The organism is uncultured Sulfitobacter sp. (assembly GCF_947502895.1).
GTDB lineage: Bacteria > Pseudomonadota > Alphaproteobacteria > Rhodobacterales > Rhodobacteraceae > Sulfitobacter.
The window spans coordinates 168,296-225,966 of the sequence record NZ_CANNBM010000002.1 but is presented as its reverse complement, the minus strand read 5'-3'; the positions used below and the strand labels follow the sequence as shown (position 1 = coordinate 225,966).

Annotated in this window: 52 protein-coding genes, 1 tRNA gene and 2 pseudogenes (2 of these 55 running past the window's edge); 21 read left to right on the top strand and 34 right to left on the bottom strand. The window is 56.0% G+C overall.

Going from position 1 to position 57,671, the window contains the following annotated elements; translation table 11 throughout:
* From Q0903_RS19765 to Q0903_RS09185, 5 genes are all read left to right on the top strand, one after another.
* A protein-coding gene (locus Q0903_RS19765) for an AraC family transcriptional regulator (protein WP_366141488.1) crosses the window boundary here: on the top strand, window positions 1-183 show its 3' portion. It extends 87 nt beyond the left edge of the window; the window shows 183 of its 270 coding nt (coding positions 88-270); its start codon lies beyond the left edge, outside the window; the stop codon is at window positions 181-183.
* 39 nt (window positions 184-222) lie between these two features.
* Window positions 223-339 (top strand): helix-turn-helix domain-containing protein, encoded by a 117-nt coding sequence (locus Q0903_RS19760; protein WP_366141500.1) that lies wholly within the window; start codon window positions 223-225, stop codon window positions 337-339.
* Between the two features lie 182 nt (window positions 340-521).
* Complete coding sequence (locus Q0903_RS09195; RefSeq protein ID WP_299414765.1) at window positions 522-2,186, top strand: cyclic nucleotide-binding domain-containing thioredoxin-disulfide reductase; 1,665 nt, start codon at window positions 522-524, stop codon at window positions 2,184-2,186.
* Window positions 2,187-2,363: 177 nt separating this feature from the next.
* Window positions 2,364-2,666 carry a helix-turn-helix domain-containing protein gene (locus Q0903_RS09190; RefSeq protein WP_366141499.1) on the top strand — a complete coding sequence of 101 codons (303 nt, stop codon included), beginning with the start codon at window positions 2,364-2,366 and terminating at the stop codon, window positions 2,664-2,666.
* Between the two features lie 169 nt (window positions 2,667-2,835).
* Window positions 2,836-3,771 (top strand): AraC family transcriptional regulator, encoded by a 936-nt coding sequence (locus Q0903_RS09185; protein ID WP_299414762.1) that lies wholly within the window; start codon window positions 2,836-2,838, stop codon window positions 3,769-3,771.
* A 430-nt stretch (window positions 3,772-4,201) separates the two neighbouring features.
* Here Q0903_RS09185 and Q0903_RS09180 read toward each other — a convergent pair whose 3' ends face one another.
* The 16 genes and pseudogenes from Q0903_RS09180 to Q0903_RS19750 form a co-directional block, all read right to left on the bottom strand.
* The gene (locus Q0903_RS09180; protein WP_299414760.1) at window positions 4,202-5,833 is read right to left on the bottom strand and encodes a calcium-binding protein; all 1,632 of its coding nucleotides are present in this window, start codon (window positions 5,831-5,833) and stop codon (window positions 4,202-4,204) included.
* 218 nt (window positions 5,834-6,051) lie between these two features.
* The gene (locus Q0903_RS09175; protein ID WP_299414758.1) at window positions 6,052-6,639 is read right to left on the bottom strand and encodes an isochorismatase family protein; all 588 of its coding nucleotides are present in this window, start codon (window positions 6,637-6,639) and stop codon (window positions 6,052-6,054) included.
* An 81-nt stretch (window positions 6,640-6,720) separates the two neighbouring features.
* Window positions 6,721-6,987 carry a DUF2798 domain-containing protein gene (locus Q0903_RS09170; protein ID WP_299414756.1) on the bottom strand — a complete coding sequence of 89 codons (267 nt, stop codon included), beginning with the start codon at window positions 6,985-6,987 and terminating at the stop codon, window positions 6,721-6,723.
* A gap of 13 nt (window positions 6,988-7,000) precedes the next feature.
* Window positions 7,001-7,930, bottom strand: coding sequence for a sugar phosphate isomerase/epimerase (locus tag Q0903_RS09165; protein WP_299414755.1), 930 nt, complete (start codon window positions 7,928-7,930; stop codon window positions 7,001-7,003).
* Window positions 7,923-8,864: an alpha/beta hydrolase gene (locus Q0903_RS09160; RefSeq protein WP_299414753.1), complete on the bottom strand. Its 942-nt coding sequence runs from the start codon at window positions 8,862-8,864 to the stop codon at window positions 7,923-7,925. The genes Q0903_RS09165 and Q0903_RS09160 overlap by 8 nt, the downstream gene beginning before the upstream one ends.
* A 730-nt stretch (window positions 8,865-9,594) precedes the next feature.
* The gene (gene urtE / locus Q0903_RS09155; RefSeq protein ID WP_299414751.1) at window positions 9,595-10,290 is read right to left on the bottom strand and encodes an urea ABC transporter ATP-binding subunit UrtE; all 696 of its coding nucleotides are present in this window, start codon (window positions 10,288-10,290) and stop codon (window positions 9,595-9,597) included.
* Window positions 10,291-10,293: 3 nt separating this feature from the next.
* Window positions 10,294-11,034 (bottom strand): urea ABC transporter ATP-binding protein UrtD, encoded by a 741-nt coding sequence (urtD, locus tag Q0903_RS09150; RefSeq protein ID WP_299414749.1) that lies wholly within the window; start codon window positions 11,032-11,034, stop codon window positions 10,294-10,296.
* Window positions 11,031-12,203, bottom strand: a complete 1,173-nt coding sequence (urtC, locus tag Q0903_RS09145; protein ID WP_299414747.1) for an urea ABC transporter permease subunit UrtC — start codon at window positions 12,201-12,203, stop codon at window positions 11,031-11,033. Before urtC ends, urtD begins: the two co-directional genes overlap by 4 nt.
* Window positions 12,204-12,205: 2 nt before the next feature.
* Entirely contained in the window at window positions 12,206-14,131 is a 1,926-nt protein-coding gene (urtB, locus tag Q0903_RS09140; RefSeq protein WP_299414746.1) for an urea ABC transporter permease subunit UrtB, read from the bottom strand.
* A 75-nt stretch (window positions 14,132-14,206) separates the two neighbouring features.
* Window positions 14,207-15,466, bottom strand: a complete 1,260-nt coding sequence (gene urtA / locus Q0903_RS09135; protein ID WP_299416023.1) for an urea ABC transporter substrate-binding protein — start codon at window positions 15,464-15,466, stop codon at window positions 14,207-14,209.
* 628 nt (window positions 15,467-16,094) lie between these two features.
* On the bottom strand, window positions 16,095-16,859 hold the full coding sequence (locus tag Q0903_RS09130; RefSeq protein ID WP_299029776.1) for a YHYH protein: 765 nt from the start codon (window positions 16,857-16,859) through the stop codon (window positions 16,095-16,097).
* A gap of 168 nt (window positions 16,860-17,027) precedes the next feature.
* On the bottom strand, window positions 17,028-17,555 hold the full coding sequence (locus tag Q0903_RS09125; RefSeq protein WP_299414744.1) for a hypothetical protein: 528 nt from the start codon (window positions 17,553-17,555) through the stop codon (window positions 17,028-17,030).
* Window positions 17,552-18,550, bottom strand: coding sequence for a YHYH protein (locus Q0903_RS09120; RefSeq protein ID WP_299414742.1), 999 nt, complete (start codon window positions 18,548-18,550; stop codon window positions 17,552-17,554). Before Q0903_RS09120 ends, Q0903_RS09125 begins: the two co-directional genes overlap by 4 nt.
* 65 nt (window positions 18,551-18,615) lie before the next feature.
* Window positions 18,616-19,137, bottom strand: a complete 522-nt coding sequence (locus Q0903_RS09115) for an Arm DNA-binding domain-containing protein (protein WP_299414740.1) — start codon at window positions 19,135-19,137, stop codon at window positions 18,616-18,618.
* Between the two features lie 231 nt (window positions 19,138-19,368).
* The gene (locus Q0903_RS19755) at window positions 19,369-19,647 is read right to left on the bottom strand and encodes a hypothetical protein (protein ID WP_366141498.1); all 279 of its coding nucleotides are present in this window, start codon (window positions 19,645-19,647) and stop codon (window positions 19,369-19,371) included.
* Window positions 19,627-20,118, bottom strand: a pseudogene (locus Q0903_RS19750) (DEAD/DEAH box helicase family protein); the annotation flags it as partial. The pseudogene Q0903_RS19750 and the gene Q0903_RS19755, both read right to left, overlap by 21 nt.
* A gap of 65 nt (window positions 20,119-20,183) precedes the next feature.
* Here Q0903_RS19750 and Q0903_RS09100 point away from each other — a divergent pair.
* The 3 genes from Q0903_RS09100 to Q0903_RS09090 all read left to right on the top strand — a co-directional run bounded on the left by Q0903_RS09100 (window position 20,184) and on the right by Q0903_RS09090 (window position 28,585).
* Window positions 20,184-20,894 carry an IS5 family transposase gene (locus tag Q0903_RS09100; protein WP_299414736.1) on the top strand — a complete coding sequence of 237 codons (711 nt, stop codon included), beginning with the start codon at window positions 20,184-20,186 and terminating at the stop codon, window positions 20,892-20,894.
* Between the two features lie 41 nt (window positions 20,895-20,935).
* Window positions 20,936-21,106: a hypothetical protein gene (locus Q0903_RS09095; RefSeq protein WP_299414734.1), complete on the top strand. Its 171-nt coding sequence runs from the start codon at window positions 20,936-20,938 to the stop codon at window positions 21,104-21,106.
* Window positions 21,107-21,388: 282 nt separating this feature from the next.
* Window positions 21,389-28,585 (top strand): DUF4214 domain-containing protein, encoded by a 7,197-nt coding sequence (locus Q0903_RS09090; RefSeq protein ID WP_299414732.1) that lies wholly within the window; start codon window positions 21,389-21,391, stop codon window positions 28,583-28,585.
* A gap of 33 nt (window positions 28,586-28,618) precedes the next feature.
* Here the strand turns inward: Q0903_RS09090 and Q0903_RS09085 are convergent.
* From Q0903_RS09085 to Q0903_RS09075, 3 genes and pseudogenes are all read right to left on the bottom strand, one after another.
* A pseudogene (locus Q0903_RS09085) lies at window positions 28,619-29,796 on the bottom strand (IS3 family transposase).
* An 85-nt stretch (window positions 29,797-29,881) separates the two neighbouring features.
* Window positions 29,882-31,102, bottom strand: a complete 1,221-nt coding sequence (locus Q0903_RS09080; RefSeq protein ID WP_299414730.1) for an integrase arm-type DNA-binding domain-containing protein — start codon at window positions 31,100-31,102, stop codon at window positions 29,882-29,884.
* Between the two features lie 164 nt (window positions 31,103-31,266).
* A tRNA-Thr gene (locus tag Q0903_RS09075) sits at window positions 31,267-31,342 on the bottom strand.
* Between the two features lie 122 nt (window positions 31,343-31,464).
* On the opposite strand from Q0903_RS09075, the gene Q0903_RS09070 reads away from it, so the two are divergent.
* Together Q0903_RS09070 and Q0903_RS09065 are read left to right on the top strand one after the other, a co-directional pair.
* A complete protein-coding gene (locus tag Q0903_RS09070; protein ID WP_299414729.1) occupies window positions 31,465-32,340 on the top strand; it encodes a hypothetical protein in 876 nt (291 codons plus the stop codon).
* 96 nt (window positions 32,341-32,436) lie between these two features.
* A complete protein-coding gene (locus Q0903_RS09065) occupies window positions 32,437-33,264 on the top strand; it encodes a tryptophan 2,3-dioxygenase family protein (RefSeq protein WP_299414727.1) in 828 nt (275 codons plus the stop codon).
* A gap of 231 nt (window positions 33,265-33,495) precedes the next feature.
* Here Q0903_RS09065 and Q0903_RS09060 read toward each other — a convergent pair whose 3' ends face one another.
* Genes Q0903_RS09060 through Q0903_RS09050 form a run of 3 tightly spaced genes read right to left on the bottom strand, consistent with a single transcriptional unit; the run spans window position 33,496 to window position 35,539 of the window.
* Window positions 33,496-34,290, bottom strand: a complete 795-nt coding sequence (locus Q0903_RS09060; protein ID WP_299414725.1) for an iron chelate uptake ABC transporter family permease subunit — start codon at window positions 34,288-34,290, stop codon at window positions 33,496-33,498.
* A complete protein-coding gene (locus tag Q0903_RS09055) occupies window positions 34,290-35,057 on the bottom strand; it encodes a metal ABC transporter ATP-binding protein (protein ID WP_299030659.1) in 768 nt (255 codons plus the stop codon). Before Q0903_RS09055 ends, Q0903_RS09060 begins: the two co-directional genes overlap by 1 nt.
* Window positions 35,054-35,539, bottom strand: a complete 486-nt coding sequence (locus Q0903_RS09050; RefSeq protein WP_299414723.1) for a Fur family transcriptional regulator — start codon at window positions 35,537-35,539, stop codon at window positions 35,054-35,056. Before Q0903_RS09050 ends, Q0903_RS09055 begins: the two co-directional genes overlap by 4 nt.
* A gap of 89 nt (window positions 35,540-35,628) precedes the next feature.
* On the opposite strand from Q0903_RS09050, the gene Q0903_RS09045 reads away from it, so the two are divergent.
* Window positions 35,629-36,606, top strand: a complete 978-nt coding sequence (locus Q0903_RS09045) for a zinc ABC transporter substrate-binding protein (RefSeq protein ID WP_299414721.1) — start codon at window positions 35,629-35,631, stop codon at window positions 36,604-36,606.
* A gap of 6 nt (window positions 36,607-36,612) precedes the next feature.
* Here the strand turns inward: Q0903_RS09045 and Q0903_RS09040 are convergent, their stop codons facing one another.
* The 3 genes from Q0903_RS09040 to Q0903_RS09030 all read right to left on the bottom strand — a co-directional run bounded on the left by Q0903_RS09040 (window position 36,613) and on the right by Q0903_RS09030 (window position 40,659).
* Window positions 36,613-37,206 carry a DUF6434 domain-containing protein gene (locus Q0903_RS09040; RefSeq protein ID WP_299030662.1) on the bottom strand — a complete coding sequence of 198 codons (594 nt, stop codon included), beginning with the start codon at window positions 37,204-37,206 and terminating at the stop codon, window positions 36,613-36,615.
* An 81-nt stretch (window positions 37,207-37,287) separates the two neighbouring features.
* Entirely contained in the window at window positions 37,288-39,318 is a 2,031-nt protein-coding gene (locus Q0903_RS09035; protein ID WP_299414719.1) for a PhoX family phosphatase, read from the bottom strand.
* Window positions 39,319-39,465: 147 nt separating this feature from the next.
* Window positions 39,466-40,659, bottom strand: coding sequence for an FAD-binding domain-containing protein (locus tag Q0903_RS09030; RefSeq protein WP_299414717.1), 1,194 nt, complete (start codon window positions 40,657-40,659; stop codon window positions 39,466-39,468).
* 147 nt (window positions 40,660-40,806) lie between these two features.
* Here Q0903_RS09030 and Q0903_RS09025 point away from each other — a divergent pair, with 147 nt between their 5' ends.
* The 6 genes from Q0903_RS09025 to Q0903_RS09000 all read left to right on the top strand — a co-directional run bounded on the left by Q0903_RS09025 (window position 40,807) and on the right by Q0903_RS09000 (window position 44,584).
* Window positions 40,807-41,457, top strand: a complete 651-nt coding sequence (locus tag Q0903_RS09025) for an ATP-dependent Clp protease proteolytic subunit (RefSeq protein WP_299030664.1) — start codon at window positions 40,807-40,809, stop codon at window positions 41,455-41,457.
* Window positions 41,458-41,587: 130 nt separating this feature from the next.
* On the top strand, window positions 41,588-42,853 hold the full coding sequence (gene clpX, locus Q0903_RS09020; protein ID WP_299030665.1) for an ATP-dependent Clp protease ATP-binding subunit ClpX: 1,266 nt from the start codon (window positions 41,588-41,590) through the stop codon (window positions 42,851-42,853).
* A gap of 67 nt (window positions 42,854-42,920) precedes the next feature.
* Window positions 42,921-43,271 carry a RidA family protein gene (locus Q0903_RS09015; protein WP_299414715.1) on the top strand — a complete coding sequence of 117 codons (351 nt, stop codon included), beginning with the start codon at window positions 42,921-42,923 and terminating at the stop codon, window positions 43,269-43,271.
* Window positions 43,272-43,397: 126 nt separating this feature from the next.
* Window positions 43,398-43,760, top strand: a complete 363-nt coding sequence (locus tag Q0903_RS09010; protein WP_299414714.1) for a hypothetical protein — start codon at window positions 43,398-43,400, stop codon at window positions 43,758-43,760.
* A gap of 87 nt (window positions 43,761-43,847) precedes the next feature.
* The gene (locus tag Q0903_RS09005; RefSeq protein ID WP_299030668.1) at window positions 43,848-44,231 is read left to right on the top strand and encodes an NADH:ubiquinone oxidoreductase subunit NDUFA12; all 384 of its coding nucleotides are present in this window, start codon (window positions 43,848-43,850) and stop codon (window positions 44,229-44,231) included.
* The gene (locus Q0903_RS09000) at window positions 44,231-44,584 is read left to right on the top strand and encodes a DUF2155 domain-containing protein (protein ID WP_299416021.1); all 354 of its coding nucleotides are present in this window, start codon (window positions 44,231-44,233) and stop codon (window positions 44,582-44,584) included. The genes Q0903_RS09005 and Q0903_RS09000 overlap by 1 nt, the downstream gene beginning before the upstream one ends.
* Here the strand turns inward: Q0903_RS09000 and aat are convergent.
* The 3 genes from aat to accB are packed head-to-tail and all read right to left on the bottom strand — an operon-like array spanning window position 44,548 to window position 47,055.
* On the bottom strand, window positions 44,548-45,183 hold the full coding sequence (aat, locus tag Q0903_RS08995; RefSeq protein ID WP_299414712.1) for a leucyl/phenylalanyl-tRNA--protein transferase: 636 nt from the start codon (window positions 45,181-45,183) through the stop codon (window positions 44,548-44,550). The genes Q0903_RS09000 and aat overlap by 37 nt on opposite strands.
* A 5-nt stretch (window positions 45,184-45,188) precedes the next feature.
* A complete protein-coding gene (gene accC / locus Q0903_RS08990; RefSeq protein WP_299414710.1) occupies window positions 45,189-46,541 on the bottom strand; it encodes an acetyl-CoA carboxylase biotin carboxylase subunit in 1,353 nt (450 codons plus the stop codon).
* A 13-nt stretch (window positions 46,542-46,554) separates the two neighbouring features.
* Window positions 46,555-47,055 carry an acetyl-CoA carboxylase biotin carboxyl carrier protein gene (gene accB / locus Q0903_RS08985; protein ID WP_299030671.1) on the bottom strand — a complete coding sequence of 167 codons (501 nt, stop codon included), beginning with the start codon at window positions 47,053-47,055 and terminating at the stop codon, window positions 46,555-46,557.
* Between the two features lie 137 nt (window positions 47,056-47,192).
* Between accB and Q0903_RS08980 the strand changes: the two genes are divergently transcribed.
* Window positions 47,193-48,683: an AMP-binding protein gene (locus Q0903_RS08980; protein WP_299414708.1), complete on the top strand. Its 1,491-nt coding sequence runs from the start codon at window positions 47,193-47,195 to the stop codon at window positions 48,681-48,683.
* Window positions 48,684-48,724: 41 nt separating this feature from the next.
* On the opposite strand, the gene Q0903_RS08975 is transcribed toward Q0903_RS08980, so the two are convergent.
* The 6 genes from Q0903_RS08975 to Q0903_RS08950 all read right to left on the bottom strand — a co-directional run bounded on the left by Q0903_RS08975 (window position 48,725) and on the right by Q0903_RS08950 (window position 55,470).
* Window positions 48,725-49,987: a calcium-binding protein gene (locus Q0903_RS08975; RefSeq protein WP_299414706.1), complete on the bottom strand. Its 1,263-nt coding sequence runs from the start codon at window positions 49,985-49,987 to the stop codon at window positions 48,725-48,727.
* Window positions 49,988-50,169: 182 nt separating this feature from the next.
* Window positions 50,170-50,922 carry an ABC transporter ATP-binding protein gene (locus Q0903_RS08970; protein WP_299030674.1) on the bottom strand — a complete coding sequence of 251 codons (753 nt, stop codon included), beginning with the start codon at window positions 50,920-50,922 and terminating at the stop codon, window positions 50,170-50,172.
* Between the two features lie 34 nt (window positions 50,923-50,956).
* Entirely contained in the window at window positions 50,957-51,718 is a 762-nt protein-coding gene (locus tag Q0903_RS08965) for an ABC transporter ATP-binding protein (protein ID WP_299030675.1), read from the bottom strand.
* Between the two features lie 12 nt (window positions 51,719-51,730).
* Window positions 51,731-52,930, bottom strand: a complete 1,200-nt coding sequence (locus Q0903_RS08960; RefSeq protein WP_299414703.1) for a branched-chain amino acid ABC transporter permease — start codon at window positions 52,928-52,930, stop codon at window positions 51,731-51,733.
* A 4-nt stretch (window positions 52,931-52,934) separates the two neighbouring features.
* Window positions 52,935-53,966 carry a branched-chain amino acid ABC transporter permease gene (locus Q0903_RS08955; RefSeq protein ID WP_299030677.1) on the bottom strand — a complete coding sequence of 344 codons (1,032 nt, stop codon included), beginning with the start codon at window positions 53,964-53,966 and terminating at the stop codon, window positions 52,935-52,937.
* 139 nt (window positions 53,967-54,105) lie between these two features.
* The gene (locus Q0903_RS08950) at window positions 54,106-55,470 is read right to left on the bottom strand and encodes a substrate-binding protein (RefSeq protein ID WP_299414702.1); all 1,365 of its coding nucleotides are present in this window, start codon (window positions 55,468-55,470) and stop codon (window positions 54,106-54,108) included.
* Window positions 55,471-55,708: 238 nt separating this feature from the next.
* On the opposite strand from Q0903_RS08950, the gene Q0903_RS08945 reads away from it, so the two are divergent.
* From Q0903_RS08945 to Q0903_RS08935, 3 genes are all read left to right on the top strand, one after another.
* Window positions 55,709-57,007 carry an XRE family transcriptional regulator gene (locus tag Q0903_RS08945; RefSeq protein WP_299414700.1) on the top strand — a complete coding sequence of 433 codons (1,299 nt, stop codon included), beginning with the start codon at window positions 55,709-55,711 and terminating at the stop codon, window positions 57,005-57,007.
* 111 nt (window positions 57,008-57,118) lie between these two features.
* Window positions 57,119-57,496, top strand: coding sequence for a response regulator (locus tag Q0903_RS08940; RefSeq protein ID WP_299030680.1), 378 nt, complete (start codon window positions 57,119-57,121; stop codon window positions 57,494-57,496).
* On the top strand, window positions 57,496-57,671 hold the 5' portion of the coding sequence (locus Q0903_RS08935; protein WP_299414698.1) for a hypothetical protein. Its footprint extends 127 nt past the window's final position; the window shows 176 of its 303 coding nt (coding positions 1-176); its start codon is at window positions 57,496-57,498; its stop codon lies off the right edge, out of view. Before Q0903_RS08940 ends, Q0903_RS08935 begins: the two co-directional genes overlap by 1 nt.

Here is a 57,671-nt window from a genome sequence, read left to right as displayed (position 1 = left end):
CCTGCACTGATACCGCCGTCTGTCAAAGACACCAACGCCCGCATCCAACGCGCAGTCAACCGTATCAAAGCACATCTGGCTGATAGTATGTCGGTTGCCAAACTTGCCGGCCTTGCCAATATGAGCATCAGTTGGTTCTCCAGAGCATTCAAAGCAACCGTGGGCCAGAGCGTGCATGCCTAAGTTCTGGAGCGGAGGTTGGAGCAGGCCAGGCGCGCGTAGATCAGCACCAGAACACCTATCGGCCATATCGCTGTGGATTGCGGTTTTGCCGATCATCCCCACCTCACCAGACTGTTTCGCCGCCACTACGGGATATCGCCTAGCGGTTTGCGATAGCTCTGGTCAAAGCATATTGGGCAGGCAGCAGTAGTGTCGGATTGTTCTAAGAAAAGATCGTTCTGTCCAATGCCTGACAGCCTCAATCCGCCAATGTATCGACGTTGCCGAAGCGCCGTACCGGACCTTTCGGGGTGCGACCCTGTTCTCCACACTGGTTCCTATTTATTGAAAGACGCCTCATGAGCTCAGATTCCGCGCGCGCGGCCACCGACACCACCGATCCCTATGCCCGTGAAGGTCAGATATTTCCCACATTAACCGACGCGCAGATTGACCGCATATCTGATTACGGCGAAGCTGACGTGCTGCAAAGCGGCACGGTGATATTCGAGCGCGGCCAACGCGGCGCAGATTTCTTCTTGATCACCGCTGGATGTGTTGAAATCATCGATCGGACCATTGATGGATCCGAACGGATCATCACGGCGCTGGGGCCTGCGCAGTTTACCGGTGAGCTGGATCTGTTCAGCAGGCGTAAAGGTCTGGTCGAGGGGCGCGCCAAAGGGACAACACACGTCATCCGTCTGACCCGCGACCAGTTCCGCCGCATGTCCTCTACCGAGCAGGACATTGGAGAAATCATCTTGCGCGCACTGATCCTGCGGCGTTCGGGTTTTATTGCGAAAGCACAGGCGGGTGCGACAATTGTGGGTGATGCAAATGACCGCGACGTCATCCGCATCAACAGGTTTTTGTCGCGCAACGGGTATCCCGTGACCCTATGTGATGCGACCACGCCACAGGGCATTGAGCTGTCAAGAAAAGCACGACCGGAGTCCAGCTGCCCCGCAGTAGTGCAAACATCGGATGGTCAGATATTCAGCAATCCGTCAACTGCAGAGCTTGCCGATCTATTGGGGCTTACCGAAGACTTGGACGTCGATCATGTGTATGACCTTGCCATTGTTGGTGCCGGGCCTGCCGGTTTATCCGCCTGCGTCTATGCCGCGTCAGAGGCGCTGGATACGGTCGTGGTGGAGACCGAAGCACCAGGCGGGCAGGCGGGGACGTCTTCGAAGATCGAGAACTATCTGGGCTTTCCTACAGGTATTTCCGGTCAAGCGTTGGCGGGGCGGGCGTGGATTCAAGGCCAGAAATTCGGGGCGACTTTTGTTGTGGCCCGCGCCGCGACACAGATTGCACGGCACGAACGCGGGTTCAAAATACAACGAGACGGGGCGCATGATATTCTGGCGCGCGCCGTGATCCTTGCCTGTGGCGCGACCTACCGCAGGCTAGACCATATTGACGGCTACGCAATCTATGAGGGTCAGGGCATCCATTATGCCGCCACTGCTCTCGAAGCACGGTTCTGCTCGGGCACCGAGGCCGTGGTTATCGGCGGCGGCAATTCGGCGGGACAGGCGGCCGTTTTCTTGTCGCGCCATGCCTCTAAGGTACATGTATTGGTGCGTGCTGACGGGCTGGCCGACAGCATGTCAGACTATCTGGTTAGCCGGATCGAGCAAAGCGGCAACATCGAACTGCACACCCGATCGGAGCTGACTGCGCTGCATGGCGACAGGCTGCTGGAAGGTGTGACTTGGACCAACCGTGACACAGGCGCGGGCACCCGCTGTAATGCGCCCAATGTGTTTGTAATGATTGGCGCTGTGCCCAACACCGCGTGGATGGGCGATTGTGTTGCGCTGGACACCCGCGGCTTTGTGAAGACGGGTGCTGATCTGGAACAAGCGGAAAATATGTTCAGCACCTCGACACCCGGCATCTTTGCAGTGGGGGATGTGCGGTCGGGTTCTGTAAAACGCGTCGCCTCTGGCGTGGGCGAAGGGTCGGTTTGTGTCAGCGCGGTGCATGGCTATCTGGCCAATAATCCGTCCTAGTGCAGGTCTGCACCGGTTTTGCAGGCCGTATGTTTTACCATGTCGTGCTAGTTTCAACGCGCGCTTGGGTGTAGGTAAGGCCTGAACCGATGCTGGTAGGGCTTTGCAATGACCCAAGGAGACGACACCAAGACACCGCGATCATGGTCCGATCAGGTAGGAGATGGTCCTTTCAGCATGACGTTTCACGAAGCCAGCGAATTGATCGGCAAGCGGTGGACAGGTGCGATTATCAGGACGTTGTTCCATGGCAAGACCCGCTTTCGCGAGATCGCAGATGCGATCCCCGGAATGAGTGACAAGTTGCTTTCGACAAGATTGAAAGAGCTGGAACATGCAGGCATCATCCGGCCAACCGACACCGAGCGAGGCTATGCGCTGACCGAAAAGGGTAAGGACCTGCGGTTGATCCTGATCGAGATTGCGAAGTGGGCGCACCGTTGGGCGCAAAAACCTGACGGAGAAGAACAGGACAAATAGTTCTGTTTGTTTCATTCCGTCTAGTTCTTTCCGAGCCAAGACCTGCGCTGTGGCGACCTTTGTGCGCGCAAGCACTCTTTCGCTCACCAACAATTATTCCGAAAACAGCACTTATCTTTCAGTTCGATTTATACTAACCTTAAGTTAGTAATCTGATAGGCGAGATCTTATGACATCCCATTTCACGCAATCGAACACTGATGCGCTTTTGGGACGTTCTGATGCGGGTCAGACTGCGCTGTCAGCGGGGTGCCAGCGGGCATCTGGAAACGGTGTAAAAAGTCCTGAGCAAAACGGATTTACCTATCGAACCAATGGTATCTCGATTGATGTGACGCCACCTGGGCGTGTTGTACGTCGATTTCCACCTGCAGACCTGACCATAAATATCGCACCTTCTGGTATTGTAGGGTCTTCGTCCTGCTGTCGGGTGAACGGTAAGAAAATTTTCCAAAAGCAGGGTGCTACCGGTGTCATGGATGTTTTCGCATATGGGCAGAGTACGGAAATTGACTGTTTCAACCATGACTGGGGCTGTATTTTACAAATCGATCGTCACCGCTTGGACGCGGTTGCCTCAAAGAGCCTCGATGTTGAGCAATTGACCGTGCGCGAGCACACGCGCTGTATTGACACAACAGCAGGGCTGCTTGGGCGGATCGCAATTGACCATCTCAGATTTGATCACATGCCGGATGCAATTTTCCTTGAAGGGCTGTCTATTGCGCTGACTGCTCGCGTTTTCGCGTTGGCTGGAGCCGATACAGGCCTTGCACCGTCGATGCCGCGTCTCGATCCACGCTTGCGGCGCGCCGTAGATTACATCGAAGATAACATCGGTACCTCGCTGAGTGTTGCAGAATGTGCCAGAGTCGCAGCGATGAGCCCCACTTGGTTCGCGCGTTCGTTCAAGGCAGCAAACGGCATCGCGGTTCATGCCTATGTCCGTGAACGCAGGTTGCAACGTGCGATGGGTATGTTGGATCACAGCCGAATTAGTCTGACCCACATTGCGCATGAATGCGGTTTTGCCGACCAATCGCATCTGACCCGCAACTTCTCAAAACGGTTTGGCATGCCGCCCAATGCATGGCGCAACCGCTAGGTTGGGTTGATGACCAACATCGAATTAGATCGGTAAGTCGGTTCATAGCCAGAGCGGCCAGAGGAAACTCTCCACCAGTGGATAAACTGGTTTTGATCGGCGTCTCGTCATGGAGAGCTACAGCAAACCGGATGCAGCAGGGCTGCCGCCAGACATCGGGCGTGGGCGCACGATGACCCGATGCGGCAAAAGCGGATTGCGCACTGCGCTGTGCTAGAGTGTCCTGCCTTGCTGCCCGATGTTACCAGTTGCATTCGCCCCAAGCACTCTCATTCGGGCAGCCTGACCTGCACCATAAGAAGTCACTTGTTTTCTGGCCAAGTAAACGGAACGTCTACGCTAAAGGTTGGAAGGGTATTCTCTCTGGGGCGCTGGTCAGAAACAAAGCTGCCGTGATGCCCAGATGACCGAAAGGCACCGTGTTTGGCGGCTAGAAAACGAAATCCGACTGATCAAGCACAGCAGTCTGAAGCACTTCGATCTGGGTGCCATCATGTTCTACAACTGTGGCATCCCCGCGCTGAGAGATCGTCAAATCGGCAAAACTTGCGCCTGCGACAATGATGACATCGCTGCCGCGTTCAAAGTCCCTGATCTGGTTGGTGCCATCGCCTGCAGCAAAGACGAAAGTGTCACTGCCATCCTCGCCCCAAACAACATCCGAACCGCGGCCTGCCCAGATCACATCATCGCCGTTACCGCCACGGATCCAATCGTCGCCATCGCCGCCCATCAGACTGTCGTCACCCCACAGACCCCAGATGTTGTCATCACCGATTTGGCCGTCCAATTGATCGTTGCCGCCGCCGCCATATAGGAAATCACCATGGGCGCCACCGTTTAACTGATCGTTTCCAGCCCCGCCAAACATGGTATCATTGCCTGTACCGCCGTTCATTGTATCGCTGCCACCGCCGCTGGCCATGTCGTCATTGCCACCAAGACCATTCATCACATCAGCTGCGTTGCTTGCGCTCAATGTATCTGCTTGTTGCGTTCCCGTGACCCGCATGCCGTCTATTTCGGGGAGTTCAGGCAGAGGTGTCTCCGGCTCTGTTGGCGCTGCCTCCGCTGCGGTTATGGCACCCTCAACGGCCTGCGTCCAAGCGGGGTCCAGACCGTTTGGGGTGAACCAATCTTCGTCACCCGGGTTGGAAAAGATGAACACGGCCTCTTCGCTGTGGGCAAAGGCGTTCACCAGTGTTTCCTCAAATATCTCAGGCGTCATTGTGGCACCAACGGGATATTCATCGGTCAGTACCATATGGGCCTGCGTCACTAGATCATCCCAGTTCTCGCGCACTTGTACGTCCACGGACCACCCGAACAGGTCTGCGATGATATCACTTCGATACTCTTGCGATTGCGCGAACTCTGCAGCGGTGCGCAGCTCATAAAGCTCGCCCATGTCGATCAGGGTTTGATCAGGTCCCAACCCTTGGGCCATGCCAGTGAAAAATGCGCCGCGCAGTTCGTGAAAGCCGGGGCCGCCGCCCTGGCGGACGATGGCGCTTGGCTGGCCCTCGTCAAAGACCGACATATAGGGGCCGTGCATGACGCCCACTTCCGCTTCGGGAAAGACCTCGTTTATCGCCTCCATAATCTGCTGTCCGCGCAGGGCGGTCTGGTTTTGATAGACCAGCAAATTGGACGGATCAGCGTTCTCGTAATGCTCTGGATAGTTCTGCCACTTGCCGTTGTATTCCTCGTTGTCAAAGATCAGGCCTTGATACCCCGCCTCACGCGCGGCCAAGGCGACGGTACGAAAGTTATCAACCACTTGCGCCCAAGCGGCATCGTTGAACACATCACCGGGATCGTCGGTCTGGGTTAGGAAATAATTGTGATATTCGGCGTTGAAGTCTTCGAACCCGTTCATCTGGTTGCGCGTGTCCTCAAGGCTGATGACCACGCCCGGTTTCATCAGGTTCCAACTGGAAGCGCCGTTCATGACCAGGCCGTCCATCTCGACAGTGCGGGCGAAATCAAGGTTGTTCTTCAGTGTCCACACGTTGGACGAGGAACTAGCGGAGTGGATGATAAGGTTGGGTCTGTCAGTCATCGGAAATCCTCAAGCTGCTTGGTGTGCTTGAGGTTCCGACATGTTCAATGCGATAGGCAACAATGGTAGCCATACACTGCAATATTCGGCGCATACTCGCGTTTTAACCGTTTCAAGTTGTGCGAAAAATTGCGTAAAGAGAACTTTAATCAAGGATGCAGGGACGCGATCAGAATTGCCCTTAATCAGATCAAATCGCGCAGCGCGGCAGGCCTCTTTCAGATGACATTTCCCCAGCGGGTCAACGTCTGATACAGCACTCCTACAGCTTCGCCTTGGGGGTTCTCCCAGTCTTTTAACAGCTCGGATGCCAGCGACGCCCAGTTCAGCATCACTGCTCCCGCCTGCGTCATCCGCATCATCGCAGCCTGTTCGTTCAGCGTGCTGTCAGAACCGCAGGTGTCGACCACAACATAGCATTCATAACCCGCGCCCATCATGTCGAGCGTCAACAGAGTAGTGCAAATATCCAAAGAAATGCCGCCAAGGATGATCTTCTTGCAGCCGGTTTTTTCAATGTGATCGCGAAACGCCGGTTCGTCCCACGCTGATGGGGTATGGCGCTCAATCCGGACGGCATGGTCCGCGTGGGCAGTAACCTGTGCAAAGAAATTCCCGCGAAAGCTGCCTTCTTCACCCAACATGACGGTGGGCATTTCAAACAGCGCCGAGAGGCGGGTCAGCGCCTCTGCGTTCCGGCGCAACAGATCGTGTTCGATCGTGGTGATCCCAGGCAGGAAGCCATCCAGAAAATCCACGAGGATTACGACACTATTGTCTGCTGTCAGTTTTTCACAATAGTCCATGTTATATCCTTTTTATGATAGCCCCGCTTGGCACATCTGCAGTGCGATGAGGTTAATTGCACGCCAACGCCGGTTGCTGTTTCACGACCTCATCACCAATTTGTCGGTCAGGAACCGCGCCACGGGCGAGACGAGGGCGACCACCGGCAGCACGATCACATAAGTGCCCACAAACCGCGTAAACCATCGGGCGATAAACGGGTCGTCGCCGGACGGTGTCTGAACCTCGAAAATACCAGAGAGGACGACCCCCATCAGAAGGGTCATGAAAAAAACAAACGTAAGTGTCTCAAAACGCGAGGAAATAATTCCGCCTGTGTGCTTTCGGTCCGTCATCTCGACTGCCATTCACGACTTTGGGTCATGCAGGCATACCCATAACCTTGCGCAAACCCGCCTCATTGCGCTGTACGGCGTCTATCGCTGTGGCTTCGTTCATCTCCTGAGAGAACGTCTCTGGCCCGAGAGAGCGCATGGGCCCCATGCCACGCAGCACCGCAATCGTGCGGGCGAGGTCAAATTCCCCCTCGCCGGGTACTTTGCGGTGGAACAACAGATCGGTCTGCAAATTCTCGACGATTTTGGTGTTGCCGTCCGCAATCTGGACCTCGAGGATCCGGTCCATCGGGATGGTCGCCAACAGATCGTGATCTGGGTTCGAGCGCCAGAAATGCCATGTGTCAAAGGTCAGGCCAACATCGGCACCGCTGGCCTCGATCAAGGCCCAACCGGCTTTAAGGTCGGGGATCTTCGAGGTCGGCATGAATTCAAATGTCGGCTTCAGCCCGTTAGAAACCGCACGTTCTGCAAAGGATGCCATAGCATCGGCATAAGCGGCCTGATCATATGCGTCTCCCGCAGATTCCACGAGATTTATCTGCCCCGTTTCCAGCACATCCGCCATGCGAAACACCTCGTCCTCGCTCACGTCGATAAAGTCGCGGGTGTATTGATCAACGCCTTCCATGGTCCAGCCGGGCACCCAGCCTGTGTAGGGATCGATTGTGGCGATTTTGATACCAGAAGCGCGGATTAGCGCGGTGATTTCAGGATCGCTGAGCCCCTCGGCGCGCCAGCGGTTCATGTCTGCAGGGAATACGGTCATATGGCTGAAGCCGCTTGCGGCAACAGCCTCCAGACGAGTGGCCAATGGATGGGCCATCAGGGCAGCACCCCACATGACAAGGCGGGGTTCATTGGGCATTTCAGATGTTCCATTTGTTTGCGCATTGACGGATGCAGCGGCCAAACCTGCTGCGCCGCCCAACACGACTGTGCGTCGATCAATCATTGGTCTGGGCTTTCTTGATGAAGGTCAGGATGCTGGTGGCGACAGCTTCGGTGGCTTCTTCGGTCAGCCAGTGACCGGAGCCTTCGATCGCCATGCCAGTGACATTTTCTCCAAGCGGTTGCATCATTTGCAATACGTAAGGCTCTGGCGACAAAGCCCCCGCATTCAGTGCAAGAACAGGCATGGTGAGCAGCGTCTGAAACTTGGCGGAATTGTCTTTGGCGTCTTGCGGGAAGGCGCGGTACCACTCAAACCCTGCACGCAGGGTTTTGGGAATTGAATACGCCTCGACCGATGCGGCGATCACTTCTGCAGGTGGTCCTGACGGGTCAGCCCAAAGCTCGGTGATAAAGTGGCCTATGTAATATTCGACGCTGTTGCCCACGATCGCTTCTGGCACCTGTGGCACCATGTGGAAGGCGAAGTGCCATGCCAGCGGGTTCGTGGCGATCCAGTCATACGCGGGCGTGCCGGGCAGGGGGGCGTCCATTACGGTGAGTGTGGTCACATCCTCCGGAAATGCGCTGGCGTAGGCATATGCGACCATCAAGCCAATGTCGTGCCCCACCAGATGCACGGGCCCGATGTCCGCACCCGCAAAGGCTGCGTGAATGTCGTTGGCCATGTCAGCCTTGGTAAAGTCGTCGTCCGTGTTTGTGCTGTCACGCACGCCCGGCAGGTCGCAAGCATAGACCGTGAATTTGGCGGACAGGGCGGGCAGCACGGGCTTCCATTCCGCCGCGGTTTGGGGCCAGCCATGCAACAACAGCATCGCAGGTCCATCGCCGCCGACCATGCAGGTCAGCACCTCGTCGTTGCCCGACAGATCAATGCGTTCAAAGCCGGTAGGTGGTTCCATAATGGCTTGGGACAGGGCGATGTTTGGCAACGCCAAAGCGGCGGCAAATGTGAGGGAGGCTTGGGTCAAATTCATATGCTTTGCCTTTTGTTCAAGTATGAGGGGCAGCGCAGTTTTCGGATTGAATGTCGGCTTGGATGCGCTGCGTCTGCAGCACTCCGAGCGTTTATCCAAAGCATACCCGCCTGAATGCGCCAAACGGGCGGCTTCAGCTGCCGATGGACCAAAGACGGGAAAACGCTGATCATATAAACACACTAAGGCGTCACCCGATGCCTGCATTGAACATGAGCCGCGTAAATTTGTACGAAACGGCAGTGTTTGGAGCGAGAGCAGGGCAGGTTGCCGAGTAGACATAGTGCAGTGAAGTGAGTTCTTCCCTGTCATTGGGCGGCACCCTGTGACGGTCGGGCGCCCCATCAATTGTAGCCCAATCCCCTTTTGCGGCCTCGATCGTGCTCCGTCATCAGGCACCAAGGTTCCATCATAAATGGCAAAGACCGTTTTGCGGGGCTTTGACAGGCTTAGGTTTTTCGCTTTTTGCTACGCAGCATTTCGTTGCATTCGCGGTGATGCTTTGCCGGGGCTGCGGCCTATTTCACCGAAGCAGCCGTTCAGTTGGTTCGGCTGCGTCGCCATGAAACAAACCTTTTGCTGCACGGTGCCTGAACTGACGTATCGTGGGACAATGGGGCCTCGTACAGGGGCAGGTCGTGCTACTGTCACTGTGAAAGGTGCGTGAGTGTGCGAGACCTGAATATGTCGCCTTTGCCGGATGTGGCCACAGCCATACCAACCTCTGTGTTCAAGCCATCACTGCATCAAACAGGGTCTGGCGTTCCAAATCATCTGCACGTTGGTGAAACGACACTTCGCCGCGCTTCATGACGGTAAACGCGTCTCCCAGATCAAACGCAAAATCAAAGAACTGCTCAACCAGCACAATCGCCATATCACCCTGTTCGCACAGCAGGCGGATGACGTTGCCGATCTGTTGGATGATGTTGGGTTGAATGCCCTCGGTCGGCTCATCCAGCAAAAGAACCTTGGGCCTCGTTATCAGTGCACGGGCGATGGCCAGTTGTTGCTGCTGCCCGCCTGACAAGTCCCCGCCACGGCGACCAGCCATCTCTTTCAGCACAGGAAACAGATCATAGATCTGATCGGGGACGGCGCGATCGGCTTTGTCCAAGCAGGCAAAACCGGTTTCAAGGTTTTCGACAACGGTCATCATGGGAAACACTTCGCGCCCCTGAGGGACGTAAGCAATGCCCGCTTTGGCCGCATCAAAGGGGCTAAGGTGTGACAGAGGCATTCCGTCGAGCAAAATCGAGCCGTCTGCATAGGGGTGACGTCCTGCAATGGCCTTGAGCAGGCTGGTTTTTCCAACGCCATTGGTGCCCATCACAGCTGTGACCTCGCCCGCTTTTGCCACCAGTGAAACACCGTTCAGGATTTGGCTTTGCCCGTATTTCAAGGTCAGGTTTTGAATTTCCAACATCGGTTAGCGCCCTAGATAAACGTCAATGACGTCTTGGTTTTGCGTCACATGGTCCAGCGATCCTTCGGCCAAAACCGATCCTTGGTTCAGCACCGTGACTTTGCAATTGAGGCGGCGGACAAAGTCCATGTCGTGTTCAACGACAACAACCGCGCGGGTCTTTGCGGCCCGCACCAGTATGTCCGTGGTTTGCTCCCGTTCGACGGCAGACATACCTGCGGCGGGCTCATCCACCAACAACAGCCGTGGATCTTGTGCCAATAGCATCCCGATCTCGAGCCATTGCTTTTGACCGTGGCTGAGCACCCCTGACATCTGGTCCAAAGCAACCGTCAAGCCGATCTCATCACTGATTGCACGCACGCGTTCTTCTGTATCAGCAGCCACGCGGTTGAAGAGCAAATCAAACGGACGGCGCGGGTTCTTTAGCGCCATTGTAATATTCTCCCGGACTGTTTGTGCTTCGAACACAGTGGGTTTTTGAAACTTGCGCCCGATGCCCGCTTGGGCGATCTGACTTTCGGACATCCCCAGCAGGGACACTGACTTTTCCCCCCAAATGACATACCCTTCATCGGGCTTGGTCTTGCCGGTGACGATGTCCATAAACGTGGTTTTGCCTGCACCGTTCGGGCCAATGATGGCGCGTAATTCTGGCTCGGCGATCTGGATCGACAGGTTATTGATCGCCTTGAAACCGTCAAAGCTGACACTCACGCCAGAGACTTCTAAAAGCGTGCTCATGACCGCTCTCCTTTGCGGGGCAGTAGATCAAACAAGCCGCCGATGCCTTTGGGGAAGAACAATGTAACAGCGACGAAAGTCAGGCCCAGCAATACCAACCACCAGTCGGTCCATTTAATTACGTATATGCCCAAGTTGATGTCGGGCGCACTGCCGCCCGTGAACCAGGAGGACATCAGCGACACCACCGCCGCCCCGATCACCGCGCCGTACAGGCGGCCACGGCCACCAATCGCGACCCAAACCGCCAGATAGATTGATGCAATAGGCGCGATTTCCGCTGGGTTAATGATGCCTGCTTGTGGGTAATACAGGGCACCCGCAACGCCAGCGACCATCGCGGTGACAGTGAAGATAAACAATTTATAACTCTCAACATGATACCCTAGGAACCGCACGCGCGCCTCGTTGTCGCGGATGGCGCGGATCACCGACCCGAACTTGCCCGAAGTCATCCACGCGAACATAAGGTACCCCGCGCCAAGGGCTGCGGCAGAGGCCCAGAAAAACCAAAGTGACACAGTAGCTTGAGATACAGACTCAAGCCCCGGGATATTTTGCAGACCGGACAAGCCGTTGTTGCCGCGCAAACCGGTGTCGTTCTGGAAGAAATACAGCGACAATGCCAACGTCATCGCTTGGGTCAGGATCGACAGGTAGACACCTGCGACACGGCTGCGAAAGGCCAGCCAGCCAAAGACCAGCGCCAGCAGTCCCGGCACCAGCACAACGGCCAAAAGTTGCAGTGGTAGCGAATGGGAAAAGGCCCAGATCATTGGGAAATCAGTGCTGCCCACGACGCCAAATATCTGGCTGCCGATCGCGTCTGTAATCTCGTCTGGGGTAGGTGGCAGGACGTTGTTTTCCAGCGATGATACCACAATGTCTTTGGTACGATCATACATCAACCACATCCCGATGGCATAACCGCCAATTCCGAAAAACGCGAAATGCCCCAAGCTCAGGATGCCGCAATAGCCCCAAACCACATCCATCGCTATGGCAACAAGGCACAGGCATAACGTCTTGCCGAGTGTCTTTAGGAACGAGGTTGAGATTACGGCTGTGCCTGCTGCTTCGCTCATGATCGATACGACGACCGTAAAGAGTGACAGGCCTAATAGAAACCACAGCACAGACGGGTTTTTTGCAATGAACGTGCGTTTCATACTCAGTCTCCCGCCGCGCGGCCCTTGAGCGCGACGATGCCCTTTGGCCTGAATTGTATGAACAGGATGACGAACAAAATCATATAGGTTTGTGCTGCCAGCGTGTTGGAAGGGTTCAGCCATTCGATACCTTTTTGACCAAAGCCGATCATTGCAGCGCCCGCCAGCGTCCCCCAGACATTGCCAACGCCGCCGACAACCACGGTCATGAAACTCTGCACGATGTAGTCTGATCCCATCTCGGACGTGACCTTGGCGTAAAGTCCGATAGCGACCCCAGCGATCCCTGCGATGCCAGACCCAAGCCCGAAGGTCATCATGTTGATGCGGTCGGGATTGATCCCCATCGACGATGCCATTCCGGGGTTTTGGGTGACGGCGCGGACCTCCAGGCCCAGCCGCGTGCGTTTAAGGATGTAGAGGATCAGCCCGAGGAACATCAGGGCCAACACGAAAATCGCAATGCGGATAAAGCTGATCTGGATCACGTCATTGACAACCCATGCGCCTGCCAGCCAGTCGGGCGATGTCAGCGGGCGGGCTTGGGTGCCAAAAATGTTCTTGGCCAACTGCTGCAATGCAATCGAGATGCCGAATGTCGCAAGAAGTGTTTCCAGCGGGCGGTGGTATAATCGACGGATCACCAACCGCTCCATCACGACACCAGCGGCAAAGGTAACGGCAAACGACAGCGGCAGGGCGATGATTAGCGACACCGTATAATTCGGAACAAACAGTTGTACGACATAGCCAGTATAAGCGCCCATCATAATGAATTCGCCGTGCGCCATGTTTATCACGCCCATGACCCCGAAGGTGATCGCAAGGCCAATCGCCGCGAGGAAAAAGATCGACGCTAATGACAAGGCATCTAACGTCAGATCAGCCGCCTGCGCCGTGGCGACGCGGCTATCAACAGATCTCAGCGCGGTCTGTGCGGCTGCTGTGATGTCTGCGTTGGGTTCTTCGTAAAGCGTGTAAAACACATGACTATTCAAGGCTGCATCGCGCACGGTCTGCGTAATTAAAACAGGGACCAAGCCGTTAGCAGCCAAGCCAGCATAGGCCGCTTCGCGTCGTTCCGGATCGTTCATCTGTGCCAGAGGAAAGCCTGCAATGCGTCCGTCGATGATGTTCGCTTCCAGCGCTTTTCTGATGTCGGCAGGGGTTTGTTTGGGGGGGGCTAGATCTGCTGCGACCAACTGCGCATATGAGGCGTCGGGCGTGACCATCGGATCGAGGATCGCGGCGATGTTGCTATTTGGTTTTTGGGCCGAAACGCCGTTGGTCGTGGTCAGGATTTGATTCAATACGGCGCGGGCTTCCACGGACGTATCCGTGGAAAGGCTGTCGATCGCGGCGATGCGCATACTTGGCTCTGTGGCAAAGCGCGCGGATAGGAAGTTGGCAAGTTGGACTTTTCGTGCCTTTAGGGCGGGGTCCACTTCGGGGTCAATCGACGCCAAAAGCGGGGCCAGTTGCGCGGCTTCGGGACGCCGCGCGATAGAGGCCACAGCTGTCTCACGGCGCGTCAAATCGGGGTCGGTCAGCTGAAACTGCACCAGTGTCGTCCCGATCAACCTGCGCACGCCACCGTTCGGTTTCAACTGTTTGAATTCAGATTTCGGTGCGGTGGACGCGGCCTGCGTATCGACATCAGTTAGCGAAAGAGTGCCATCCGCTTCCGTGCCAATGAAAAACAGCCCATCGTTGCGCTGCCAGACGTTTTTCTCGGACCATTGCTCCAGAAAGGTGGTGACTTGCGGCAGACCTGACGCGGCAATCGCATCAAGGGTTTCGCTTACCGAACCGCGCGAAGGTTTTGCGATTTCGGCGGCGTGGGTTTGCAAAATGGGCTGGAGGGTTTGGGCAAAGGCAGCGGGTGTATTGCACATCATAAAGATCAAAGCAATTAAGGCGGAGCGCATCAGCATTCTTTCAATACGAATGCGACAGGCGCGCAGCGAACCTTCTGGAAGGGACCGCGTGCCTGCCGCAAGGACTTAGTAGTTAGAAGTCAATTGAACGCATGTTGCGGTTTCAACATTATACATGCCACAGCCGAGATCTTTCCAATCGGACTTCAGCACTGCGGAGGCAGGCAGGAAATCAGTCCACGCATCGCCTGGAACTTCGGTCGTTTGGCTGATGATGTCGAACTGACCGTCTGCTTGAATTTCGCCAATCAGAACCGGCTTGGCCAAATGGTGGTTTGGCAACATTACAGCCGTCCCACCGGTAAGGTTCGGGAACTCTTGACCATACATGGCGCTGCGCACGGCATCGACGTCCGTTGTGCCTGCTTCGGTCGCTGCATTCACCCACATGTTGAACCCGATATAGTGGGCCTCCATCGGGTCATTGGTCACACGCTCTTCGCCAGCGAAGGCCTTCCATGCGGCGATGAATTTGTCGTTGGCTTCAGAGTCGGCAGACTGGAAATAGTTCCACGCCGCCAGATGACCGACCAAGTCGGACGTGTCCAAGCCGGACAGCTCTTCTTCACCAACCGAGAACGCAACAACAGGAATATCGTCCGCCGAAATGCCCGCAGCGGCGAGCTCTTTGTAGAAGCCGATGTTCGCATCGCCGTTGATCGTAGAGATCACGCCAACCTGCTTGCCGTCTTCACCAAGGGCAACAACGTCTGCCACGATGGTGGCCCAGTCAGACTGGCCAAAAGGGGTGTAGTTTACAAAGATGTCTTCGGCCGCGATGCCCTTATCCTTCAGATAGGACTCAAGAATGTTGTTGGTTGTACGCGGATACACGTAATCGGTGCCGAGCAATGCAAATTTCTCAACGCCGAGTTCCTCAAGAAAGTAGTCGGTCGCAGGGATCGCTTGCTGGTTTGGCGAGGCACCTGTGTAGAATACGTTTCTAGACGACTCTTCGCCCTCGTACTGCACAGGATAGAACAGCAAGCCGTTCAGTTCTTCGATCACCGGCAGCACAGACTTTCGTGAAACAGATGTCCAGTTGCCAAAGATCACATCGACCTCATTGACGGTCAAAAGCTCGCGGGCTTTTTCCGCGAACAACGGCCAATCGGATGCAGGGTCAACAACGACCGCCTCCAATTGGCAGCCCAATAAACCGCCAGCCGCATTTTGCTGCTCGATCAGCATCAGCATCGCGTCTTTCAGCGTGGTTTCGGAAATCGCCATAGAGCCGGACAAGGAGTGCAGAACTCCGACTTTGATCGGAGCGGAACATTCAGCAAAAGCAGCAGAGCCTGCGACGCACAGCACGCTGGCGGACAATGTAGAAAGCAAAGTGGAACGAAGTGTCAAAGGATAGACCCCCTAAGGTTTCGCCACGTATCCGGTGCATCAGCTAGTCAAGGCCCAGCCTGAATGCTATGCGGGTTACGCAGCTTCATGTTGCAGCCATGCGGGGGTCGTTATCTGCCAGGATTGCACCCTCGCGTGGCGTTGAATTACCTGTTTCAGGTGCCAACACGATTAATCGGTGGCTGTTGGAACGAAAGTTATCGACGCAGATTAGGTGTTGAAACCGTGGGGGGTGCTGAAATAAGCGCCGATCAAGTGATAAATGCCTAAAATTGCGGCATGTTGAGCGATGCGATTTTTGAAAAAACACTGTGAGATACGACAAGAGCAGCAGTTTGCTCCCCTTTGATCGCTGCCAATAGAAACGATTTGCGGTGCGATGGGCTATTTGCGCCAGTCGGCGCACTTGCGATTTACTTGGTCAGGCATTGTGGTAGGTCGCATGGCCGACTGTTCTGTCGCCCTAAGGCTGTGCTGATGATTATGCACTTGGAGCAACTATTAGTGCTACGTGCGTGCGCCGCCCGATGCATAAATTCACACGTCGCGGATGAAATGGACCTTGGAAAATGATACCCCAAGGTCCGCTTTGGAATATCTAGCCGCCGTCGTTTGGTGGGGCGGGACGGTCACGACGTCCGCCGGCGAAGTCTTGCGAAACCGTTCCTTTGAAGCAGCGTGGGAAAAATGGGAAGGTATCGGTCGCATAGTACACATAGCGCCCGTTGCGCGTCGTCCCGTTGCATTCATCCAGATCGCCCGATCCTTCGACGAATTCGTAGTCCTGGACATAGGTGCCGTCATATTCGCCGCCCGGGCCAGAGGGGCGCTCGCCACTCTTCAATTGCCAGGATGATTTCACGTTTTCGCCCGCATAGTGGATCTCAAAGCCGTCAGCGGCATAGCCAAAAAGGGGAGTATCCAATGAACCTGTCACCGCAGACGGAATGCCGTGATAATGATAGTATCCGTCGCCATCTACGTGAGCGTTTTGCGCATCCATGATTAACCCACCGATACCTTCGACATTCCAACCTGAGGATGGATCACGCGAATAACCCCGATCTGTGGAGGCATCATAGTATTCAGCGGTTCCGGGGCGGAGCGGGATGCCGGTAATGGTAATGCCGGAAATGCGGACGTTCTGGGTGACTGTGTCCGTCAATTGAGGGGTCGCGTCCATGCAAAATTTATGGTCCTGCTCAACAACGATTGCGCCTTCGCGCCATGGTCCGGTTTCGTGCTCAGGTATGCCATCCGACACAATACAACGTTGATCCTCCTCCACGGTCATGGCGACGTGGGCCTGAACTGCTCCTGTGGCGCATAGTGCTAGACTAAATGTGGTTATGAAAGCCTTCATGGTCATCTCCAAAATGTGCGTTCTAACCTACAACGGACGGGAGCCCTATTCCCGTCGTTTTATGAACGAAAAAGTATCAAAGCCTCCGTTCTTTTCATTTTCCGCATTTGTCACCTTGGACGCACAGCTGACTATAGTCCCACACAAAACAAAGACTGCGCCGAGTTTTTACTCGTCACTGGCAGGTCGGATGATCGCTACAGTTGATGCTATCAATGCGCCATCCGGCGTTGCCCACGTACTATGGTCATTTGCATTGAGCGTCACGGTTAAGGCGTTCACGCCGGGCGCGAACAGGGATGAGGGTATGTGATACCAATTGCCATACACCCGCGAGATTTTCGCGCCATTGATATATATGTGGGCATGGCCCTCATTGGGCACGACCTCACGGTTAATGGATGCCGGTGTGAAGGTGAAATTACGGACAAGTATCTGGATGTTGTAGCCATCCATCGCATCAGGAAAAGCCAGATGCGTCAGGCTGGGGATGGGCAGACTTGGGTCGACGGGCAGGGCAGGGTGATCATGCTCCACCCCTTCACCGCCCGTTGCGGACATGCCATGGCTCATACCGCCTTTATCCATGGCAGACATCGCCTCTTGGGCAAGAACCTGACCTGCGAATACAGCAAGAAACCCCAGCGTAAGGCCAGCAAAGATGTTGCCGATCCGAGTGATTTTGTCTGGGTTCATTGTGGCGGTGCTGGCATGACGGCCATAAGGGCGTCGAGGCTGATCCCAAGCTCTTTGGCGGCCCCGTCAAAGTCGGGCGGCATGGTGTCTCCAAGTGCATCCATCAACATTTGCTCGCTTACGCCAAGCTCCTGCGCTATCGCTGCAAAGTCAGGCCGAGCGCCGCCGCTACCGCGCATCATTTCGGCTTGTTCAATCTCGCCGTGATAACAATCGATCATGTAGGGCGCTTCGTCCGCCGTCAGGTGATAATGGTATGTCCCGTCAGGAAATTCTGGTGTCGGACCAACATGCCCGCTGCATTCATCCAGTGCGTCGCTGCTGATCTCTACGCCATTCACGTCCAGATTTGAATAGACTGGAAATCCATCTTCCAGCACACCGAGCATGTAGGAATGTTCGCCCTCCACATCTAGCCTGACCGTCAGACAGACCGGAATACCGTGGTAATGATAGTCTGTACCGTCGACCAAGGTGTGACCATTACATTCGTCCAAAAATGGCACATGGTCGTGGATGACCTGATCATCAATCGCAACAACGGTCCGTTCCATGTCCTCATAATCGTTGAAAATCTGTGCACCACTTAACGCCACACCGATGCGGCCTAGTGATGTGTCAGTGGGCTCCTTCGCATAGACTGGCGTTGTGGTAATCGTCGTGTTGATCTCTGATTCCGTGAAATACTCTGCAGAATTGACCACATCGAAGAACTCGGCCGGTTTGTCAGAAAAGGGTTGGTCCGTTGGATCGATCGGGATCAGATATTGCTCTGCAAACCCGTGATCGGGAATACCATTTGATTGAAATGTGAATGTGCTCTCCGCGGCATCGAGAGTGATGCTGACGTTGTCGGCCCATGTTGCGGCCTCAACTGCGGCTGATGTGTCCACGGTGCCGGATGTATCCTGTGGGTATGACGACAAGAGATATAGGGCCGAACCCGCCGCTAGGACTGATACCGCGACCGTGGAATAGAGAACTTTGCGTGACATAGAGTATTCTCCTTTTTCTAATGTTGGTCTTTAGCTGCCCGGTCCGGGAAATGGTGCGAACAACATCATGATGCGTTGTCTTGCGTGTCTGGGTTTGCATCCCCACTGGGCTGAACTGTTTCACGCGTCATGGCTTGTGGCCTTTTTCCACCCAGTTGGTCGCATAGGTTACGGCTGAGGGCTGCAAGATGCGTGCCATCTTCCTTGCCCATGTTTTCAGTGATCAACTTATCTACACCGCGCCATGCTTGGCAAATTTCAGATACCATAGCCCGGCCTCTTGCGGTCGGTTCAACAGTGCTACTGCACACTCCCGTGGGGTCAATACGACGCATTAGATAGCCTGAGCATCCACCTTGAACCGCGCTTCTTCCTTTGCCTTGCGCGCCTGAGCTGACGTCTGAATGTACACCAAACGAGAGCGGGCGTTCTTTGTCAAACAGGAGATATTTTAACTGCTGCAGCTTTGAGCCATTCATGTTAACCAAGATAAACCAGACTTCGAAGTCAGAAACTTTACATGCTTTGTTGCGGGGTTTCAGGAGGCGCAGTTGAATGTCTGTTAGAGATATCACGTCTCCAGTCAAATCCCGACACCCCCAATCAGAGGGTACGCAGCAAGATACAATAACGCAGCATCGGACGAACGATTTCGATAAAACCGATATAACACAGGGCTTTTCGGATGTCTTCGGACTATTCTGGATGGTAAAATGGTGCCCACACGTCTTCCCATTGGTGATATATGTAACTGATAATATTATTTAAAAATAATATCTACTTTGATCATACCCCCAATCGTACCCCCAGTTGCCGTTTCATAGGTCTCCCAAACCATCGTCGAACTTAGAAATCAGGCTAAGAAGTTTTGCGATAATTCGTTCAGCAACGGACTTTCGCTCTAAAATGCGGGGTGGCTTCTCCAGCGCTTTGACGACTGTATCGTTCAAAGGTGGTTTGCCAGAGAATTGGTAGCTTTCTATCATTTGTTTGAATGCTCCCACATCCAAGCCTTCCTCCGAGCAAATCAATGCTACAGACTTTGAACGTTCTTCGTTCCAAAACTCGGTGAAGGCACCCGTTAATACCTTATCGATACCATCAGACTCATATGTATCCCTGTTTGATCCGTATTTGCGCACGCGGAAAGGAGTGAGGTAGCCATCCTCGATCCCTTTGCGCAGGGAATAGACATAGGCAGGTTCGCCGAAATAAGCGTAGGTGTCGGCGTTGTCGGTGCGTTTGGGCGTGGCGGTCAGGCCCAGCTGCACGGCGGGGCTGAAACGCTCAAGGATGTCGCGCTATGAACTCTCGGCATTGGCTCCGCTGCGATGGCATTCGTCGATGATGATGAAATCGAAGAAGTCGGGCGCGTAGTCTTCATATCCCAGCTTGCCGCCTTGGTCGGTGGTGAGGGTCTGGAAAGTGGTGAAGAAGATGGAACCGTTTTCGGGCATTCCCCCGCGTTTGGTGATCTCTTTAGGGGGCTTTGTTGCACAAATGGCGTGAGGGATACATCTTATGAATCCAGCGTGGTAGCTGTCACTGATGAGCAGTTGGTCCCTCACGAAGTACAAGGCCAGGAACTGGCTTTCGTACAGTTGGCCATTAATTCGCCATTGGTTCGAGCACAATGGACGACGCGCCGAAGCAGCGCGGTTCGCTATCGATCTGGTTTGACCCCGAGATGTCGTGGCACGCGCCGCCGACAGGCAAGCGGGGGCGTCAGCCCGAATTTAGCGACGCGACGATCCAAGTTTGCCTGACAATGAAGGTAATGTTCAACATGCCTCTTCGACAGACGACATGCTTTGTCGAATGTCTGCTGCGGCTGGCAGGGCTTGACTGGAAAGTGCCAGACTTCAGTGCCCTAGGCCGCCGTCAGAAGGCACTGAACGTCGCCATCCCTTATCGTGGCGGATCGGGGCCGCTCCATCTGCTGATCGGTGCGACCGAGATCAAAGCGGAAGACGAAGGAGAGTGGAATGCACGTAGGAACGGCGGGCCAAAGAGATGCCTGTGGCGCAAGGTTCACCTTGGTATGGATGAAGAAACACTGGAGATCCGCGCGTTCGGTGTCACGACAAGGAACGTAGGCGACGCACCAATGCTGCCCGACTTGCTGGACCAGATCCCACCCGACCAAGAGATTGCCACGGTCACCGCAGATAGAGCCTATGACACGCGCAGATGCCACAATGTGCTTGCCGCTCGCGGAGCCGCCGCCATCATCTCCCACGTAACAATGCGCAGCTTTGGAAGCCAACGACAGCGGGTGCCATCGCGCGAAACGAAGCCGCGAGGACCTGCAAATATCTTGGTCGCGCCTTGTGGCGAAAGTTGACCGGATATCACCGCCGCAGCCGCGCAGAGACGAAACCTCTCATGGTTTGCAAGCAAACCACTGCCGGTCAGTGGATGAACTGCGTCAAACTCCTCGGCCAAGGCCTCATGGCCCGAGACTTCGACGGGCAGGTTGCAGAACTCCAAGTACGCATCGCGGTCCTGAACCGCTATACCGCTCTTGGCATCCCCATCACTGAGCCCGTAGCATAAGTCCGCCCGGGAAATGGGGCAGTCCGCTCAAACTCAGATCTATGCAACAGAGCCGCGTAGGCCAAGTCGGTCCGGGCAAATGCGAAGAGCGTCCTTCAAACGTTTAATTCAACAAAGCCCCTTCGTGATGATCACCACAGGCTTTTGCCGTCGTACGCACCCCAGCGCTTAAAAGCCCAGATTTCAGCCGCCTTTTTTTGTGCAATCGTCATATTGGAATATGAATGAATACCCGCAAAGTCTATCGTCACGAGAATCTATATGGGTCAGAAGGGAATTCTCATGGCAGGTGCAGAAAATATCGTTCGCGTGGGTCACCCGTTGCTAAGTACGCTTAACCGGAGCGACTTTGCGCTGACCTACTACGCCAGCTATCCTGATCTGACATATGCGTTTGGCGCTGGGGGGGAGGCCTTTGGGCTTTTTGGTGGCGGCGACGGTGTCTCCACCGAATGGACCCCAAGCGAACGCGAAGACTTTCGTAGCCATATGGAGGTCTTTTCGGCCGTAAGCGATTTGACGTTCACTGAAACAAACGACGTTGAAAACGCGGATATTAAATTGCGCATGACCGATGATGCAGGCAGCTGGGCCGCAGGCTTTGGCGGCTATGGCAGAATTACGGTTGAGGGTTCGGGTGAGCGGTTGATCCGGCATGAGATGGCCCATGCTTTGGGCCTTAGCCACCCGTTTGATGGCGTGGTTCTACCTGGTGTTATTGAGCAGGAGGCACCCGGAGGGGGGACCGCAGGCGATTTCGGCTTTAATTCGGCCTACTATTCGGTATTGGCCTACAGCCGAAGGGATCCTTTTGAACTGCCGGACAGTCAGTATATTACCGGACCTTCAAATCTGATGGCGCTGGATATCGCAGCACTACAATCCATCTACGGTGCGAATACGCAAACGGCGGTAGGCGATGACACTTATACCGCCAGCGCGGAAACCCAATCTATTTGGGACGCGGGCGGCGTGGATGCGATAGATTTCAGCGCCGCAACGCATGACGCGGTCATCGATCTGCGGGCTGCAACGCTGGAGGTTGAAGAGGGCGGCTTGGGACGGTTTTCCTATGTCACCAGTGGAAGTCTGAGAGGCGGCTACAGCATCGCATATGGTGTGTTGATCGAGAACGCTGTTGGCGGGTCGGGCGACGACACGGTGAATGGCAACTCCAGCGACAATAGCCTTGTCGGGAATGCGGGCCAAGATAGCCTAACCGCTTTTGCGGGGTTTGATTTCGTCGAAGGGGGCAGCGGTAATGACACGCTGGTCGGTGGGGATGGCGACGATACTTTAAGCGGGGGGCAAGGCACAGACCGTGCCGTTTTTGCTGCCAACAGCACGCAGACTGTTACCCAGCGCCAAGGCAGCGACCTGTTGGTGCAAACGGCCGAAGGTCTCGACCTTGTCAAAAGCGATGTGGAACAGCTGGTTTTTGCTGACCAGACCCTCACCTTTGCGCAGGCGGAGGCTTTGGGCGGGACGCTGACCCCTGTGGTCAATGGCACAAACGCGGGCGAAGTGGTTGAAGGTACGGCGGTGGCCGAGATCATCAGCGCGCGGGACGGCGACGACACTATTCTTTCGGGCGGTGGCGCAGACAGTATTGACGGTGGATTAGGCATTGATCGTGTCAGCTTTGACGGGCTTGCGCGCGATGCGGGCCTTTCAAGCGGCTCGTTCCGCGTCACGGTCGATTTGGCAAATGGCTCTGCTTCGGTATCCGATGCTGCGGCGCCACTTGTTTTGACTAGCGTCGAAGGCGTGATCGGCTCTGCCTACGCAGACTACCTCGAAGGGAACGAGAACGGTAACGTTTTGCTGGGCCTTAGAGGCAACGACCATCTGATAGGGGCAGACGGCGCTGATACGCTTTATTCAGGCACGGGGCGTGATACACTCGACGGCGGTATGGGCGACGATCTCTATTTCGTTAGCACGTCTGAGATCACCATTATGGATGATGGTGGTGACGATACTTTGCGCACAAGTGTTGATTTTACGGCCGCAGGTGCGCTCGAGATTGAGCGGATCGAAGCGACGAATGCAGATGCGACTGTGGATCTGGCGCTGACAGGGTCGATGACGGCGCAGCAGATCGTCGGCAATGCCGGCGACAATACCCTGAATGGCGCAGGCGGTGCTGACACGTTGGAGGGGCTTGCGGGCGATGACGTCTACTACTTGGACAGCACGGATGATCTTGTAATCGAGGTCGCTTCTGGCGGCGATGACACGATATTTACACGCGCCGACATCAAGTTGCGTGATGATAATTACGTCGAGCACCTGACCGCTCAGGGGGCTGTCGGTTTGCGGCTTGAGGGGAATGACAAAGGCAATACCCTCAAAGGAGGCATCGGCGATGACTCTCTTTACGGCGCGGAGGGTGCTGACGTCTTGTCGGGTGGGCTGGGTGCCGATCTGGTGCGCGGCGGTAATGGCGATGATGCGGTTCAGGGCGGCGCGGCGGCTGACAGCCTATATGGCGACGATGGCAACGACACGGTTCTGGGGCAAAACGGTGATGACTGGCTAGGCGGAGGCGACGGCAACGACAGCCTTCTGGGCGGCTCTGGTAATGACTATATCGCCGGCGACAACGGTGACGATACCGTCAAAGGCGGCTCGGGGAACGATACGCTTTATGGCGGGGAAGGCCGCGACACGCTCGACGGGGGACTGGGCGATGACCTGTTGTCGGGGAGCGATGACGAAGACCTTTTGCAAGGCAATGAAGGCAACGACATCTTGCGGGGTGGCGACGGTAATGACACGCTCTATGGGGGCGACGGGGCGGACAGCCTCGACGGCGATGCGGGCGACGATCTTGTCTATGGCGATGACGGCGCGGACAGGCTTTACGGCGAAGACGGCAAGGACACGCTATATGGCGGTGCAGATGACGATAGCGTCAGAGGGGGCGATGGCGCAGATGTACTGCGCGGCGAGGGTGGCAAAGACACGCTCAGGGGCGATGCTGGCAACGACCTTTTGTTTGGGAATGATGGGAGCGACTGGATTTATGGCGGCGATGGTAATGACAAGGTCTATGGGGGCGCAGGTAATGATCTGATGAACGGCGACGCCGGTGCTGACGTGTTGTCGGGGAGCAGTGGTGATGACACGCTGGACGGCGGTTCAGGGTTTGATACGCTCAACGCTGCGGCGGGCGACGACTCTCTTAGGTCATCGGACCGTGATGCGTTGCTGGACGGGGGCGAAGGGCATGACCGGGCCTCTGTCACGCGCTACGACGTGACAAACGACCTCACGATGCTGTTTGATGCAACGGCCATGGGCACGGATCAGACCTTGTCTGATGGCACAGTGTTGCGCAGCATCGAGGCACTGTCGTTATATACTGGTGACGGCGACGATACTGTCATCTACATCTTCAACGAAGAGTTTGGTATTGCAGGTGCCGGCGTTGGCACAGGCGACGGCATCGACAGCTTGACGCTTGATTTCTCTGACTACACCTCTGACCTTAACCTTCAGCAATCCTATAGCACGACCCCCTCGTTGAGCGTTTCTGACGAGACGAATGCAAGCTATTTTTCAGGGTTCGAGCACCTCTCGATCATCGGGGGACGGGGCGCGGATACGATTTCCGCACGCACCCAGACCAGCGAGATTGAGGGCGGCGGTGGCGACGATGTACTGCGGGGCGGAGATGGTCGTGATACCATCACCGGAGGTTCTGGTGCGGATTCAATCACAGGTGCTGCGGGTGCGGATGCCTTGTTCGGGGGCGGTGACAACGACACAATCTATGCGGGCGATGGTGATGACGAGGTCAGAGGGCAGGCGGGCAACGACTCCCTGCGCGGTGACGCCGGTGCCGACACACTTTATGGTGGCAGTGGTGATGACACGCTGGACGGCGGTTCAGGGTTTGATACGCTCAACGCTGCGGCGGGCGACGACTCTCTTAGGTCATCGGACCGTGATGCGTTGCTGGACGGGGGCGAAGGGCATGACCGCGCCTCTGTCACGCGCTACGACGTGACAAAAGACCTCACGATGCTGTTTGATGCAACGGCCACGGGCACGGATCAGACCTTGTCTGATGGCACAATGTTGCGCAGCATCGAGGCACTGTCGTTATATACTGGTGACGGCGACGATACTGTCATCTACATCTTCAACGAAGAGTTTGGTATTGCAGGTGCCGGCGTTGGTACAGGCGACGGCATCGACAGCTTGACGCTTGATTTCTCTGACTACACCTCTGACCTTAACCTTCAGCAATCCTATAGCACGACCCCCTCGTTGAGCGTTTCTGACGAGACGAATACAAGCTATTTTTCAGGGTTCGAGCACCTCTCGATCATCGGGGGACGGGGCGCGGATACGATTTCCGCACGCACCCAGACCAGCGAGATTGAGGGCGGCGGTGGCGACGACGTGCTGCGGGGCGGAGATGGTCGTGATACCATCACCGGAGGTTCTGGTGCGGATTCAATCACAGGTGCTGCGGGTGCGGATGCCTTGTTCGGGGGCGGTGACAACGACACGATCTTTGCGGGCGATGGTAACGACGAGGTAAGGGGGCAAGCGGGCAACGACTCCCTGAATGGTGGCGATGGTGCCGACACGCTGTATGGTGGCAGCGGGGACGACACGCTGCGGATTGATGGCGGTGACGATTTGCTGATCGGGGGCTCGGGCAGCGATGTTGTGTACATCTCGGCCAATAGGGACGAGACTACCCGCACCTATACTAACGAAGGTGTGATCCTCAAATCAGACTTCGGGATCGATACGCTGACAGGTGTCGAAACGCTCAGGTTTTGGGGCACGGAGATCTCGGTCGCACGCTTGCAGGAGATCGACGAAAACACGGCACCCGTGTCGACAGATCCGCAGTCAGTGAATACCGCCGAAGGCCCCATATCCTTTGACCTCTCGCAGTATTTTTCGGATGCTGATGGCGATGCGTTGACCTATAACGTGCGTGGCCTGCCATCAGGGGTCAGTGTCGATGCGCAAACGGGCCTGGTGACGGGGGCGTTGTTGCCCAACACGTATGCCCACCAATTGCGCGTCACAGTGGATGACGGGTTTGAGGGCACAGCCGAGGCCGAATTCGACTGGATGATAACAAATACCAATGCGGCCCCTTTGGGGCAGGTTGCCGTTACCGGTCGCCCAGCGATCAACGAATACCTACAAGCCGATGCCTCGGGGATTATAGACGCCGACGGTTTGGGCACATTCTCTTATCAGTGGTTTTCTGGGGCTAATGCGATCGCAGGGGCAACAAATAACGCATATCTGGTGCAACAAGCGCAGGTGGGGGCAACGATCTCTGTCGAAGTCACATATACCGACGGCTACGATACGGTTGAAACCGTCAGATCCGACGCCACAGCGCATGTTCAGGGCGAAAATTACGCCCCAACGGGTGAGGTGCGGCTAAACGGGAATGCGGTACAAGGCGGGCTGCTGACCGCTGACGCTTCCGCACTTGCTGATTCTGACGGTTTGGGTGTTCTGACATATCAGTGGCTGCGTAATTTTGCTGAAATTTCCGATGCCACGGGCGCGACCTACCGCGTGAGCGATGCAGACCTTGGCACGCGTCTGGCAGTCAAGGTCAGCTACAATGATGGCAGCGGGTTTAGCGAGACTGTGCAATCGGGCAGTAGCGCCGTTGTGACGGGCATCCACCTTGACCTTTTGGGCACTAACAGCGGTGATACGCTGCAAGGCGATATTGGGAACGATACGCTTATGGGGATGAGTGGGAATGACGTGTTGCGCGGCGCAAACGGAGATGACCTACTGTACGGAGATAGGGTGCAAAGCCTGACCAGCACGCCTGTGCAGAGGTTCGCGGACGGCGATGGAATATTATACGGGGCACGTACGGTTGCAGTTCCGCATGACGTGCGCACGGGCCAGACGGCGGTGCGCGTGGATAGCGGTTTCAGCCTTTTCCAGAACGATGCCATTTTGCAAAGCTCTACGATCCCGCATGTGACAATCAGCGAACAGATGCCCGAGGCAGGTTTCGCATACTACCATTTTGACCTGTTGTCGGGCGACCGCCTTGTGATCGATATTGACGGTATGCGGCAAGGCAGCACGGAGATTGACGGTTATTTGCGTCTCTTTGATCAAGAAGGCAACGCGGTCGCCAGCAACGATGACGCCGACACCTCTCTTGGCGGAAGCGGCAGCGCAAACGGGCGTGAACCGTTTCTCGACGTCGAGATTGAGCAATCGGGCAGCTATTTTGCCGAACTATCAGCCTACCCGCAGGATGAACTGGCAGCTGGTGTCGTGTTTGACGCACATTTCAGCATCGTGGCGGTACAAAACGCACCAGCACCCGCGGGCGGTGACGATTTGCTGATCGGCGGACAGGGGCATGATACCTTGTTTGGTGGGGCTGGCGATGACATCTTGATGAGCAGTACAACCGTTGATGCAGTTGATCTGGCGGGGGGGCAGGTCTACCGCATTTATCAGGCGACGCTGGGCCGCACGCCCGATAGTGGCGGCTTTGAGGCGTGGGTTGCCGAGCTTGGGTCGGGCCGGATGACCCCGCTGGCGGTGGTGGCAGGGTTTGTCGGCTCGCAGGAATTTCGGAATGTATATGGCAGTCTGGATGATGCTGACTTTGTGACGTTGCTGTATAACAACGTTCTTGACCGTGCGCCCGACACCGCCGGTTTGAACGGCTGGCTTGCCAATCTGGCGGACGGGGCCAGCCGCGCGCAGGTTGTTATCGGGTTTTCCGAAAGTACTGAATTCAAGGCCAGCACTGCGGCGATGGCCGATGCCTTCTCAAGCGGCCTGTCTTTGCGCCAGCAGGCAAACTATCTTGATGATATCTACCGTCTCTACCGCGCCACACTGGACCGCGCGCCCGACGCTGGCGGGCTAGAGGGGTGGAGCGCACAATTGGGGGCAGGTCAGGCCTATACAGCGATTGCGGCGGGCTTCACCAATTCGGCTGAGTTCCAGAATACGTATGGCGCGCTAGGCGATACTGGTTTCATCAACCAGCTCTATCAAAACGTATTGAATCGGGCGGCTGATACGGCTGGGTTGAACGGTTGGTTGGATGTGATTGCAAATGGCGGCAAGCGCGAAGACATTGTGCGCGGTTTTGCTCAAAGCCAAGAATTTATCGCCAGCACTACAGTGGCCTTCGACAACTATATCCTGTCAAACGACGGCAGCATTCTGCACGGCGGGACAGGCGACGACATCGTTGTCGGTGGCTTTTCTGCGGACACATTTGTCTTTGACGCAGCACAAGACGGCCATGACACGGTCTTGCAGATCGACAGCTGGGACACGGTGCAGTTCAATGGCTTTGGCTATGTCACCCACGCGGACGCGCTGGCGCATATGTCGGCCGCAGGTGCAGACGTTCGCTTTGTTGATCAGGGGGTCGAAATAACTCTTGCCGGAATCGGAATGGCTGCTCTTGCGGAAGTGGACTTTGTTTTCGGCTAAGTGGGGAGGCTCCGGTACTGAGCTACTCCCCATTTATTGGACAGTATCTGGCGTAATTAAAGCTACTCTTTGCACCTGCTGATCGGGGTTGGTTGTTTCATTTCTCTGCCAGTAGACCACGGCGGGTGGCTTGCCGCCAAGTGAGGAATGTGGACGTTTGTGATTGTAGAACTTGATCCATTTCCGGACGCCAGCTTTGGCCTCTGATCCGGTCTCCCAGGCATGCAGATAGACGCATTCGTATTTCAGGGATCGCCACAGCCGTTCGACGAAGATGTTGTCGAGGAAGCGGCCTTTGCCATCCATTGATATGCGAACATTTGACCGGCGCAGCCGATCCGTCCACGCAAAAGATGTGAATTGGCTGCCCTGGTCCGTGCTCATAATCTCCGGTGGGCCGAACTTGTGGATCGCTTCGTTTAACGCATCGACGCAAAACTCTGCCTCCAACGTATTTGATATCCGCCAAGCCAGAACCTTACGCGTGTGCCAGTCCATGATGGCAACCAGATACAGAAAGCCACGCCGCATTGGCAGATAGGTAATGTCAGCGCACCAGACCTGATTAGGCCGATCCACGCGAAGGCCACGCAACAAGTAGGGGTAAATCTTGTGCCCCTTTGCGGCTTTGCTGGTATTGGGCTTTTGATAGATCGGCATCAAACCCATGAGCCGCATGAGACGGCGGATGCGCTTCTCGTTCACGAGATAACTCTCATTGCGCAGGTGCCACGTCATCTGCCGCACACCGTAAAATGGCGTCTCCAGGAACTGTTTGTCGATTATACGCATCAGATCGAGATTCAGCTCCGTCTCGCCCTTGGCCTCATAGTAAAACGATGACCGTGAGATCGAAAACAGCTTGCACTGCTTGCCGATGGACAGATTAGAATTGGAGGGCTCAATCATCTTATGCCTCACTTGCCGGTCCAAGGCTTGAGCTTTCTGGCCGAAAAATCATTGGCGACGGCCAACTCCCCAATTTTGGCGTGCAGGTCTTTGACCTGCTCTTCATCGACTTCCGGTGTCTTCCGGCCACCGCGCTCAAATACGCCGGATGCGCCCTCAAGCAAGGCCCGCTTTCATTGGTGGATCATCGTCGGGTGAACCCCGAACCGACTGGCCAGCTCGCTCACCGTCTCTTCGCCCTTCAGCGCCTCCAACGCGACCTTGGCCTTGAATTCTGGGTAATGTTGCTTCCGTTTCGACATGTCTGATCTCCTTCGTGTTGAAGATCAGCAAACTACAAATCGCAGCTTACGTCAGTGTCCGAATTTCGGGGGGTAGCTCAATTTGTCATTCGGCATGCGATCTTCCTGTAAGATTCTGAATAGAGTTTTTTATCTGCTCGAGGTAATCGGCCCACCAATCCGCAAGGCGAACACGTTCATCCCAATGTTCGCCGCGAGCGTATGCTCGGCGAACCTCGTTCTTTTCTACATGGGCAAGCGCTCGCTCAATTGCGTCTGCGTGCCAAAGACCGCTTTCATTGGCCAAGGTTGAAAAGCTTGCTCTAAATCCATGCGCGGTCATCTCGTCGCCGGAGTAACCCATGCGCCGGAGTGCTGCGTTGAGCGTGTTTTCAGACATAGGACGCTTCCATGTCCGCAAGGATGGGAAGAGGTATTCGCCGTTGCCGTTCATTCTGCGCAGCTCATCCAGCAAAGCAATCGCTTGTTCGGGAAGGGGAACAAGATGGTCACGGCGCATTTTCATCTTCTCGGCAGGAATGGCCCATATTTTGTTAGCAAAGTCGAACTCGGCCCACTTTGCATTGCGGATCTCTCCGGGGCGCTGTGCGAGGATTGCCAGCAGTTGAAGTCCGATCCGCGTTGTGGCTTGGCCGTCGAAATGTTCTATTTCGCGCATCAGTTGGCCCAGCGCCTTAGGGTCTGTGATAGCGGCGCGGTGGACACGGGTTGGGCGGATTAGGGCGTCTCGTAGCGCATATGTAGGGTCAACTTCCGCAACGCCACTCGCCACTGCATAGCGAAAGACAGAGCCAATGCGGGCGCGGAGCCGGTGGGCGGTCTCGTAGTGGCCTTTAGCTTCCACTTTGCGCAGGGTTTTAAGTATCGTTGGCGCTGTGATTTCGGAGATTGGTTTGTGTCCGAAACCTTGGTTGGCAAGCTTGAGGTGGTATTCCGTCTTATCCAAGGTGGCTTTAGACTTACCCTCTTGGCGTTGCTTGGCTAAAAACGCTTGCCCTAGTTTCGCAAATGTCTCGCCTTTGGCGGCTTCCTTTATTCGTTTTTCTTCCTGCTTGGATTCGTTGGGATCAATCCCCTGCGCTAACAAGGCCTTTGCCGCGTCACGAGCTTTACGCGCTTGCGCCAAGCTGTGGGCGGGGTAGTCGCCAATGACGAGAAGTTTTTCTTTGCCGCTCATCCGGTACTTAAAGCGCCATGACTTAGACCCACTTGTCTTAATCATGATAAACAGGCCCTCAAAATCGCTGACCTTGTACTGTTTTTCTGCGGCTTTGAGGTTTCGGACCTTGATATCACTGAGAGGCATAGTGGGGGTACGCTCATTTTTTCAAATTCATCGTACCCCCAAATATACCCCCAATCAGGGGGTACGGTGCTGGATGCTAAAAAACAGCATCGGACGAACGATCTCGATAAACCTATATAACAATGGGCTTATCGGATGTCTTTGGATAAATTTGGATGGTGAAATGGTGCCCCCACACGGACTCGAACCGCGGACCTATTGATTACAAATCAATTGCTCTACCAGCTGAGCTATAGGGGCACTGCGCGCTGACTTAATCCGAATGCAAAGATCGTGCAAGAGGGTTTTATGGTCCTTTTGCAGGTTTTACAGCTCTGGTACGACAGGGTATACAGAAAACAAAAAGAATAGGGCGGCAGACCATGAAATTAGTGCTACACGCGGGCGTACACTTCACCGAAGAAGACCGGCTGATGAAGTGCCTGTTGCGTAACGCAGATGACTTTGCCTCGAAGGGTGTCAAAGTGCCCGGGCACAGCAAGTACCGCGGCATTCTGCGAGAGACCCTGAACGCTATGGTCAGCGCACCTCCGTCGGAAATCGCGCGCGATGTGCTTATGGATGCAATTTTGGACGATGGTGATGCGCAACGTGTGATTCTATCGGACGCCAATTTCTTTCGCACGCCCAAGACTGCCGTACAGCAAGGCATGTTCTATCCCGCAGCCCCCGTACGGATGATGCGGATGGCGCAGATTTTCCAGCACGACGAAGTCGAGATTTTTATGGGTATCCGCAATCCTGCGGCTTTCCTACCGATCCTCCATAGCAAGTCCGACAACACTGATCCTGTCGCTTTCTGGGGGGGGCGTGATCCGCGTGATGTGGTTTGGTCTGATACGCTCGATCTGTTGCGGCAGGCCGTGCCGAATGTGCCGATCACGGTTTGGTGCAACGAGGATACGCCGCTGATCTGGGCGCATATCATTCGACAGATGGCGGGGCTGCCTGATGATCAAAAGATAATCGGCGGGTTTGATCTGCTCAGCTCGATCATGAGTGTCGAGGGCATGAAGCGTTTCCGCGCATATCTCAAGGATCATCCAGTGATGACCGAACATCAAAAGCGTCGTGCGATTGCGGCGTTTTTGGATAAATACGCGCTGGAGGGCGAGGTAGAAGAAGAGCTGGACATGCCTGGCTGGACCGAAGATCTGGTGGATGAGATGAGTGACATCTACGATGAAGATGTTGCTCTGATCGCCCAGATGGACGGTGTGCGCGTGTTGATGCCCTGAGCGGTGATATCAGTTGCTTTAAGCCTAAAGCTTTTTCTGGCGGAGATCGGGGTCGTATGATACGGAGTGTGTAGCGATGGGCACGAAGGGGCTGACATGAGCGATTTTGACAAAGCCTCGGATGGTGCCAAAATGGATTTCTCCAAGGATATGTCTTATGGTGACTACCTTGGCCTTGATGAAGTGCTGAACGCCCAGAAACCGCTGTCTGATGCCCATGACGAGATGCTGTTCATCATTCAGCACCAGACTTCGGAATTGTGGATGCGGCTTGCCATACATGAGCTGGAGGCGGCGCGTGAGGCTATGATGGGCGGCGATCTGGCATCGGCCTTCAAGATGCTCGCGCGGGTTGCGCGGATATTCGATCAGTTGAACTCGGCCTGGGATGTGCTGCGTACCATGACCCCCAGCGAATATACTGCCTTTCGCCCTAGCTTGGGTAATTCTTCGGGATTTCAGTCGCACCAGTACCGGCTGATTGAATTTATCCTCGGCAACCGCAACGGCGCGTTGATGAAGCTACACAAGCACCGCGCACAGGCTTTTGCGCGGCTGGAAGGGGAGCTGGCATGCCCGAGCCTCTATCAGGTTGCGGTGAACCTGTTGTGTACCCGTTTTGAACATGCGCCATTGGCGGGCAACCCTGCGGCGACTGATTGGAGGCATGTGGATGCGGTTCAGGACTTGTGGCAGCGGGTCTATGAAGATCCGCGCGCCCATTGGGATTTGTATGAGCTTGCAGAAAAACTGGTTGATCTTGAAGACTACTTTCGCCGCTGGCGATTCAACCATGTGACGACGGTTGAGCGTATCATCGGGTTCAAACGCGGCACGGGAGGAACGGCAGGGGTTTCATATCTGCGTAAGATGCTCGAAGTGGAACTGTTTCCCGAACTTTGGTCCGTAAGGGGCGCGCTATAGGCGCCTGACAGTTTGAAAACCCAAATCCGTTCTGCCAGAGGAGGGCACAACCATTATGGCTGCTCGCTTGGGGTGATGCCGCTGGCGGGTAGTGACTTATGGCCAGTATGGCCGCTGTAGCAGTGGCAGTTAAGATCGTTAAATACGTAGTGAGCCAGTGTTGTAATGGCTTGATGATGATTGAAAAGTGTACTTTTACAATAATTTATTAAGCGTAATTGAAGCGAAGCATTAACCTCTTCGCAGCAGTGGCGAGAGAGCTGCACTGCTAGCGAATAGTACCGCAGCCATTGTCACAATGCTGGGGCCTGCAGGGGTGTCAAATGTAAATGCGCCTGTCAGGCCGCCCATCGTAGCCAGACTGCCAATCAGGGCAGCGAAGATGGCCATCGCCTCTGGCGTGCGTGCAAACGGGCGCGCTGTTGCTGCAGGGATGATCAACATTGCCGCGATGAGCAGGGCGCCCACGACCTTGATGGCAACGGCAACCGTCACGGCCAGTGCCAGTGTCAGGACGAGTTGTTCGCGGCGCGGTGATATCCCGCTTGCGCTTGCCAGATCCGAAGAGAGGGTCGCTGTGAGCAATGCTTGCCATCGCCAGATCAGCAGGGCGAGGACCAGCCCTGCACCTGTCCAGATCACGGCCAGATCGGTTGCTGTCACGGCGAGAATTTCGCCGAATAAATAGCTCTCCAGATCGACCCTCACGCCCTCGATCATCGAAACGGCAACCAGTCCCAGCGCCAACGCGGAATGGGCCAGCACGCCCAGAAGGGCATCGGTGCTTACCTGCCGTTCGGACAGAGTCGTGATGATCAGGGCCATCGCCAGCGCCACAGCGAGCACGCCAGCAAAAACAGGCAAGTCGGTGGCGAGGGCCAGTGCCACGCCCAAAATAGCCGCATGGCTGGTTGCATCACCAAAATATGCCATACGGCGCCAGACGACAAAACACCCCAGTGGTGCTGCAGCCAAGGCAACGCCCACTCCGGCAAGCCCTGCGCGCACGATAAAATCATCCAGCATTACAACGCCTTCTCATGCAATTTTTTGGCGGGTTCATGGGCCGTACAATCGTGATCATGGTCATGGTCATGGTCGTGATCATGGCGGTAAAGAGCCAGCGCACCTTGGGTGCCCGTGCCGAACAACGCGCGATATTCTGGTGCATCTGCCACCACTTGCGGTGTCCCTTCGCAGCATACGTGTCCGTTCAGGCACAAAACGCGGTCCGAGGCTGCCATTACAACGTGCAAGTCATGGCTCACCATTAGCACGGCGCAGCCGCGACTGCGGCGCACAGTTTCGATTTGCTGGTAAAACTGCGCGGCACCCGGTTGGTCCAGACCTTGCGTTGCCTCATCAAGGATCAGAATGTCGGGCGATTGCAGCAAAGCGCGTGCCAGCATCACCCGCTGGAACTGCCCGCCTGATAACGCCCCCAGCTGGCGATCTGCCAGTTCGGGGACACCCGCATCGCGCAGGGCCGTTGTTGCGGCCGCCCCGCTGACACGCGCTGGCAGATTAAGAAACCGCGCCACAGTCAAGGGCAGGGTGGTGTCAATGGAGAGGCTTTGCGGAACGTATCCAATGCGCAGGCCTTTGGCGCGCACTACATGCCCCGCAACAGGACGCACAGCGCCGATCAGTGCGCGCAATAGCGATGATTTGCCTGATCCGTTCGGGCCAACGATCGTCACGATTTCGCCGCGCGCCACTTGGATATTTACATCGCGCAGCACAGTATTGCCGCCATAAGCCAGCGTGAGCTGGCGCGTCTCGATCAAGCTCATACAGCGGCACCGCCTGCACAATCAGGGCATAGGCCTGTTGCCTCGACAACCGTGCGCTCGATCACAAAACCCGCCGCCCGCGCGGCATCGCCCAGCCGTCCTTTGTTTAGTGCCGTGTCCGCTTCGGCAACGGCTTCGCAGGCGCGGCAGATCAGGAACGCGGGTGTGTGATCGGTGCCGGGATGTACGCAGGCTGTGTAGGCATTCAATGCTTCGATCTTATGGGCAAAGCCTGCTTTGACCAGAAAATCCAGCGCGCGATAGGCCACAGGGGGTTGGGTTCCCAAACCTTCGGCAGCCAATCGGGCCAGCACATCATAGGCACCTATGGCGCGATGCTCGGCCAGCAGAATCTCTAGCGTGCGGCGGCGCACCGGTGTCAGACGCAGACCCAATGCCGTGCATTGATCCTGTGCGTCCGCCAACAGGGTTGTCATACATACATTGTGGTCGTGACATTGAAATCCGATGGCATTTGACATGGGGGCTGGCTCCACTCCTGAATTGGGGGATTGATATGTTATAACATTAATATTAGCAAGAGAGCAGTTGTAAACAAAAGGATGATACCATGCGCCGATTGCTTGTCTTGCTTTGCCTTGTGAGTTTCCCCGCCTTTGCGGAGGAGGGGCCAAAGGTTGTTGCTGATATCGCACCTGTCCGCGCATTGACTGCGCAATTGATGGAGGGAGTGGGTAGCCCGTCACAGATCATTCCTACAGGCGCGTCGCCGCACGGCTATGCTATGCGCCCCTCCGAGGCGCGTGCCTTGCGCAATGCCGATCTGGTGATCTGGGTCGGTCCCGGGCTGACCCATTGGCTGGAGGAGCCGCTGGACACGCTGTCAGGCGACGCTATCCGCCTCACTTTGATGGAAGTGCCACAAACGCAGAACTTGCCCATCCGCGATGCAACCGAACTGGAAGAAAAGCACGAAGAAGATCACAATCACGACGATCACGACCACGGGCATAAAGATCACGAAGATCATGCAGAGCATGAGGAGGACGATCACGCGGACCACGGCCATGAACACCACGGTGACATTGACCCACACGGCTGGCTGTCGCCCGCGAATGCGCAGATTTGGGCGCAAGCGATTGCGGATAAACTGATGCAGATGGACCCTGAAAATGCGCAGATTTACACGGCTAACCTTGAAACCCTGACAGTGGAACTGGCACTGCTGGAGTTGGAGATTAGAAGGCTGATGGAACCGCACCAGAACAAGAGCTTTATCGTTTTGCATGACGCGTTTCAGTATTTCGAGGCCACATTCGGGGTGACAGCGCAGGCGTTTATCATTCCTGGCACGGGCCAGACACCTGGACCAGCGCGGCTCAGCGCGTTACGTGCGCATTTGTCACAAAACCCCGCTGTTTGCGCCTTTACCGCGCCGCAAGAGAACGATGCGCTGATGCGCACGGCCCTTGAAGGGTCAGGGACACGGGTGGCTGTTCTGGATGCAATCGGGGATGGTCAGACACCCTACGCGGCACTGATCCGCAAGTTCGCCACGGACATGGCAGCATGCCTCGCGGCAGAATAGACTGTGCTAGGGCAGCTCGAGATCCGAGCGCGCGTAGACATGTTTGCCATCCTCCGAGGGTAGAGCACGTTTGCGCGCCCAGACACGGCGCACATCATCCATACCAAGATGGGGATTATCGTCCAGAAATTCGCGGGTATAGCGGTTGAACTGGTTATCGGGTGCAATTTCACTGCGAAAATTCGGGTCTGCGGCCTCGGCCATCTGCTGCTGGTATGCCGCAACCGCGTCGGCCAGTGTTTTGCCGCTGTTGGACAACATCCATGCCATAAAACGCCGGTTGAATTTGAATTTCTCACCCACTTGAGATTTGAAAAAACGCCGGACGTTTTGGCTGTTGCGGTAACTGTCTGTGATAAGGGTCTGCGGCGTCAACGGGGCGGTGTGCCAGTCAAAGCCGGACGTTGGCTTGACCGATTTCTGACGCAGCACTTCACCGCTATCCAGAAAGTGGGCGAGACTGTCGAGCAGAATATGCTTGTTTCCAACTCTGGGCAGGTTGCGGCGTTTTAGCTCTGCTTCAAGCTCGGCGCGCAACCAATACCAGCGGCGCAATTCTTGCGCGGTGCTGATGGTGGTGATGTCTGGCCGTTGTGTCATAGGGCCAAGATACCCCGATGCGACAAAATTGCAAATTGGCCCCGCAGCATATGGGGGACCAAAGGTTTGTTTTACAGGTCATCAGACGGCAATTTTGCCGCCGCCTTGTTTTGTCACCACCACAACAGCAGGGCGGGGCGGCATTGCGGGGTCAAAATCAGGCCAGCGGGTGGCGGGGTCTTCAAAGGTTGAGTGCCGTTCAAACCCTGCAAGGTCTTTGGTCCCGTCGGTTCCGGGGTGCTGCACCGCCAGAAACAGGGTTTCTTGATCTGGCGTGAAATAGGGGCCGCACATCTCGCCGCCAACGGGGCAGCGGAAGAACAGCTTGGATGTGCCGCGTGCGCTGCCTTCGGTTTCAACCCCATAGAGGCCGTCGGATTTGCCTGTTTTGCCCCAGTTGCCCCCCTGATCTGTTGAAACCCACAGCCGCCCGTCAGCGTCAATCGCTGCATTGTCAGGAGAGCCGAACCAGCCGTTTTGCGATGTTTCAGGGTTCCAGACGGCACCGACAGCGGCCACAGAGGGGTCGCCGCATTGCACCAGAATGGACCACCGTCCTGCGGGGGCACCATGATCACCGCCGTCTTCCTTGATCTCGATAATATGGCCGAATGCGTTTTCGGGCCGAGGGTTCGCGACGTTTACCTGATCGGGTTTGCGCCGCGAATTGTTGGTGAGCATCAGATACACCGTGCCGTCACCGCGCGGCTGGGCATCCTCGGGGCGGTCCATGGGGGTCGCCCCCAGCAGATCGGCAGCGATGCGGGTGTCGATCATCACATCGCCCTGATCTTTAAATCCATTATCTGGCGTCAGCGGCCCCGTGCCATAGACCAATGGCAGCCACGCGACGGTTCCGTCCTCGTCAAAGCGTGCGACAAAGAGCGTGCCGTCAGACAAAAGCTGCGAGTTCGCGGCATTATCCGCACCGACCTTGCCGGTCGAGACATATTTATACTGGTAGTCAAAGCGGTTATCATCGCCTGAATAAACCACAAGGCGACCATCTGCAGCCAGTGTCGTTTCACACCCTTCATGGCGGAAGCGGCCTAATGCCGTGTGCTTGACTGGCATCGCATCGGGTTTGCGCGGGTCGACTTCCACGATCCAGCCAAAGCGGTTCGGCTCGTTCGGCTCTAGATCGATGTTAAAACGGTCATGGCGCGTGCCCCATGCGTACCACATTCCCGGCACGCCGTAACGCTTGTGTTGTGCGGCCTGCGCGGGGGGAAGGGATGACAGATCAGGGCGGCCTTCCGCGTTCAGTTTGCTTGTCCAGAAATACCCGTGAAAGTTCTCTTCAGCCATCAGGTAGGTGCCCCAAGGCGTCATCCCGCCTGCACAATTGTTCAGCGTGCCGATAATTTTCATACCATCGGGATCTGCGTTGGTTTGCATCCGCGGATGACCTGCAGCAGGACCAGAGACTGTCATTTCGGTCTGCAGCGGCGTGATGCGGCGGTTGTAGGGACTGGCGCGCTCAACCCGCCACGCGCCTGTTGTTTCTTTTTCAATCTCGACAACGGTGCCGCCGTGGGCGGCCATTTCTATGTCGATCAGTTCGGGCGTCATACCTGCAAATCCATCGCGGTCCTGACGTCCCAAACCGGGGAACATGACTTCTTCGTTAGTGTATTCATGGTTCACGCACAGCAGCCCGCGTGTGCCTGCATCGTTCAACGCGGTAAAGCCGACATAGTCGTTGTTATACCCGAACTGCTGAAGCTGGGCCGCTGCTGTTTGGTTCATCACGTCAAATTCAGGGGCGTCGGCAGTGATCGGATCGCCCCAACGGATCAGGATGTCGGCGTCATAGCCTTCTGCCACGTGATGTGTCGTGTCATTGCCCCACTCCAACTCTGTAAAGTTATAACGCGACGTGCCTGCGGCAGCCGCCTGTTTGGGGGCCAGGATGGCCGAGGTGCCGAATAATGCTGTTGTTGTCGTAACGGCCAGTGCGCCTTTGAATATGTCGCGGCGCGAGTACCGCGCGGCCACAACCTCGCCGATTGTGCTGCTCAGATTAGGGTTCGTAGGAATATCATCAAAGGCTTCGAATGCCTCTGCTTTGTTACCGATGGCCGGATCGTTCAGGATGTCTTGTCGCGTCATGGCTTGCTCCAGTTCGTGTTGACCGATGCGGCCTTTGTCATCCGATTCCGTCACAGTTGTGTGACGCGGCCATGACACTTTTGTTTCACACGCATCTGGTGGGGGCGGTTAATGCGGTGTCTCTATCATAATCATAGCAGGCGCATGTCAGCGTGCAAAACGGTCCAGCAAATCCGGAATATGCTTACGAAACTTGAAGAAGCCCGCAGTGGCAAGTGGCCAGGCGGCAGTGTCGATCTCGCGACGTATTTCGGTGATCGGCAGATCAGTCGTTTTGCGCAAACGGCGCAGCATACTGCGGGCAGCACCGACAGGCGCATGCGGGGTTACGATATGGTCCAATTGGTGCGTGCTTGCCCAGTCCTGCACGGCATCGGGCGCAGGTAGGATCGTGGTGTCGGGTGCCGCGTCTTGTGCCAAAGCTGTGCGAAACTGCGCCACCATCGGGGCAGACTTCCAAGGGCTTTGGGCGTCTGTGCAGTCAATATAGGCGCTGGTCACACTGGCGCAGCCCATTTGGGCCAGATCGGGTGCGCCCAGATCATCAGAATGCAGCAGTATCCCGATGCGGGCATCGGGTCTGCCGTCGAAGGGTACAAGCGCGGGTATCTCCTGCCGATTGGGCGGTGGCGGTGCGCTGACGGGCGGCGCGTTGGTGGCAAGCCCGCGCACGCCGACAAACCGCCCGTCAGTGAATTTGGCTATATTTGAAGGGTCTGCCAAGTAGGTTTTGCCTTGGGTTTGTATCCCTGCGACCCAGCGCCAGCTGAGCGTGTTGACCGCGGCATCCCCATCCAGCAGGTGCCGCAGAAAGAAATCCGCGCCCAGTTGCCAAGGCAATTTAAGGGTGAATATCCAGATCGAGGCGAACCACATGCGCGCGTGATTGTGTAGATAGCCTGTCGCTGCCAGCTCTTGCGCCCATGTGTCAAAGGGGGCGATACCAGTCTCGCCCAAGCAGGCGGCCTCCCATTGCTGGCGCAGGCCTGATTGCGTCTGAACCTCGTTGTGCAGCCGCGTCAGATCATCGCGGTAGGCGGCCCAGACGGCGGGGCGTTGCTCCATCCAGCCTTTCCAATAGGTGCGCCACCAGACTTCGGCGATGAACTTATCCGCCTCGGATGCGGTCATCTGATCCAGTACTGCGCGCGATACATCCGCCTCGTCCAGCACTTTCATCCGCAGATAAGGCGACAGGGTCGAGACATGACTGTGCTGGCCGGAACCCAGATCAAAGTTGCGCTTTTGGGCATAGGCACTGCCCGCATCAGGCGCGAATTTAAGGAGCCGTTCATGCGCAGTATCAACGCGGGGCGGGAAGGGTGTGGGGGCATTTTTCATACATCGGCAGATAGCGCAGGCACCGCGCGGATCAACTCATATCGCGATCTGTTGTACGCCCCCTTGAAGGTCCCAACCCACAGGACTAATCTTGTATAAACGCTTGTTCGGGTATGGTCCCGACAAACTCCATTGAAGGCAGAGCACATGCAAGACCCCGTCGAGACGTATATGAACCTTGTTCCCATGGTTGTGGAGCAGACAAGCCGTGGCGAGCGCGCCTATGATATCTTCTCGCGTCTGCTCAAAGAGCGGATTATTTTTATTAACGGCCCGATTCACAGCGGGATGAGCCATCTGGTCGTCGCACAGCTGTTGCACCTCGAGGCAGAGAATCCTTCCAAGGAAATCAGCATGTACATCAACTCGCCTGGTGGTGAGGTGTCAGCGGGCATGTCGATCTACGACACGATGCAATACATCCGCCCGAAGGTTTCGACCCTGATTTGCGGCATGGCTGCGTCGATGGGCTCGGCCATTGCCATCGGTGGCGAAAAAGGGATGCGCTTTGCGCTGCCCAACGCCGAAGTCATGGTGCACCAGCCCTCGGGCGGCGCCCGCGGCATGGCGACCGATATCCTGATCTCCGCCCGCCATATCGAGCGGACCCGCGAGCGTCTGTTCCAGATGTACGTCAAACACTCCGGTCAGGATTATGAGACCGTGCAAAAAGCACTGGATCGCGACACATGGATGACGCCCGAAGAGGCGCTTGAGTGGGGCCATATTGACGAGATTGTCGCGAACCGCGGCAAGGAAGATGACAAGGACGCGCCAAAGCCCAAGAAGGGTAAGTAAGTCACAACAGTGTTCCCTCCGGTTTATGCGATTGAAGAACCGGAGGGTCTGACTTAGACTTGAGGCCAAATCGAATTCGCGCAGTCCCGTTTGGGGCAGGCAAACCAGCATCAGACCTGAAAGGGCTCACATGGCCAATTCAACCAGTGGCGACAGCAAAAATACCCTCTATTGTAGCTTTTGCGGCAAGAGCCAGCATGAAGTGCGCAAGCTGATCGCAGGGCCGACAGTGTTCATCTGCGATGAATGTGTCGAGCTGTGCATGGATATTATTCGCGAAGAAACAAAGGCTTCTGGCCTCAAAGCGACAGATGGCGTGCCGACACCCAGAGACATTTGTGAAGTGCTTGATGATTATGTCATCGGTCAGGCGATGGCCAAGCGGGTTTTGTCTGTGGCTGTGCACAACCACTACAAGCGTTTGAACCACGCGCAAAAAGGCGGCGATATTGAACTGGCGAAATCCAACATTTTGCTGATGGGCCCCACGGGTTGCGGCAAAACTCTGCTCGCCCAAACGCTCGCACGGATTCTGGATGTACCCTTCACCATGGCCGACGCCACCACATTGACCGAGGCGGGTTATGTGGGTGAAGATGTTGAAAACATTATCCTAAAGCTGCTTCAGGCGTCCGAATATAACGTCGAGCGCGCACAGCGCGGCATCGTATACATTGACGAAGTAGATAAAATTACACGTAAATCGGAAAATCCTTCCATCACCCGCGACGTCTCGGGCGAGGGCGTGCAGCAAGCATTGCTCAAGCTGATGGAAGGGACGGTTGCATCCGTTCCACCGCAGGGCGGGCGGAAGCACCCGCAGCAGGAATTCTTGCAAGTGGACACCACGAACATCCTGTTCATTTGTGGTGGTGCGTTTGCTGGCTTGGATAAGATCATTGCCGCACGCGGTAAAGGGTCTGCCATGGGCTTTGGCGCAGATGTGCGCGATCAGGACGCACGCGGCATCGGTGAAATTTTCACCGACCTTGAACCCGAAGACCTGCTCAAGTTCGGTTTGATCCCCGAATTCGTGGGTCGTTTGCCTGTTTTGGCAACGCTTGAAGATTTGGACGAGGACGCACTTGTCACCATTCTGACCCAGCCGAAGAACGCACTGGTCAAGCAATACCAGCGCCTTTTCGAGCTTGAGGACACGCAACTGACCTTTACCGAAGACGCGCTGGCCGCAATTGCCAAACGCGCGATCGAGCGCAAGACAGGCGCGCGGGGGCTACGGTCTATCCTTGAAGACATTTTGCTGGATACCATGTTCGATCTACCGGGGCTGGACAGTGTGACAGAGGTTGTCGTCAATGAAGAGGCAGTGAATTCGGATGCCAAGCCGCTGATGATTCACGCCGAAGCCGAGAAAGAGCCAGCGACTGCAGGCTGATTTTTCGAATAGAATAATGTGGAAAGGCAGGCTGTTTTGGCCTGCCTTTTTTATTTAGGAGGGTAAAATGAAACGCATTTTTTCAGGTGGGGAATTCGAAGCAAAATTGGGGTATTGCCGCGCCGTCGTTGCGGGGGGCTTTGTCCACGTGGCGGGAACGTGCGGGCAGGGCGATGATGTCGTGGCGCAATGCCGTGATGCGCTGCGGATCATCAAAGAGGCGTTGGAAGAGGCAGGCGTGAGCATGGCGGATGTAGTGCGCGTGACCTATATGCTGCCTGACCGTGCCGAGTTCGAGCCGTGCTGGCCGATCTTGGCAGAGACCTTTGGCGACAACCCGCCTGCTGCGACGATGATTGAGTGCGGTTTGATTGATCCCAAATTCCGCATCGAGATCGAAGTAACGGCACTTGTCTAGGTGACACGCCGAGCTGCTAAATTTCGCGTGCTGATATGTGCCATTTCGTTGCTCTCGGGGTGTCTTTCATTATCCGCGGACCAATTCGCTCAAAGTATCTTTGTTGATCTTGCGTATACGAAAGTCTTGGCATTCAAGAGCCGTATAAAGACGCCTCATGGCTGCAGTTATCTGGTTCTGGAGCTTCCTGAAGATACAGAAATTGCGCCACCTGAACTCGTCTTTCCCGATTATGCAGTCCCGTCGGAGCGCGTATGGGCGTCGACACCGGACGCCAAAAATATCGAGATCAATAGCCGTCACCCTTGTTTGATATTGGAACCAGAGAAATTCGATGGGGCTGGTGTCGCAGGCTTTAGCAGTCGGATCACGACAATACTGAAACAGCGGGGCGCATGGTTTGTCAGGAGTGGCGGTGTTGAGGATATTGAATTGGTTGTTTACGCGCCACAAGAACGTCTTGCTGTTTACTTGCGGTTTGGCGATTAGGCGTGTTTTGTCCAATTGAACGGTCACGTCACTGGACCTGAGGCGGAGTTTAGGCCATATCAGAGCCAAGAGTAACAGGAGTCTCCCATGGGCATTGTCAGCAAAATCTTGAGCGCGTTCACATGGTGGAACGGGCAGACGCTCAACACACAGTTTTTCACGTGGCGCAAAGGTGAGAAAGTGGGCGAGGATGCTCAGGGCAACATCTATTACCGCAATGCCGATGACAGCAAACGCTGGGTCATCTTTAATGGCGAGATCGAGGCGAGCCGTATTAATCCTGACTGGCATGGCTGGATTCACCGCACCTATGACGAGCCGCCAACAGACAAGCCATTGATGCATCAGGAATGGGAAAAGCCGCATCAGGAAAACCTGACCGGCACGATGCTGGCCTATGCGCCCGCAGGGTCTATCCGCCGTGAAAAACCTGCTGACCGCGGCGATTATGAGGCATGGAGCCCCGAGTGATGCGTATCCTTGCGCTATGTGCGCTAATCTGGGCAAGCGCAGCCAGTGCCGAGCAGACCAGCAACGGGCAAGGCGCTGTTTTGCGCGCGCTGGACAAGACGTCTGGTACCACGGTTGATCTGTCGATCCCCAATGGCCAGCGGGCCAGTATCGGCCGTCTGAATATTGTCCTGAATGAGTGTCGCTATCCACAGGGCAACCCGTCCGGTGATGCATATGCCGCCATCGAAGTGTCTGAGACCGGGCGCGCTGGTACCGTATTTTCGGGTTGGATGATCGCGTCTGCTCCCGCTCTTAACCCGATGGAGCATCAGCGCTACGATATCTGGGTAATGCGCTGTATTACGTCCTGAGGCGTTGAATTGATCGCTGCGGTGAATGACGCGCTGCGGGCTTTGGCATGTTCCAGTTTCGCGTGATATTGTGCGCGGCTGATCTCGACGCCACCAAGGGATGCAAGATGGTCAGTAATAAACTGCGTATCAAATAGGGTAAATCCGCCCTGATTTAGCCGATCTACCAAGCAGGCGAGGGCGATCTTGGATGCGTTTGTGCGTCGCGAAAACATGGATTCGCCAAAAAATGCAGCGCCCAGTACCACGCCATAGACACCACCGACCAGCGTGTCTTCTTCCCAGACTTCTAGCGAGTGAGCCTGACCGCGGGTGTGCAATGCGCCGTAAAGCTGTCTGATCTCGGCGTTGATCCACGTATCATCGCGGTCCGCGCAGCCGTCCAACACACTCTCAAAATCGCGATTTATGGTGATTTTCCACGAACTGTGCCGCATGTCACGACGTAGTGAGCGCGAGATGTGAAACCCGTCTAGCGGCATGATGCCCCTGCGGCGGGGGTCGACCCAGAAAATCTCCGGGTCGTCGCGCCCTTCGCTCATCGGAAAGATACCGACGCTATAGCCGTGTAGCAAAAGCTCCGGTGTCAGCGTCCCCATCGGGGTTAACCATCCCCGAGGTTAGTTTCCAGCCAGTGCTCCAGCCAATGGATGTTGTAGCCGCCCGAGTGGATGTCACCTTCTTGTAGCAGGGCATGGAACAGCGGCACGGTTGTATCTACACCATCCACAATCAACTCCCCCAATGCGCGGTTCAAACGGGCCAATGCCTCTGGGCGGTCGCGGCCATGCACAATAAGTTTGCCGATCAGGCTGTCGTAATAGGGCGGTATTTTGTACCCGTCATAGAGCGCGCTATCCATCCGCACACCCAAGCCACCGGGCGCATGGTATTGCGTGATTTTACCGGGGCAGGGTGCAAAGTTGGGCAGTTTTTCTGCGTTGATCCGCACCTCAATGGCGTGGCCGTTGATGGTCAGGTCATCTTGGGTGAAAGACATCGGCAAACCTGCGGCCACGCGGATCTGTTCGCGTACAAGATCGACGCCAAAAATTGCCTCGGTGACGGGATGTTCCACCTGAAGCCGCGTGTTCATTTCGATAAAATAGAACTCACCATTTTCGTAGAGGAATTCGATTGTGCCTGCGCCGATATAGTTAATGTTGGCGACAGCATCCGCACAGACCTTGCCGATGCGCGCGCGCTCGGACGGGGTGATAGAGGGGCCAGGGGCTTCTTCAAATACTTTCTGGTGGCGCCGCTGAAGCGAGCAATCGCGTTCGCCCAGATGCACGGCGCGGCCTTTGCCATCGCCAACCACCTGAATTTCGATATGGCGCGGCGTAGTGAGGTATTTCTCGATATAGACTTCGTCGTTGCCGAAGTTCGATTTTCCCTCTGCGCGCGCTGTCTGGAACGCGCTTTCCATGTCTTTGGCGGTTTGCGCCACTTTCATGCCTTTGCCACCACCGCCTGCTGTGGCTTTGATGATGACGGGATAGCCGATTTCTTCGCCTATGCGCTGTGCGTCCTCTAGCGTGGCGACACCGCCTTGTGATCCGGGAACGCACGGCACGCCGAGTGCTTTCATCGTATCCTTGGCCGTAATCTTGTCGCCCATGATGCGGATATGTTCGGCTGTCGGGCCGATAAACGTGAGGCCGTGGTCTTCTACGATTTGCACAAAGCCAGCGTTTTCAGACAGAAAGCCATATCCGGGGTGGATCGCTTCGGCGCCGGTGATCTCGCAGGCAGCAATGATCGCAGGGATCGAAAGATATGACTGTTGCGAGGAAGGCGGCCCGATGCAGACACTCTCGTCGGCCATGCGTACGTGCATGGCGTCACTGTCGGCAGTCGAATGAACAGCCACTGAGGCGATACCCATTTCGCGGGCAGCACGGATAACACGCAGGGCGATCTCACCGCGGTTGGCGACAAGTATTTTGTTGAACATGGGGATGTGCTCCTTATTCGAGGATCACAAGCGGTGCGCCGAATTCCACCGCCGCCCCGTCTTCGACCAGAATACGTTTCACGGTGCCTGCGCGGGGGGCAGGTATGTGGTTCATGGTTTTCATTGCCTCGACAATCAACAGGGTGTCCCCCTCAGCAACCTGTGCGCCCACAGCGATAAAGGCAGGCGCGCCGGGTTCGGGTGAGGTATAGACCGTGCCAACCATGGGTGAGCTGACTGCACCTGGGTCGGTTGCCGGATCGGCACTGCCGCTGGTCTCGGCCGGGGCCGCAGGTGCCGGCGTTGCGGCTGCAGCCATCACGGGTGATGCTGATGCTTGCATGGCCTGAGGGGCGATTACCTGCTGCGGCGGCTTGCGGGAGACACGCACATTGAGGCTGTCATCCTCGGCATAGTCGCGCTTGACCTGCAATTCTGTCAGATCGTTTTCGTTCAGCAGTTCTGCCAAAGCGCGGATAAAGGCGACATCGGCGTCATGTGTATTCTTTGTCATATGGTTCCTCGACCGTTGCGAAGGGGGGCGACCTTGGACGCGCCCTTTGGGACGGGTTATATGGCATGGACAGAGGCATTGAAAGACGCGAGTTTACAAGCGCGATCGGACGGCGGGTAGCAGCGGGAGACAGGCAGATGAACATTGCACATTGGCTGGCGCGGCAGGCCATTGCACGCGCCTCGGCTCCGGCATTGTTTTTCGGAACGCATGAGGTGGAAAACTACGCAGGCTTCGACCAGCGCGCGCGCGGTGTTGCATCCGCTTTGCGGGCGCGCGGGATTTCCGAAGGCGACCGTGTTGCGGTTTTCATGTACAACCACCCCGAATGGTTGATCGGGCTATTTGGTATATTTTATGCGGGTGCGGTCGCTGTCCCCATCAATGCCAAGCTGCATGGGCGCGAGGCGGCGCATATCCTTAAGGACAGTGGCGCGCTGCTATGCCTGACGGATGCCGCACACACGCAATCGCTGCACGAAGTTGACTGTGCGGTTGGCTGTGTAGCCATTGCGGAGCTTAGCGGGACGGCGGACGTTGCAGTGGCCCATAGGGATGGTGATGATCTGGCTTGGCTTTTCTACACCTCTGGCACCACAGGTACGCCTAAGGGCGTGATGATTACGCACGCGATGTTGCAGGCTATGACGCTGTCTTACGGTGTAGATGTGGACACTGTCTCATCCGAGGATACGACAATTTATGCAGCACCGCTTAGTCACGGTGCGGGGCTTTATAGCTTTGTGCATGTCCTCGCAGGGGCGCGTCATGTCTGTCCTGCCTCTGGCGGGTTCGATGCAGCCGAAATTTTCGAACTGGCAACGCATTTTGGCAACTGCCACATGTTTGCCGCCCCCACAATGGTCAAGCGGATGACGGATGTTGCACGGAATTCAGGTGCGGATGGCAGTGGGTTGCGCACAATCGTCTATGCGGGTGGTCCGATGTATACGGCCGACATCATTGCTGCTGTTGAGGTATTTGGCCCAAGGTTTGTCCAGATTTACGGGCAGGGGGAATGTCCTATGGCAATTACGGCACTGTCGCGCCACGATGTTGCGGACCGCAGCCATGCAGACTGGCGCGCGCGCCTGGGCTCGGTTGGATGTGCGCAATCGGTTGTGGAGGTTCGCATCGGTGACGCACAAGGCACGCCGCGCGCCGTGGGAGAGACTGGCGAGATCATGGTCCGTGGTGCGCCTGTAATGCGTGGCTATTGGAACAACACCGAAGCGACTGCTAGAACGCTGCAAGACGGGTGGTTGATGACAGGTGACATCGGCGTGCTGGATGCCGCTGGCTATCTGACGCTTCAAGACCGCTCAAAGGATGTGATCATTACGGGGGGATCTAACGTCTATCCGCGCGAAGTAGAGGAAGTACTGCTGCAACACTCCGAAATTGCAGAAGCATCCGTGGTGGGCGCCCCGCATCCCGAGTGGGGCGAAGAGGTCGTGGCATTTATTGTAGGTGAGGCGTCAAAAGAGGCGCTGGACCAGTTATGCTTGCAGCATATCGCGCGCTTCAAACGGCCAAAACGCTACGTGCGCTTGCCGTTTTTGCCGAAAAATAACTATGGAAAAATTCTCAAGACCGACCTGCGCGCACGGATCGCCGAGGAGGAATAGGGAATGGTCCGCACCTTTTGATGCGGACCATCAAACTGGGTTTAGACGACGGTAATAAAATCATCGATGATGTTGAATGCATCGCTTGTCAGATCAGTGGCGTCCACGTTGCGCACTGTCAGAACCGACCCACGATCGCTGCCAAGGCTTAGACCACCTGTCGCAAACACTTCGCTGAGGTTAATGATGGCGTTGTTACCAACAAATTCTGTGTTGGCCATCACATCTGCGTAGGTGACGATTGCGCCTGTCGTGATGAACAGCTCTATCTGGTCTCCCTCCGCGAAGCCGCGAATTTCATCGGCCTCTGTGCGACCACGGAAAATAAATACGTCGTCGCCGTCACCGCCGAACATTGTGTCGCGGCCTGCACCACCCTCGATGACGTCATCGCCATCGGCACCCGAGAGGCGGTCATTACCAGATCCACCGAAGATTGTATCGTTACCAGCGTTTCCGTTTACTTTGTCATTGCCGGAACCGGCAAGGATCCGATCATTGTCGCCACCGCCGGAAATGTCATCGTTGTTGTTGCCGCCATCGATCGTATCGTCGCCGTTACCGCCGCTCAGCTTGTCGTTGCCATTGCCACCAAACAGTTGGTCGTTACCGGTACCGCCAACCAGTTTGTCACGGCCACCCTCACCTATAAGAATGTCGTTGCCGCTGCCGCCATAAAAGCTCTCGTCGGTGTCGCCGCCTGAGATGGTATCATTTCCGGAATCACCACGGATATCGCCCGAAACGTCGTTCAGAACGGGGGGCAACGCATCGCCAAAGCCCAGTGTGATGACGGAGTATACATCGTTGCCAGCGCCCATGCGTACGTCGTGCAGGATGCCGCCGTTTACGACTGTATCATCGCCCGCACCCATTCTGACTGTTCCGGTGACCGTGCCTTCTGTAAAGGGGCCTCCGTCTATGCCGGGAATAATCTGGTTGATGAGCTGGTCATTGCCTTTGCCCATTTTCAGCTGACCGTCGATCAGGCCACTGTTGTAAAAGCTGTCCCACGCATTACCCATACGGGCTTCGCCAAAAATCGTCCCGTCATTCGAGAAGTTGCGCCCGCCATTACCAAGCAGGTTCACTGCATAAACGCTGCCAGAGGCCTTGGACAACACACCACCAAACGTATTGGTGATTGTGATCCCCTCGTCAGAGTTCGCTTTGAGCTGGCCGTTGATCGTGCCGCTGTTAGTGATCTCGCCACCAAAAACGGAAAAGTCAAAACCTTCCAGCGTCTCGCCAAAAATGTTGGCACCTTCGAATTCGTCGGTCGCTTCGTTGAATGTAATCGGCATGAATATCCCCAGAGCTAAGTTTCGCCACATTTACGCCATATTCAGCCCAGCTGCCTAATGAAAACTGTTCTTTGTTTCCGTAGCGGTAACAAAGCGGGGTTGCTGTGTAGACTATAGGTTGAAACGCATGAAAAACCCCGCAAAAAGCGGGGCAATTCAAAGGCAGACATCTGGGAAAACAATCAGATGGCGAGATATTCGGCGCGCAGCGATTCGTTTTCCAGCACCTCTTGGGCGGTGCCGTCAAATACCACACTGCCCGTATCAAGGATCACGGCACGATCGGCGAGTTTCAGCGCGCGCACAGCGTTTTGTTCGACCAGAATTGTCGTGATACCCTGTGCTTTGATGATGCTGAGGGTCTTTTCAATCTCGTCCACGATCACCGGCGCCAACCCTTCATAAGGTTCGTCAAGCAGCAGCACTTTGATATCACGGCACAGCGCGCGGGCGATTGCCAACATTTGCTGTTCGCCGCCCGACAGTGTGGTGCCTTCCTGCTTCTTGCGCTCACCCAAACGGGGGAACAGCTCGTACACGCGCTCCAGCGACCAGCCGATCGGCGGGGCAATCTGGGCGAGCTTGAGGTTTTCCTCGACGGTAAGGCCCGCAATGATGCGACGGTCTTCCGGCACCAATGCCAGACCAGCGCCCGAGGCCTCAAAGCTCTTCATTTTGTGCAGTGGCTGGTGATCCAGCCAGACTTCGCCCTTGGTAAGTTCTGGGTCGCCGATCTGCGCAATGGTCCGCAGGGTAGAGGTCTTGCCCGCACCGTTACGGCCCAGTAGCGCCAGAATTTCGCCCTCATGCACGTTAAAGCTGACGCCTTGTACGATGTAGCTTTCGCCGTAGTAGGCGTGGATATCCCAGACCGACAGAAAAGCAGGGGCGGATGCCGCATGATTGGCATTTTTGTTCAGTGTTTCGGTAGTCATATCTATGTCCTTCGAAAGGGGGAGGGGCAGGGTGCTAGACGTCCTGCGTCTCGCCCAGATAGGCTTCTTTTACCTTGGGATGGCCTTTGATGTTGTCCGGCGTATCCTCGACAAGCGGCGTGCCTTGGGCCAGCACAGTAATCCGCTCGGCCAGCGAGAAGACAACGTGCATGTCGTGCTCAATGATGCAGATGGTGATGTCACGCTCTTCCTTGATCTGCTTGAGCAGGTCGATGGTGTTGTTCGTGTCGGCCCGCGCCATACCCGCTGTCGGCTCGTCCAGCAGCAGCAAACGTGGCTGCTGGCTGAGACACATCGCGATTTCCAAGCGGCGCTTGTCCCCGCGCGACATGCTCGAGGCGTGCATCTCGCGTTTGTCATAGAGGTTCATTTCCTCCAGCATCGACTTGGCCTTTTCGATGATGTCCTTTTCGTGCCCGATACCTTCGATCGCATGCATCCGAAACGCACCGTCGCGTTTGGCAAAGCAGGGGATCAGCATGTTTTCCATCACGCTGAGATCACCAAAGATTTCAGGCGTCTGAAACACGCGGCTAATGCCCATCTGGTTGATCTCAAAAGGCTTGCGGCCCAGTACGGATTGACCGTCGAACATAACCGATCCCGTATCGGGGATCAGCTTGCCCACCAGTACGTTGAGCAGGGTTGATTTGCCTGCACCGTTTGGTCCGATGATGGCGTGGACAGTGTTTTCCGCCACGCTGAGGTTCACGTCCCCCAGTGCTTGCAGCCCGCCGAAGCGCTTGTTCACGTTTTTGACTTCGAGAATACCCATGTCGTGCGCTCCTTATTCAGCAGGTGTTGTTTTGCCATCAGGCGATTTCGGATCGGTCTTTTTGCGGCGGAACAGGTTTCCGATGCGTTGACCGCCCTCTACCAGACCACCAGGCAGGAAGATTACCACCAGCATGAACAGCAGGCCCAGCGTCAGGTGCCAGCCTTTGCCCACAAAAGGGTAGACCAGTGTAATCAGCAGATCTTCGATGCCGTCGGGCATAAAGGCAAACCACTGCTCCAGAACGCCTTTGTTGATTTTGGAGACGATGTTTTCCATGTACTTGATGAAACCCGCGCCCAGAACAGGCCCGATCAATGTGCCTGCACCGCCAAGGATGGTCATCAGGACAACTTCGCCCGATGCGGTCCAGAACATCCGCTCTGCCCCCACCTGCGTGTCCATCGCAACCAGCAGACCACCCGCCAGACCTGCATACATGCCAGAGATGACAAAGGCCGCAAGTGTGTAAGGCTTCGAATTCAGACCAGTATAGTTCATGCGTTGCTGGTTGGATTTGACCGCCCGCAGCATCATCCCGAAAGGCGAGCGGAAGATGCGGATGGACATGTAGAATGCCAGCAGCATGATCACGGCGGAGATGTAATAGCCTGCGTTAAAGGTAAAAACCCAGTCCCCCATCGTCAGCTCTGTTGTTGCTTTCATATCCAGCCCGAACAGGTTCGCTTTGGGCGACTGGCCAGGGTCCAGCGCGCCGTCAAGGATACGCGGGTCGGTGTATTTGGGCTGAAGGCCCGTCTCGCCGCCTGTGATGGGCGTCAGCACCGAATAAGCCAGCGCATAAGACATCTGGGCAAAGGCCAGTGTCAGGATAGAGAAGTAGATGCCCGAGCGGCGCAGTGAAATCCACCCGACGAGCAGCGAGAAGAGGCCCGCCACGATAACCGATACGATGATTGCGGGGATCACGTTCATGGTCAGCAGCTTCATCATCCAGATCGCGGCGTAAGATCCCACACCCAGAAACGCGGCGTGACCAAAGCTGAGATAGCCAGTGAGGCCGAACAGGATGTTGAACCCGATGGCAAAGATGCCAAAAATCACCAGACGCTGCATCAGGTCAGGATAGCCCGCATTGAACTGGGCCATCGCCGAGGTTTCGGGGAAGGGGTTGAGGATGAAGGGTGCCAGAAGGCACAGGATGGCTACGATAAGCAGAAGGCCTGCGTCGCGTTTTGTAAGTCCAAGCATGGTCTTAGTCCTCCATCACGCCGGCACGGCCCATGAGGCCACGGGGACGTGTCAGCAAAATGATAATTGCAACAAGGTAGATGATGATCTGGTTGATGCCCGGTATGAGCTCCAGCACCGCCGCCATGGAGGCAAAGCTTTCCAGAATACCCAGCAAAAAGCCTGCCAGCACGGCACCGGGCAGTGAGCCCATGCCGCCGACAACAACCACAACAAAGCTAAGCACCAGAAAGTCCATGCCCATGTGGTAGTTGGGAGAGTTGATCGGCGCGTACATCACACCCGCAAGTCCGGCCACTGCAGCCGCAATGCCGAACATGATGGTAAAGCGTTTGTCGATGTTGATGCCCAGCAGGCCCACGGTTTCGCGGTCAGCCATACCGGCCCGCACGACCATCCCGAAGGTGGTGAACTGCAAGAAGGCAAAGACAGCACCGATAATCAACGCGGCAAAGCCGAAATAAACGAGACGCCAGTAGGGATAAATAATTGTATTCGCATCCATCCCCAGCATCGCACCAAAATCAAACGATCCTGCGAAAACCGCTGGTGCGGGTGTGGGGATCGGGTTTGCGCCGTAGTAATATTTGATCACTTCTTGCAGCACGATCGCCAGACCGAAGGTCACGAGGATCTGGTCGGCGTGTGGGCGTTTGTAGAAGTGCTTTATCAAACCACGTTCCATAATAAAGCCGATGGCGATCATCACGGGGATGGCAAACAGGATCGATAGCGGCACAGCCCAATCGATCATCCAGGCGCCCGCCGAATCGCCGAACCATTCTTTGATATAGAGAATGTCGTCGAATTTTGGGTTCCCGAGAAAGTCGGTGCCCGTAGGCTCGGTCGCCTTGTGGCTCAGCGTGAGCAGATTGGAGAAGGTCACAGCGCAGAACGCGCCGATCATGAACAAGGCACCGTGGGCGAAGTTAACAACGCCGAGCGTGCCAAAGATAAGCGTCAGACCAAGGGCGATCAGCGCATAGGCTGAACCCTTGTCGAGGCCGTTTAGAATTTGAAGGAGAATTGCGTCCATGGTCCGTCCCATCTGTCACAGGTGCCGCGCGCCCGGCCATATGATCGGGGGCGTTCAGCGGATTTGCGGGCTATTTGGTTGGTTGGGTTGTGGTGTGCAGGGCAGGCTAAGTGGCCCGCCCTGCAAAGCGTAAACGCTCTTATGCGCCTGGGTTACATGTACCCAGTGAACCGCCCGCGAACTGTGGGTGGTCAGGTGCGTATGTGACCTGCTCGGTGGGTGTCACTTCGACGATTTCGACCAGATCGTATTGGTTCTCGGGGTTCTCTTTACCCTTCACAACCAGCACGTCCTTGAAGCACTGGTGGTCATCGGCACGGTACAGTGTCGGGCCGTTGCCCAGACCGTCAAACTCGAACCCTGCAAGCGCTTCGACAACCGCACATGGGTTGAACGAGCCTGCGCGCGTGACCGCATCCGCATACAAAAGCGTCTGCACATAGCATGTGTGCGCCGCCTGTGAGGGTGGGAAGCCGTATTTCGTACCGAAGGAGCGTACAAAGGCGTTTGTGCCCGTGTAGCGCGCGCCCAGTTTGTCCTCAAGCGACCAGTCCCAGTTCTGGGAACCGATGATGCCTTTGATGTTGGCGCCCGCACCGCGTGCCATCAGCTCGGAGTAGAGGGGAACAACGATCTCGAACTTTTTGCCGTTCACTGTCTGGTCGCGCAGGCCAAACTGGACTGCGTTTGTCAGCGAGTTGACCATGTTGCCGCCGTAGTGGTTCAGAACCAGCACGTCTGCGCCGGACTGGAGAACGGGTGCAATATACGCGGAGAAGTCTGTTGCTGTCAGAGGTGTTTTCACCGCGTTGACAGTTTCCCAGCCCAGTGCCTCGGTGGAGGAACGGACGGCTTCTTCTGTGGTGTAACCCCAGTTGTAGTCGGCTGTCAGGTGGTACGCTTTGCGATCCGCGCCATATTCGTTGGCAAGGATCGGTGCGAGGGCCGCGCCGGACATGTAGGAGTTAAAGAAGTGGCGGAAGCCATTGGCGCGCTTGTCTTTACCCGTCGTGTCGTTGGAGTGGGTCAGACCCGCCATAAAGATGATGCCGGCCTCTTGGCACAGCGCCTGAACGGCAACAGCCACACCGGAGGAGGAACCACCGGAGATCATCACAGCGCCATCTTTTTCGATCATGGATTTCGCAGAGGCGCGCGCCGCATCAGACTTGGTCTGTGTGTCGCCTGTTACGAATTCAACTTTTTTGCCCAGAATACCTGTGCCGTCCAGCGCTTTGGAGCTGAAGGTCGACAACATGCCGCCATCGCCGCCACCGTTCAGGTGCTCGACGGCCAGTTCGAATGCGCGCAGCTCGTCTGCGCCCTCATCCGCGTAGGGGCCGGATTGTGGTACGTTGAAACCCAGTGTGACGGTGTCGCCCTGAGGTGCGTTGGTAAAGCCGCTGTGGCCGTCCGCGCGCAGGTATGTTGGCAGTGCAAGGCCTGCACCAGCAACGGCACCGGCTTGGATCAGACCGCGACGTGTCGGATTGAAGATTGACATGATGTCCTCCCGAAAGTGTTGAAACAGCGACCACATCCTTCTTGTGGGGAGTTGGTGCTGGCACGGAATACGTGCAGGGGCACTATCGGGGGCGGGGCGGGGTGTTCGCAACTATGGGGTTGATTGGGCCGATTTATTTGTAAATAAATGCACATAGAAATGGCTGGTGATGTAAAGTTAGTGATGTTGCAGTGCAGAAAAATGGTAATATTTGTTGTAAATACAGGTGGTATGACCTGTGATCGCTGAGAGCATGACAGGCAGCCGCATCCGCGAGCGGCGCGTGATGCAAGGTCTAAAACAGGCCGATCTGGCGCGCGACATCGGCATTTCCGCCAGCTACCTAAACCTGATTGAGCATAATCGCCGCAGAATCGGTGGCAAACTCCTGCTTGATATCGCCGCACGTCTTGAGGTTGAGCCGCAAGCCCTGACCGAAGGGGCAGAGGCCGCGCTGCTGGGCGTACTGGGCGAGGCTGCGTTGGCGGCCAATCTGTCGGTTGCGGACACAGGCCGTGCCGAGGCCTTTGCAAGCCGTTTTCCTGGTTGGGCAGAGGCACTGGCCGCAAGCCAGCGCCGCATCGCCACGTTGGAGCGCACTGTTGAGGCGCTTAGCGACCGTATGGCCCATGATCCGCATCTGGCGGATTCTATGCATGAATTGCTCACAACCGCTGCCGCAGTACGCTCGACGGCAGAAATTCTTGCGTCCGACGAAGCACTGGAGCGCGAATGGCAGGACCGCTTTCACGCCAATCTGGATGCCGACAGCGATCGTCTGGCCCGCAGCGCGCAGGCACTTGTCGGATATCTGGAGCAAAAGAAAGGACCTGCCGCCGCACATTCTCCGCATGAAGAGGTCGAAACCTATCTGGAAGCGCGCGATTTCATCTTCCCTTTGTTGGAGGAGATGCAAACCAGCACTGCGGTATCGGAACTTCTCGCCCAAACGGATGCGGCACTGTCAGACGCTGCGCGTTTTATCTTGCGTGGGATACTTGAGCAAATCGCCGATGATGCGCGTGCGGTGCCGCTGGCATCGCTACAGCCGTTGGTAGAAGAGGGCCCTATTGATCCTGTGGCTTTGGCGTCAAACTTTGGCGTTTCCGTTGCGGTTATATTGCGCCGCCTAGCGGCAGTGCCCGATCTGAAGGCAGGGCTTGTCGTGTGCGACCGCTCTGGCACAGTGATTTTCCGTAAATCTGTTGACGGGTTTTCGGTGCCTCGGTTTGACCATTGTTGCCCTCTCTGGCCGCTTTTTGCTGCGTTTGGCGCGCCGCAAATGGTGCTACACGAAAGACTGGGGCAGTTGGGCCGTGCCCAAGCGCAGTTTGATGCCTATGCCACTACTGAAACGCTGCGGGCGCAGGGCTATAACAGGCCGTCAGCATCGCGCGCGATCATGCTTCTTGTGCCAACCCTTGCAGGTGATAGCGCCCATGCGCTGCGTGCGGTCGGGGCGACTTGCCGTATTTGTCCGCATGACAGCTGTGCCGCGCGCCGTGAGCCCTCCATTATGACGGCGCCGGTATCATAAGAGATTTTGACACGGCCAGCGGATGGGTGCATCCTGTACCCCGTGCGCTGCGACCCTAACTGATATTAAATCAGACGGGTGTGCTGTGCATGCAGGGGGAGGACGGAACGCATGTCAAAACATGTCGTGTTGGTGGAGGATGAGACCAATATCGCGGAGGCGATCCGCTTTTTGCTGGGGCGCGACGGCTGGAGGGTCGAGACATTGGCCAACGGTGGAAACGCGGCTGCGGTGATCCGTGCTGCGCAGCCTGATCTGGTCATGTTGGATGTCATGTTACCTGGCAAAACGGGTTTCGAGATTTTGGCAGAGCTGCGCAGCGATGACTCGCTAGCAGATTTGCCTGTATTAATGCTGACTGCACGCGGTCAGGAACGGGATCGGGACATGGCATTGAAGGCGGGCGTAAGCCGATTTATGACCAAACCCTTTTCCAACGAAGAGATGCTGACCGCCGTGCGAGAGCTGACTGTCGGCCGCGTAAGCTGATGGCAGAGACGCGCCTGTTTCTGGAGCGCCGTAGCTATCGCCGCCGCAGGATGATGGATGCTGTGCGCTTTTTGCCATTGCTCTGCGCGATCTTGTGGCTGGTCGTTCCCACAATGTGGCCAAACACCCCCGAGGCCGAGGTTCAGACGCCCATGTCTACCGCGATCTGGTATCT

Coding starts and splice junctions, on each gene's coding strand:
- Q0903_RS09195 (WP_299414765.1), top strand. CDS start 522: ATGAGCTCAGATTCCGCGCGCGCGGCCACCGACACCACCGATCCCTAT.
- Q0903_RS09190 (WP_366141499.1), top strand. CDS start 2,364: ATGACGTTTCACGAAGCCAGCGAATTGATCGGCAAGCGGTGGACAGGT.
- Q0903_RS09185 (WP_299414762.1), top strand. CDS start 2,836: ATGACATCCCATTTCACGCAATCGAACACTGATGCGCTTTTGGGACGT.
- Q0903_RS09180 (WP_299414760.1), bottom strand. CDS start 5,833: ATGACTGACAGACCCAACCTTATCATCCACTCCGCTAGTTCCTCGTCC.
- Q0903_RS09175 (WP_299414758.1), bottom strand. CDS start 6,639: ATGGACTATTGTGAAAAACTGACAGCAGACAATAGTGTCGTAATCCTC.
- Q0903_RS09170 (WP_299414756.1), bottom strand. CDS start 6,987: ATGGCAGTCGAGATGACGGACCGAAAGCACACAGGCGGAATTATTTCC.
- Q0903_RS09165 (WP_299414755.1), bottom strand. CDS start 7,930: ATGATTGATCGACGCACAGTCGTGTTGGGCGGCGCAGCAGGTTTGGCC.
- Q0903_RS09160 (WP_299414753.1), bottom strand. CDS start 8,864: ATGAATTTGACCCAAGCCTCCCTCACATTTGCCGCCGCTTTGGCGTTG.
- urtE (WP_299414751.1), bottom strand. CDS start 10,290: ATGTTGGAAATTCAAAACCTGACCTTGAAATACGGGCAAAGCCAAATC.
- urtD (WP_299414749.1), bottom strand. CDS start 11,034: ATGAGCACGCTTTTAGAAGTCTCTGGCGTGAGTGTCAGCTTTGACGGT.
- urtC (WP_299414747.1), bottom strand. CDS start 12,203: ATGAAACGCACGTTCATTGCAAAAAACCCGTCTGTGCTGTGGTTTCTA.
- urtB (WP_299414746.1), bottom strand. CDS start 14,131: ATGCGCTCCGCCTTAATTGCTTTGATCTTTATGATGTGCAATACACCC.
- Q0903_RS09130 (WP_299029776.1), bottom strand. CDS start 16,859: ATGAAGGCTTTCATAACCACATTTAGTCTAGCACTATGCGCCACAGGA.
- Q0903_RS09125 (WP_299414744.1), bottom strand. CDS start 17,555: ATGAACCCAGACAAAATCACTCGGATCGGCAACATCTTTGCTGGCCTT.
- Q0903_RS09120 (WP_299414742.1), bottom strand. CDS start 18,550: ATGTCACGCAAAGTTCTCTATTCCACGGTCGCGGTATCAGTCCTAGCG.
- Q0903_RS09100 (WP_299414736.1), top strand. CDS start 20,184: ATGGACGACGCGCCGAAGCAGCGCGGTTCGCTATCGATCTGGTTTGAC.
- Q0903_RS09095 (WP_299414734.1), top strand. CDS start 20,936: ATGGTTTGCAAGCAAACCACTGCCGGTCAGTGGATGAACTGCGTCAAA.
- Q0903_RS09090 (WP_299414732.1), top strand. CDS start 21,389: ATGGCAGGTGCAGAAAATATCGTTCGCGTGGGTCACCCGTTGCTAAGT.
- Q0903_RS09080 (WP_299414730.1), bottom strand. CDS start 31,102: ATGCCTCTCAGTGATATCAAGGTCCGAAACCTCAAAGCCGCAGAAAAA.
- Q0903_RS09070 (WP_299414729.1), top strand. CDS start 31,465: ATGAAATTAGTGCTACACGCGGGCGTACACTTCACCGAAGAAGACCGG.
- Q0903_RS09065 (WP_299414727.1), top strand. CDS start 32,437: ATGAGCGATTTTGACAAAGCCTCGGATGGTGCCAAAATGGATTTCTCC.
- Q0903_RS09060 (WP_299414725.1), bottom strand. CDS start 34,290: ATGCTGGATGATTTTATCGTGCGCGCAGGGCTTGCCGGAGTGGGCGTT.
- Q0903_RS09055 (WP_299030659.1), bottom strand. CDS start 35,057: ATGAGCTTGATCGAGACGCGCCAGCTCACGCTGGCTTATGGCGGCAAT.
- Q0903_RS09050 (WP_299414723.1), bottom strand. CDS start 35,539: ATGTCAAATGCCATCGGATTTCAATGTCACGACCACAATGTATGTATG.
- Q0903_RS09045 (WP_299414721.1), top strand. CDS start 35,629: ATGCGCCGATTGCTTGTCTTGCTTTGCCTTGTGAGTTTCCCCGCCTTT.
- Q0903_RS09040 (WP_299030662.1), bottom strand. CDS start 37,206: ATGACACAACGGCCAGACATCACCACCATCAGCACCGCGCAAGAATTG.
- Q0903_RS09035 (WP_299414719.1), bottom strand. CDS start 39,318: ATGACGCGACAAGACATCCTGAACGATCCGGCCATCGGTAACAAAGCA.
- Q0903_RS09030 (WP_299414717.1), bottom strand. CDS start 40,659: ATGAAAAATGCCCCCACACCCTTCCCGCCCCGCGTTGATACTGCGCAT.
- Q0903_RS09025 (WP_299030664.1), top strand. CDS start 40,807: ATGCAAGACCCCGTCGAGACGTATATGAACCTTGTTCCCATGGTTGTG.
- clpX (WP_299030665.1), top strand. CDS start 41,588: ATGGCCAATTCAACCAGTGGCGACAGCAAAAATACCCTCTATTGTAGC.
- Q0903_RS09015 (WP_299414715.1), top strand. CDS start 42,921: ATGAAACGCATTTTTTCAGGTGGGGAATTCGAAGCAAAATTGGGGTAT.
- Q0903_RS09005 (WP_299030668.1), top strand. CDS start 43,848: ATGGGCATTGTCAGCAAAATCTTGAGCGCGTTCACATGGTGGAACGGG.
- Q0903_RS09000 (WP_299416021.1), top strand. CDS start 44,231: ATGCGTATCCTTGCGCTATGTGCGCTAATCTGGGCAAGCGCAGCCAGT.
- aat (WP_299414712.1), bottom strand. CDS start 45,183: ATGGGGACGCTGACACCGGAGCTTTTGCTACACGGCTATAGCGTCGGT.
- accC (WP_299414710.1), bottom strand. CDS start 46,541: ATGTTCAACAAAATACTTGTCGCCAACCGCGGTGAGATCGCCCTGCGT.
- accB (WP_299030671.1), bottom strand. CDS start 47,055: ATGACAAAGAATACACATGACGCCGATGTCGCCTTTATCCGCGCTTTG.
- Q0903_RS08980 (WP_299414708.1), top strand. CDS start 47,193: ATGAACATTGCACATTGGCTGGCGCGGCAGGCCATTGCACGCGCCTCG.
- Q0903_RS08975 (WP_299414706.1), bottom strand. CDS start 49,987: ATGCCGATTACATTCAACGAAGCGACCGACGAATTCGAAGGTGCCAAC.
- Q0903_RS08970 (WP_299030674.1), bottom strand. CDS start 50,922: ATGACTACCGAAACACTGAACAAAAATGCCAATCATGCGGCATCCGCC.
- Q0903_RS08965 (WP_299030675.1), bottom strand. CDS start 51,718: ATGGGTATTCTCGAAGTCAAAAACGTGAACAAGCGCTTCGGCGGGCTG.
- Q0903_RS08960 (WP_299414703.1), bottom strand. CDS start 52,930: ATGCTTGGACTTACAAAACGCGACGCAGGCCTTCTGCTTATCGTAGCC.
- Q0903_RS08955 (WP_299030677.1), bottom strand. CDS start 53,966: ATGGACGCAATTCTCCTTCAAATTCTAAACGGCCTCGACAAGGGTTCA.
- Q0903_RS08950 (WP_299414702.1), bottom strand. CDS start 55,470: ATGTCAATCTTCAATCCGACACGTCGCGGTCTGATCCAAGCCGGTGCC.
- Q0903_RS08940 (WP_299030680.1), top strand. CDS start 57,119: ATGTCAAAACATGTCGTGTTGGTGGAGGATGAGACCAATATCGCGGAG.